The sequence below is a fragment of the Amycolatopsis decaplanina DSM 44594 genome (genome assembly GCF_000342005.1).
GTDB lineage: Bacteria > Actinomycetota > Actinomycetes > Mycobacteriales > Pseudonocardiaceae > Amycolatopsis > Amycolatopsis decaplanina.
In genome coordinates, this window is the sequence record NZ_AOHO01000026.1 from 335,391 (window position 1) to 393,061 (window position 57,671).

Sequence of the window (57,671 nt, forward strand, 5' to 3'; positions counted from 1 at the left end):
ACCATCGGCGACACCCTCGCCGACGTCGACAACCCGGAGGCGCTGCCCCGGATCTCCGTCGACGAGCCCGCCATCTCGATGACCATCGGTGTCAACACCTCGCCGCTGGCCGGTCGCAACGGCGGCGACAAGGTCACCGCCCGCCTGGTGAAGGCGCGCCTGGACCAGGAGCTGATCGGTAACGTCTCGATCCGCGTCCTGCCGACCGAGCGCCCGGACACCTGGGAGGTCCAGGGTCGTGGCGAGCTGGCGCTGGCGATCCTCGTCGAGCAGATGCGCCGTGAGGGCTTCGAGCTGACCGTCGGCAAGCCGCAGGTGGTCACCCGGATGATCGACGGCAAGCTGCACGAGCCGTTCGAGCGCCTGTCGATCGACTCGCCCGAGGAGCACCTCGGCGCGATCACCCAGCTGCTCGCCGCCCGCAAGGGCCGCATGGAGCACATGGGCGGGCACGGCTCCGGCCGCATCAAGCTCGACTACGTCCTCCCGGCGCGTGGCCTGATCGGCTTCCGCACCGACTTCCTCACCGAGACCCGCGGCACCGGTATCGCGAACCACGTGTTCGAGGGCTACCAGCCGTGGGCGGGCGAGATCCGCACCCGGCACTCCGGCTCCCTGGTCGCCGACCGGTCCGGCCCGATCACCGCGTACGCGATGATCCAGCTGGCCGACCGCGGCACCTTCTTCGTCGAGCCGGGCGCCGAGGTGTACGAGGGCATGGTCGTGGGCGAGAACCCGCGTGCCGAGGACCTCGACATCAACATCACCAAGGAGAAGAAGCTCACCAACATGCGCTCCTCCACCGGTGACGTGATGGAGACGCTGGCCCGGCCGCGCAAGATGGGCCTTGAAGAGGCGCTTGAGTTCTGCGCAGTGGACGAGTGCGTCGAGGTCGCCCCCGACGTCGTCCGCGTCCGCAAGGTCACGCTGGACATCAACCAGCGCGCCAAGGAGCGCAACCGCAACAAGAACCGCGGCTGACCCGCCGGACAGACGCCGAAGGGCGCCTGCTCACTCACCGTGAGTAGGCGCCCTTCGGCGTTTTCGACGCCCAATCCGGTCACGCACCGTATTCAATCGGGCGTTCTTCGTTAAAGAAAGGTCCTTTCCCCGCAATTTCGCGGAGAAAGCCGATCTTCTTTTCGGGCGGTGTTCACAACACCGGAACGGACCGGCGGAACGACGACGGAGCGGCCGCGCGCGCCGGGTCGAGAACGCGGATCCGGACCGGCGCGAAAACAAAAGATCCTAAATGTGTCCGCGGAGGACTCGTGTTCGCGATCGTTTCGGTCATCAATCGTGCGGTGGCGAACATTCCGGTCGCCGTTCCGGAATGTTCCGGGTGTGCGGAACCGATTGCGGACGAAGGTGCTTCGGCGCGGCCGAAAAGGCTCGGCCCGGCAGGAACCCAGGGGGCCTCCCGGACGTCCACCGGAGGAGGGCGGTATCCGGTCGGGCGGCGACCGGGCCGATATGGGAATCTCGCTGCCGGGGCCATGCTCGGCGTGATAGCTCTATGGCGACGGGGCGAGGGACAAACCAGGAGGATCCAGGCGTGCGGTTAGCGACCACAGCGGCACCCATGATGGCGTGCGCGGCCGTGCTCCTCGCCGCCTGCAGCAACACCCCGCCCCCGCCCGTGGTCAGCTCGTCGGCCTCGCCGGTGAGCACGTCGACCACGAAGACGCCTTCGCAGGTCGTAGTGGGTGTCGACGACGTCCTCGGTGGCTACAACCCGCACAACCTCGCCGACGCCTCCCAGGTGACGTCGGCGCTCTCGCAGTTGCTGCTCCCGTCGGTGTTCCGCCCCAAGGACGACGGCAGCTTCGAACTGGACAAGAACCTGATGAAGTCCGCCGAGGTCGTCTCGCAGCAGCCGTTCACGGTCGCGTACACGATCCGCCCGGACGCCTCCTGGTCCGACAGCGCGCCGATCGCCGCCGAGGACTTCGCCTACCTTCGCGAGGCGATGCGCGACCAGCCGGGCGTCATCGGCGCCGCGGGCTACCGGCTGATCTCGGACATCCAGTCGCGTGAAGGCGGCAAGAGGGTCGAGGTCTCCTTCAGCAAGCCGTATCCGGGCTGGCAGACGCTCTTCGGCAACCTCCTGCCCGCGCATCTGCTCAAGGACGCCCCGAACGGGTGGCAGGGCGCGCTGGCGACGACGTTCCCGGCCGTCGGCGGCCCCTACTCGATCAAGGGCCTCGACACCGCGCGCGGAGAGGTCGTCCTGGAGCGCAACGAGCGCTACTGGGAGAAACCCTCCGCCCTCGACCGGATCGTGCTCCGTGCGGCCGATCAGGAGGGCACACTGGCCGCCCTGCGCAGCGGCAACGACCAGTTCGCGATGACCAGGACCGACGGCACCGGCCTCAAACGGCTCGGCGAACTCGGCTCCGCCGTCCAGCTGCACACGGTCGCGCGCCCCACGGTCGCGCAGCTCCTCCTGCGGCCGGTGAGTTCGACTCTGTCGGATCCCAAGGTGCGCGAAGGCGTCACCGCGCTGATCGACCGCGGCAAGCTGATCACCGAGGCGGCGGAGGGCGGCCCGTCGGACAAGCTCCGCGCCGACGCCCAGGTCCGCGCCCCTTCGGCACCCGGCTTCCAGCCGACGATCCCGGCCCCCGGCCCGCCGTCGACGGCCGACCCGGCCAGGGGCGAGGAACTGCTCAAATCCGCCGGCTACACCAAGGAAGCCGGAACCTGGCGCAAGAACGGGAAGAACCTTTCGCTGGTCGTGGCCTCGCCCGCCAAGCAGGAGCCGTACGCGACGATCGCCAAGGAGCTGACGGCCCAGCTGGTGGCCGCGGGGATCGAGGTCAACGCGATCGCGCCGCAGCCGAGGGAGCTGTTCTCGACGCTGCTGGCCATGCCGGTGCTCAACGGGATCCAGCAGACGACGCCGGAGGGCGCGGGCAACGTCGGCATCGACATCGCGGTGATCGGCCAGGTCACCGGCGGTGCGGACGTCGCGTCGGTGCTGGCGTCCACCTTCGGCTGCCGCCCCGATCAGCTCGCCGACAAGACCAAGGCCGTCGTCCCGGGGAACCCGCTGGGCTTCTGCGACCCGGCCCTGCAGCCGTCGATCGACGCCGCGCTGACCGGCGCCACCCCGGTCGCCGAGACGCTATCGACCCTGGAACCGGAATTGTGGCGCCGGAATGTTGCCATTCCGTTGTTCCAGCTGGCCGATACCCTCGCCATCGGCTCTGGTATTTCCGGAGTAACCGCTGGTCCTCCTATGGTGGGCCCTTTCGGGTCTGCGGTGAACTGGACGCGGGGTCCGAAGTAGCTGTTTCGAGTCCGAGTCCGACCCTGGCGGGTGACCTTTACCGGCACGTTCGAGTGGCGGACTGATTCCTCAAGGTAACCACTGTATTTCTTGATGTCAGCCGCAAGTTACCCTTTGGTCACGATCCCCCCGTAACTGGTGACTGTTCGTGCATTTCCTTTCTAGCGTGCACCCGCAGTGCGCCAAATGAGTGTTGCTTGGCGTGTCATAGGCTCCGGGCCATCTCACCGGAGCGGTGTGGGGTCCTGTTCCGATCTCAGGAGCCCAGTGCTAGGAGGGCACACTTCATGAGGAAGTCCAAGGCAGTCTCCGCCTGGTCGCTGGTCGCGGCCTCCGCGCTTGTGCTGAGCGCATGCAGCGGTGGCGACAGCGGCAGTACCGACCAGAACGGGTCGTCGACCGACATCAAGAGCATGGCGGTCGGCAAGGCGCAGAACGGCGAAAACTTCAAGCTCGCGGACACCCCGGGGTACGAAGGCACCGTCACGGTGGGCATCGACGACGGGTACTCGGGCTACAACAACGACACGCCTGACACCAACACGTCGTACAACAACTACATCCTGACTTCCGTGCTCGCCGGATCTTTGACGCTCGACGGCAACAACAAGGTCCTGCTGAACAACGACGTGCTCGACTCCTGGACGGTCACGTCGAAGTCGCCGCAGGTCGTCGAGTACAAGATCAAGCCGAACGTCAAGTGGTCCGACGGTCAGGCTTGGGACTGTGACGACTTCTACCTGGCCTGGCTTTCCCACAGCGGCAAGGCCAAGACCTCCGACGGCAAGCAGGCCTTCCTCGCCGCTTCGACGACCGGCTACCAGCTGATCAACGAGGCCACCTGCAAGGACGACCTGACCTTCGAGACCAAGTACACCGAGCCGTACCTCGACTACAAGGGCCTCTTCGGCCCGCCGGCCATGATGCCGGCTCACATCCTCGAGGCGAAGACGGGCATCGCCGACATCACCAAGCTGGCGCCGACCGGTGACGCGGCCGAGCTGAAGAAGGCCGGCGACTTCTGGACCAACGAGTGGAAGGGCTTCAAGGCGGACATCATGCCCGCCTCCGGCCCCTACAAGATCACCGCGTTCGACGCCAACCAGAAGGCCGTCACGCTCGAGAAGAACCCGAACTGGGTCGGTGGCAAGGGTGGTCCCTCCAAGATCGTCGTGAAGGCGATGGAGGACACCAAGGCCATGGCGACCGCGCTGCAGAACGGTGAGATCGACGTCGCCGCTTCGACCCAGCCCGACGCCACCGCGGCCAACACCATGAAGGGCCTCGCCGCCCAGGGTGTCACCTACGGTTCGGCCTCGCAGCTGACCTTCGAGCACATCGACCTCAACTACAAGCGCATGTTCAAGGACAAGGCGCTGCGCAAGGCGTTCTTCGAGGTCGTCAACCGCCAGGAGATCACCGACAAGCTGCTCAAGGAAGTTCAGGCGGACGCCACGCCGCTGAACAGCGTCGTGTTCTTCCCGGGTGAGCAGGGCTTCAAGGACAACTACAGCAGCAAGGCCGGCCTCGGCGCCGAGGCCGCGGCCAAGACGCTGACCGAGGCCGGTTGGGCCAAGGGCGCGGACGGTATCTTCGCCAAGGACGGCCAGCGCGCGTCGTTCAAGATCTCGCACAACCAGAACACCCGCCGTCAGCAGACCGTCGAGATCATCATCTCGCAGGCCAAGGCCGCCGGTATCGAGATCACGGACGACCAGGACGCCAACTTCCTGAAGGGTGGCCGTCTCGCGGCCAGCGACTACGACGCCGCGCTCTTCGGGTGGTCGGGTCAGCCGTTCAAGGCCGAGCAGAAGTCCATCTACATCACTCGTGTCGATGACAGCAGCCAGAACTACCAGGGCCTGTCGAACCCGACGATCGACTCCTCCTTCGAGGCGGCCGTGAAGGCCACCGACGAGGCGGCTCAGCTGGAGAACTACCAGAAGGCCGATGCGGCGATCGCGGACGAGTACGCGACGCTGCCGCTGTTCCAGACCCCGTCCATGTGGGCGTTCAAGGGCATCGACCGCACTTACATGCAGTCGTACAACGGTGTCCTGTGGAACGCCGGTGAGTGGGAGCAGAAGAAGTAGGGCTTCCGCCCCGCTTTTTCACCACTCGCTTACGCGATCCTGGTGGTAGGGGGCCCGGCCACAAGCCGGGCCCCCGTACCAGCCGGAAGTAGCTGTTGACCGTAGGGTTACCGCCACTACGGTGGACAACCGGGCAGCGGTCCAGTACTTCGGCGGCCAGGCCCGGATGAGGAGCAGTTCGTTGAACCTGGTGATCTATATTCTTCGCCGTCTGGCGATATCGATTCCCGTCCTGTTGGTCGGGACTTTCCTGTGTTTCGTCATGGTCGCCGGCACCGGTGACCCGCTCGCCGAGATGAAGAGCAACCCGGCCATGAGCAAGGAAGCCATCGCGCAGCTGGCCTCGCAGCTCGGGCTGGACCAGAGCATCGTGCCCCGGTACTTCACTTGGCTCGGCAACTTCGTGACCGGCGACTGGGGCGTGTCCATCGCACAGGGCAACGCGCAGGCCGAGGTGTTCCCGAAGGTCATGGCCGCGTTCGAGGTCACCTTGAAGCTCGTCGTCGGAGCCGAGATCCTCGCGCTCATCCTCGGCGTCCTCGTCGGTGTGGTCGCGGCGGTCAAGCAGTACTCGATCATCGACTACATCGCCACCACGCTGGCCTTCCTGCTGTTCTCGATGCCGATCTTCTGTGTCGCCATCGTGCTCAAGCGGTACGCGATCGAGTTCAACGGCTGGGTGCGCGACCTGGGATTGTCCGATGTGCTCGGTAATCCCTGGATCCGCACCACGAGTCCGGAATCGCTGAATTTCGACGGTCCAGGCGGTTTCCTGGCCAGTTACATCGGCGCGTACCTGCTGCCGACGCTGTCCATCATGGCGATCAGCTTCGCCGCGTACAGCCGGTTCCAGCGCGCTTCGATGCTGGAGACGCTGAACGCGGACTACGTGCGGACAGCGCGCGCCAAGGGGCTCGCCAACGGCCGGGTCATCTTCCGCCACGCCTTCCGGAACGCGCTCATCCCGGTGACCACGCTGTTCTCCGTCAACTTCGGTGCCGTGCTCTCGGGCGCGATCATCACCGAGACGGTGTTCAACTGGAATGGCATGGGCAAGCTGCTCGTCGAAGCCGTGACCAAGAGCGATACGCAAGTGATGATGGGATGGCTGGTGCTCATCGCCAGCAGCATCATCGTCGCCAACCTGATCGCCGACCTGATGTACGGCATCCTGGACCCGAGGATTCGCGTTGGCTGACTTGAACTCCCTTATCGCGGCGGAAGGCTCCAAGTCCGCCGATGGCACGCTTCCGGAAGAGGCCCTGCCCGAGCCGCAGAGTCAGGGCAAGCTGGTCCTGCGCAAATTCCTGCGGCACAAGCTGGCGATGATCTGCACGGGATCCTGCTGCTCCTCGTGCTCACCGTGCTGATCATGCCGATCTTCTGGCCTTACAGCTACGAGGACAGCTCCTTCCCCTCCTTCGCCAAGCCCAGCGCGGACTATCCGCTCGGGACGACGCAGGTCGGCAAGGAGATGGTGTCGCAGATCCTGCGCGGCACCCAGTACTCGCTGCTGATCGCGCTCATCGTGTCGCTCGTCGCCACCACCATCGGCACCGTTTTCGGCGCCATGGCCGGCTACCTGCGCGGCTTCACCGACTCCGCGATCTCGCGCGTGACGGACCTGTTCCTGATCGTCCCGCAGATCGCCGCCGCGGCCATCCTGGCCAAGGTGTTCGGTGGCGGTAGCTGGTACATCGTCGCGATGGTGCTGGCGGCCTTCGGCTGGATGCCGATCGCCCGTATCGCCAGGGCCGAGTCGATGTCGCTGTCCCAGCGCGAGTTCGTGGACGCCGCCCGCGCGTCCGGTGCCGGGACGTTCCACATCGTGTTCAAGCATCTGGTGCCGAACATGGTCGGCCTCATCACGGTCAACGCGACCCTCGCGATCGCGCAGGCCGTGCTGATCGAGGCGGCGCTGTCCTTCATCGGACTGGGGGTGCAGCTGCCGGACACCTCGCTCGGCCGCGTCATCCTCGAGAACTACGCGCAGCTGCAGGCGCGGCCGGCGCTGTTCTTCGGCCCGTTCATCGTGCTGGTGCTGATCTCGCTGACGATCAACTTCATCGGTGACGGTCTGCGGGACGCTTTCGACCCGCGGCAGCGCCGTCAGAAGGCGTAAGGCCCTCTTTAGCGCGTGAAGCCCCCTTCCCTCGGCTCAGCCAAGGGAAGGGGGCTTCACGCGCTTCGGTACCGAGAATGCTCACCTAGTGCCCCCGAAGTACGTGAAGGCCCCCTTCACCGCGTCTAGCGCGGTGAAGGGGGCCTTCACGTACTTCTGAGAAGCGTCAGTCGGCCACCGGGGCCAGCTTGCCCGCTTCCCAGGCCGCACGCCGCTCGGCCTGCAGCACCGGGTCCGCGACCGGAGCGGCCGACAGCAGGCGACGGGTGTAGTCCTCACGCGGCGAGTGCAGCACCTGGTCACGCGTGCCGACCTCGACCAGCTTGCCGTGCTGCATCACCGCGACGCGGTCGGCCAGCAGGTCGACGACGGCGAGGTCGTGGCTGATGAACAAGCACGCGAACTGGAGCGAACGCTGCAGGTCCAGGAACAGATCCAGCACCCGCGCCTGCACCGACACGTCCAGCGCCGAGGTCGGCTCGTCCGCGATCAGCAGCGCCGGGTCGAGCGAGAGCGCCCGCGCGATGGCGACGCGCTGGCGCTGGCCACCGGACAGCTCGTGCGGGTACCGGTTGCGGTAGTGGCCGCCCAGCTCGACCTTGTCCAAAAGGGACGCCACACGATCGTTCAGGGCCTTGCCCTGCAGGAACTTGTGCAGCACCATCGGCTCGGCGATCGATTCGCCGATGGTCATCTTCGGGTCCAGCGTGGACGCCGGGTCCTGGAACACGATCGAGAAGTAGCGGCGCAGCGGGCGCAGCTCCTTGTTGGACATGTTCGTGATGTCCTTGCCCGCGATCGACACGGTGCCCGCGGTCGGGGTCAGCAGGCGGATCGCGCAGCGGCCGACCGTCGACTTACCGGAGCCGGACTCGCCGACCAGGCCGACGATCTCGCCCTTGGCGATGCTCAGCGAGACGTCGTCCACCGCGCGGTTCTTCGCCTGGCCGCGGCGGCCGGGGTACTCCAGCACGAGGTTCTTGATCTCGAGCGCGGGGGCGTTCTCCTCGATCACGGCGGCGAGCTCGTCGTCCTCGAGCCGGATCTCCTCGGCGATCTTCGAGGCTTCGTCGCTGTCGGCGGAGATGCCCTCGTCGTCGAGAAGGCGGCGGCCTTCAGGACGCTGGCCCAGCACGGGAACCGCGGCGAGCAGCTTGCGGGTGTACTCCTGCGAGGGCGACGCGAACAGCTCGCGAACCGGCGCTTCTTCGACGATTTTGCCCTGGTACATCACGACCACGCGGTCGGCGAGGTCGGCGACGACGCCCATGTCGTGCGTGATCAGCACGATCGCGGTGTTGAGGGTGTCGCGCAGCTTGCGCAGCAGGCCGAGGATCTCCGCCTGCACGGTGACGTCGAGCGCCGTGGTCGGCTCGTCGGCGATGATGACCTTCGGGTCGCACGAGATCGCCATCGCGATGACAACGCGCTGCCGCAGCCCGCCCGAGAGCTGGTGCGGGTACTGCTTGAAGCGCAGCGGCGGGTTCGGGATGCCGACCATCTCCAGCAGCTCGATGGCGCGCTTGTCGGCGGCTTCCTTCGAGATGTCCTGGTGCGAGCGGAGCGCCTCGCGCAGCTGCCAGCCGACGGTGTAGACCGGGTTCAGCGCGGTCATCGGCTCCTGGAAGATCATCGCGACCTGGTTGCCGCGGATCTTCTGGAGGTCCTTCTCCTTGAGGTCGGCCAGGTTGCGCTCGCCGAGGCGGAGCTCGCCCGCGATCCGGCTCGTCTTCGGGAGCAGCCCGAGCACCGACATCGAGGTCACCGACTTGCCGGAGCCGGACTCGCCGACCACCGCGACGATCTCACCCGGCTTGACGTCGAATCCGATGCCCTTGACGGCGTCGACCACGCCGTCCTCGGTCGGGAACGAGACGGTCAGGTCGGAGATGGACAGAACCGAACCCGACACGCCGTCGAGGTCCGACGATGCTGCTTCAGTGCTCACCAAGATGCCCTTCGTGGGGGTACATATGGTCACGGCGCACAGGCCATGCCCTGTTTTGTGCGTCCTCGGCGGTGAAGAGTGCCTGGGACCTGCGCGAGGATAACCGAGAGTCGCCCGACTAAGGTCGGTGCTCGGGGCTTCCGTTCCCGACACCCTATAAAGGAAAGCGCGCCGTGTTCGAATTAGTCTTCAAGCCGTGATCTCGGATAGGCCCAAATTGCTCCTCGTGCACGCCCATCCGGACGACGAGAGCATCACCACCGGCGGCACCATCGCGCGTTACGCGGCCGAAGGCGCCGAAGTGACCGTTGTCACGTGCACTCTCGGTGAGGAAGGCGAGATCATCCCGCCGTCCCTCGACGGGCTCGGCTCGTGGGCTTCCGATCAGCTCGGCGGCTACCGCGCGGGTGAGCTGGCGTCGGCCTGCGCGGCGCTGGGCGTCACCCGGCACCGGTATCTCGGCGGCATCGGCCGCTGGCGTGATTCGGGGATGGCCGGGACGCCGTCGGCGGCCCATCCGCGCGCGTTCTCCGGCGGCGACCTCGACGAGCAGGCCGCTCAGCTGGCCGGGATCCTCGACGAGGTCCGGCCCCAGGTCGTCGTCACCTATGACGCCTTCGGGGGTTACGGGCATCCCGACCACATCCGCGCGCACGAGGTCACCATGGCCGCGGCGACGAAGGCGGCGTCGGTCGAGCGGGTCTTCCATACTGTTTCTTCCCGCGACGCCGTCACGGCGGGCCTCGCCGCGCTGCGCGGGCGCTCGTCGTTCCGGGTACCGGAAGACGGAGAGTTGCCGGTGACGCCGGACGAGACCATCACGACCGTCCTCGACGTCGGCGCGCACATCCCGGCGAAGGCCGCGGCGCTGCGGGCGCACGAGACCCAGGTCAGCGTGCCCGCTCCGCCGCATCTCGCGGACCACTTCGCGCTGAGCAACGACGTCGCGCAGCCGATCACCCCGAACGAGTACTTCGTGCTCGCACACGGACCGGCCGAAGGCGCCGCGGCCGACCTGTTCGGTGGACTCGCGAAGTGACCGCGCCGTCACCGTCGCTCACGTCGCGGCAGCGCCTGCTGCTGGCCTTGCTGACCTTCGACGCGTTCTTGCTCGGGCTCCTCGAATTGTTCTTCCTGCCGCTCCGGCTCGACGGGATCGTGCTGCCGAAGCTCGGGGACGCGCCGATGCCGGTGACCGTGGTGCTCGCGGTGATCACGACCCCGCTGCTGGTGAGGACGACCGCGAAAGTGGTCCGGCCCACCTTTTCGGTGATTCCGCTGCTCGTCTGGGTACTTGTCGTACTCGGGATGGGCATGGCCGGGCCCGGTGGTGATCTGGTGCTGATACAGGACTGGCGGGCACTGCTGCTGATCGGCGGCGGGGCGCTGCCGGGAGCGCTGGCGCTGGGCGGCGGTCTGGGCACGGCGGCGAAGGCCGCGAAGGGAGTCAGCAGTGGGTGAAGCGATTTCGGACCGCCAGGTCGTGGCGGTTCTGCGGCCGTTCGTCCGCGCCTGCGGGCCGATGGTCGACGCGCTGCGTGACGCGGATCCGTTCGGCCTGCAGGCCAGGGGCCGTCGCCACGAGGACCTGGACGGTGTCGAGCCCGGGCTGAAGGACAAGCTGCTCAACGGGATCACCTCGGTCAAGGTGCCCGGCACCGCGGCGTGGGCCGAGATGTCGAACTACCAGCGGACCGACTGGTGGGTGAACCGGGTCGGCCGCTTCACCGCGCTGATCACCGCGATCCCCGGTATCGGCGGCGCGCTGGCCGACAGGCTGCCCGTCCAGGACGCGCTCGGCTCGGCGGCGCAAGGGGTGTTGCTGTGCGCGATCGCGGGGGAGTACGGCGTGACCGACGTCGGTGCCCGGGTCCGGTTGATCGCGTGGGTCCTCTTCGAACGCGACATCGACCCGGTGATCGCGGCGGGCAAACACGCCGAACACGACAAGGCAGCCGAAGACGACGAAGCGGCGAAGCTCACCGAAGAACTCGACGAAGCGAAGAAGAAGCACGGCAAGATCACCCTGAAGGCCGCCGCGGGCACGCTGTGGCGACTCGGCCGGGGACTGCTGGGCATCGTCGACGAACTGGAGAAGCGGCCCCGTGGCCGTCTTTTCCACCGTGCGCTCGGGAAGCTGCCGGTGGTGGGGATGGCGGGCGACTACCTCGGCGAGCGGTCCGGCCTCAAACGCGTCTGGAAGCGGGCGCACGAATGGTTCACCGAGCACCCTGAGGCCGCCTGAGCTACTTCCAGAACATGAACGCGTCCTGGCCGTACATGGCGGCGAGTTTGAACCCTCCGACGGCGTCGAAGATCGCGAAGGACCCTTGCCAGAGCAAGCGGCTCGCACCGTCCACGAGGAACAGCACGGCGAACAGCGCGATCGGTGCCCACGGCCGGGCCTTCGCCCCGAACTCGCGCGCACCGGGTGAAAGGTACGGCTCGATCGCGCCCCAGCCGTCGAGTCCGGGGATCGGCAGGATGTTCAAGAGGAACGTGACGATCTGAAGCAGGGCCAGGAACGAAAGCCCGATCACGAGACCGCTCGCCATCGGGACGAGCGCGACGACGAGCGTCAGCAGCACGCCGACGCCGAGGTTGCTCAGCGGCCCGGCGAGCGACACCCACGACTGGACCCCGCGTGACCGCAGGCGTCCGTGTTCGATCCACACCGCGCCACCCGGCAGCGGGATGCCGCCGATGAAGAGGAATACCAACGGCAGGATGATGGACAGTGCCGGATCCGTGTATTTCCGGACGTCCATGGACAGATAACCCTTGTGGGCGACGCTGTGGTCGCCACCGCGGAACGCCACGACCGCGTGGCCGAACTCGTGCAGCGTCAGTGACGCGACCCAGCCGCCCGCGACGAGCAGGACGACGCCGGTGATGATGAGCGGGTCGTACTTCTGGCTGGAAATCGTGGTCGTGTCACCGAAAGCCGCCAGTACACCGCCCAGGACGGTGACCGCGAGGATGCCGAGGAAGACGGGGCTTGGCCGCACTGCTGATCTCTGCACCCCTCCAGTCTTCCGTATGCCCGATGTGAAGTTCTCGGCGTGTCCCCTTGCGCTTCTACGCGCGGGTATCCCCCGAACTCGCTACTCCGCTTGACCTGACCGCACTACACGGGTGTAATCACAGTGATGTCATTCGTCGCTGGAAGGGGGCGGCGGATGGTGTTTCAACACCGCCAGCCTGGGGAGTGCGTGGACAGCGAGGAGGCGGACGTGCGGTTGGAAGCAGATGGAAGGGAATGGGGGCAAGTCGTGGGTTGGGGTGAGGTCCCGGAGCAGCAACTGGGCGATCTCACCGAGCTGTTCGACGATGCCTCCGCGGAAGAGCAGGACTGGCAGGAGCGGGCCCTCTGCGCGCAGACGGATCCGGAGGCGTTCTTCCCCGAGAAGGGCGGCTCCACCCGTGAAGCCAAGCGGATCTGCCTCGGTTGCGAGGTCAAGGACGAGTGCCTCGAGTACGCCCTCGCGCATGACGAGCGGTTCGGTATTTGGGGCGGGCTCTCCGAACGTGAGCGTAGGAAACTGAAAAAGCGAGCTGTGTGACGGTGATCTCCGGCTGCCTCCGTGTGCCGGAGATCGCTCCGCCCGCTTCCACATAGTGGGGCCACCAACGGGTGACAGGGGCGCGTCGTAGGGTGGCGGCACTCGACTTCGCCGCCACATCTGGAGTGCCCGTTGTCTCGCACTGCCGCGTCACCTGTGCCGCGCACGGCCCCCGTTCTGGCCATTGTGGTCTGTCACAACGGCGAGAACTGGTTGCCACTGGCGCTTTCCGCGCTGCGGCGCAGCGGTGTCCGGCCGCGGCACGTGCTCGCCGTCGACACCGGGTCCACCGACCGGACGGCGAAGATCCTCACCGACGCGGCGGACGCCGGAGGAGCCACCGGCGAAGCACCGGTGCTGGACGGAATCCTCACCCTCTCCAGTGATGTCGGCTTCGGCGCCGCGGTCGGCGAGGCCGTTCTGCACGCCGTCGAACGCTGGGGCGATCCCGGCGGCTGGCTCTGGCTGCTGCACGACGACTGCGCGCCGGAACCCGACTGCCTCGAAAATCTGTTGGCAGCGGCCGAAAACGAGCCCGCGGCGACGGTGCTCGGTCCCCTGGCGGTCGACTGGAGCGACCCGCGGCTCATCGTCGAAGCCGGGTTGTCGACCGACGCCATCGGCCACCGGCAGCAGATCTCACCGGACGAGACCGACACCGCGGTGCTCGCCGTGCCGAGCGCGGGATCGCTGGTGCGACGGGAAGTCTGGCACGACCTCGGCGGCTACGACCCCGGATTTCCTTTGCTGCGCGAGGATCTCGACTTCGGCTGGCGTGCCAACGCCGCGGGCGGCCGCGTGCTTTCGGTGCCGGGGGCCCGGCTCCGGCACGCCCGCGCGCTCAGTACCGGACAGCGGGAACCGGACGTGCTGGCGCTTTCCCTCGGGGTGGCGAACCGCGCGCACGGGCTCCGGGTGTTCCTCGTCAATTGCTCCCCGCTGTCCTTTTGGTTCGGTCTTTTTCGAATTCCGGTCTTCGCGGTGTTGCGGGCGTTGGCGTTCCTGCTGCTTCGGCGTACCGGCGAGGCGGGCGCGGAACTCGCGGCCGCCTGGTACCTGCTGAGCGGTCGCGGCGGGTTGCGCGCGGCTCGCGCCGAACGCCGGAAGGCCGACCGGCCGGGCGATGTCCGCGGTCTGTTCACCGGGCGGATGACGCGGGTGCGCAACGCCGTACGCGCCGGTGTCGTGGGTCTCGTCCGGCGCGGCGTCGAACGGGACTTCGCACTCGGGACGGTTCCGGAGAGCGCGGATCAGGAAGGGGCCTGGATCCCGCCGGAGGCGTTGAAAGCCGGGCAAAATCGTCCGGTGGGCCCCGGCGCGCTGCCCGCGGGGGCGATGCGCGGTGTCGGTTCGCGGGGGACGGGCCTGCGGCGGCCCAGCGCGGTCGTCGCGGTCGCCGTACCCGAGAGTGTCACCGAGAAACCCGCTTCGGGCGGGCCGAAACCGTCCCCGGTGCCGCGTGACGGCGGGCGGCGGCCGGAACCGGAGCTCGTGTTCGTCGAGGTGGACCGGAAGCGTGTGCTCGGCGCGACCGTGTTCGCCCCACCGGTGATCATGCTCGTGGTGCTGACGGCGCTCGCTTTCGTGGTCAACGGTTCGCGGCTCGGTCTTGATCTCTTCGGCGGGAAACTGCTGCCGGTCGGCGGGCTTGGCGAGATCTGGTCGTCGTATCTCGCGCCGTGGCACGCGATCGCGGGTGGCACGGCGAGTCCCGCGCCCGCGACGCTGCCGGTGCTGGGCACGATCGGCGCGCTCTTCACTCCGCTCGGCGGGCCCGCGGCGCTGGTCGCGATCCTGCTGATCGGTGACATCCCGCTCGCGGCTCTGAGCGCGTACGCGGCCACTCGGCACCTACGCGTGCGTCGCTGGGTTCGCGCCGTCGTCGCGGCGGCGTACGGCGTGCTTCCCGCGGCCACGGCTTCGGTCGCGCAGGGACGGCTCGACGTCGTAGTCGTGCACCTGCTGCTGCCTCTGGTGATCGCGGGCATCGTGGGGCTGTTGGTCCGCGCGGATTCGCGATGGCTGCATGTTTCCGCGCTGAGCGCGATCGGGCTGGCGCTGATCGGCGCCTTCTCGCCGCTGGCGCACGCGCTGGCGTTGGTCGGGCTGGTGATCGGGTTCGTGGTCCTGCCTTCGCCTGCCGGGCTCGCGCGGCGGATCGCGTCGGTCGGCATCGTGGTCTTCCTGCCGCTGGCGCTGCTGTTTCCGTGGCCGAGTGTGCTGCTGAGGCATCCGGAGCTGCTGTTGCACGGGCTGGGTGGCGGTGCCACGGCCGCGTCCGGTGCGGATCTCGCCGGGCTGGATCCGGGCGGTCCCGGCGCTTGGCCGATCGGGGTGGCGCTGGTCGCGGCCGCGATCGTCGCGCTGGTGGTCCGGCCGTCGAAGGGCGCGGGCGGCGGTCTCGCGGTCGTCGTGCTGGGTGTGCTCGGGCTCGTGGCGGTGCGGTTCGTGGCGGTGACGCCGATGTCGGGCGGCGCGCACGCGACCGGGTACGCAGGGGTGCCGCTGCTCGTGATCAGCGCGGGACTGTTGTGGACCGTGCTGGCGACCTGGCAGCGGGGCGGGTCCGGTGCCGAGCCGGCGCCGTGGCTGGCGAAGGTCACGGCGGTGGCCGGGGTGCTCGTGCTGCTGGCGCTGGCGACCGGTGCGGTGGTCGCCGGACGGGAAGGCCCCTTGCGGGCGGGTGAGCGTCCCTCCCTGGCCCCGGAGATTTCGGCTGAACTGGCTTCGAGCGGCCGTTCGGTGCTGGTGCTGGGTTCTTCGACCGAGCCGGTGCGGCAGACCGGTGGACGGTTGCCGTTCTACGGCGACGACGAGTTCGCGCCGACACCGGGTAGTGCTGATCGGCTCGCTTCGTGGCGCCGGGACCTTCTGCAAGGTTCGCCGGACGCCGTCAAGCAGGCCTTCGCGGCGGCTTTGGCCTCGGGGGTCTCGTATGTCGTTCTGCCGGGCGGTGCCGACGGCGGTGCCTTCGTCGAACTCGCGCGTGACCTGGTCGCTCCGGCGGCGCCGGCCTCGGACGGGCGTCCGGTGCTGCGGTTGCTGCCCGCCGGTGGGCAGGTGGCGTTGATCTCGCCGGAACTGGCACAGGCGGCCGTGACCGGGAAGGGCGCGCCGGGGGCGTCGCCCGGGGTGGCGCCGGTGCAGGCCGGGCTGCCGGACGTGCGGGTGCGCGTCTCGGAGGGACCGACCGGGCGGTTGCTCGTGCTGGCCGCCGAGTTCGAGGCCGGCTGGCAGGCGAGCGTGGACGGCAAGGCCGTGCCGATCGTGCGGGCCTGGGGGCATCAGGTGGCGGTGTCGGTGCCGCCTGCGCCTTCGGAGGTCGTGGTGGAGCATCAGGGGACTACGCGGAACCTTTTGCTGCTGGCGCAGGTGGCGGCGGTGCTGTTCACACTGCTGACGGCCGTGCCTACGCGGCGGCGGCCCTCTGTTTCGTGACCTTGGCCCTTGAGTGCGCCCCGAGTCGAGTGTGTCCCGAGCGCCACGCTGGGGACGTTGAGCGTCCCTTGCGTGGCGCTGGGGGCTCTATTCGCCTTCGATGACGTCGGGTTCGACGCCGAGGTAGCCCGCGACCTGTTCGACGAGGACGTCGTGGACGAGTTCCGCGAGTTCGCCGGGGTCCTTCGCGCGCGCTTCGAGGGGGCGCCGGTAGAGGACGATGCGGGCCCGCGTCGGGAGGCCGGCGCGGTCGACGCCGGCGGGCACGAGCCGCGAGAGCGGGACGGCGCCGTCGTGCAGCACGCCGTCCACTCCGGTCGGTGCGCCATCCGAGCGAACTTCGGGAACGTCGTCGACGGCGACGTCGAGCTTCGTCAGCTCGTGCCGCCAGCGCGCTTCGATCGGTTCGAGCGCGTCCAAAACCAGCGCGTCGAACCTTTCCGCCCTGCTAGCGGCGGCGGGAAGGGTCGACGGATACAGCGCTCCGCGCAGGCCCCGGCCGTGCCGGTCCCGTCGCATCCGCCGTCGCTGTCGGGAATCACGAGCCGTCGCCACGAACCGAAGGGTACGCGCTCGGCGATTCAAAGCGCGTGTCGCCGGTACGCCGGGCTCGCGACGCGCTATCGTTCTCGATCGTGCGGAGCGTACGAAAGTGTTCGCGAACGGGTTGTCTCGAACCCGCTGTCGCCACGCTCACGTATGCCTACAGCGATTCGACAGCCGTCGTGGGGCCACTGGCCACCGCGAGCGAGCCGCACTCCTATGACCTCTGCGAAGCTCACGCCCTCCGGCTGACCGTGCCCAAGGGCTGGGAAGTCGTCCGGCACGAAGGTGCCTTCGCCGCCCCGGACCCCTCCGCGGACGAGCTGACCGCGCTGGCCGAGGCCGTGCGCGAAGCGGGCCGTTCCGACAAGCCCGCGCCCGCGCCGGCGCCCGAACCCGAGGGTCCCTCCGGCAGGCGCGGCCACCTGCGCGTCCTGCCCGGCCGCGCCTGACGCGAGGGCTCGCCGGTAGGCTTTCGAGCGCGCCAGAGGGCGTTGTAACGAGACTATCGGCGGGGAGCAGGCGTGCCAGACCTTTCGGGCATCGTGAAGGCCTACGACATTCGTGGCGTGGTCGGTGAGCAGCTGGACGCGGCACTCGTCCGCGACCTCGGTTCGGCGTTCGCCCTGTTGATCAAACCCGAGTCGGACGCCATCGTCATCGGCCACGACATGCGCGACTCCTCGCCCGAGCTGTCCGCCGCGTTCGCCGACGGCGTGACTTCGCAGGGCCTCGACGTCGTGTCGATCGGCCTCGCCAGCACCGACCAGCTGTACTTCGCGTCCGGGTCGCTCAACCTGCCGGGCGCCATGTTCACCGCCAGCCACAACCCGGCGAAGTACAACGGCATCAAGCTGTGCCGCTCGGGCGCGGCCCCCGTCGGCCAGGACTCCGGTCTCGCGGAGATCCGCGACACCGTCGAGCAGGGCGTGCCCGCCTTCGCGGGCCAGCGAGGTTCGGTGACCGAGAAGGACGTCCTCGCGGACTACGCCGCGTACCTGCGCAAACTCGTCGACCTGTCGGGCAGCCGTCCGCTGAAGGTCGTCGTCGACGCCGGCAACGGCATGGGCGGATACACCGTCCCGACGGTCTTCGCGGGCCTGCCCATCGAGGTCGTCCCGATGTACTTCGAACTCGACGGCAACTTCCCGAACCACGAGGCCAACCCGCTCGACCCGAAGAACATCGTCGACCTCCAGGCGAAGGTGCGCGAGGAAGGCGCCGACGCGGGTCTCGCCTTCGACGGCGACGCGGACCGCTGCTTCGTCGTCGACGAGCGCGGCGAGCCGGTGTCGCCGAGCGCCATCACCGCGCTGGTCGCGATCCGTGAGCTGGAGAAGGAGCCGGGCGGCACCATCATCCACAACCTGATCACGTCGAAGGGGGTCCCGGAGATCGTCGCCGAGCACGGCGGCAAGCCGGTGCGCACCCGGGTCGGGCACTCGTTCATCAAGGCCGAGATGGCCAAGACCGGCGCGATCTTCGGCGGCGAGCACTCCGCGCACTACTACTTCCGCGACTTCTGGCGTGCCGACACCGGCATGCTGGCCGCGTTGCACGTCCTCGCCGCCCTCGGCGAGCAGACGGGCCCGCTGTCCGAGCTGACAGCGGAGTACTCGCGCTACGCGGCCTCCGGTGAGATCAACTCCACCGTCGACGACCAGGTCGCGCGCATGATGGCGGTCAAGGACACCTTCTCCGCCCGCGACGGCGTCGAAATCGACGAACTGGACGGGCTCACCGTGCAGCTCCCCGGCGGTGGCTGGTTCAACCTGCGCCCGTCCAACACCGAGCCGCTGCTCCGCCTGAACGTCGAGGCCGCCGACGCCGAGGCCGTCCGGGCGCTGACCGAAGACGTACTGGCGATAGTCCGTGGGTAACGAATGTGTCGTGAAAACACACATAGAGATGTCCCACAGGTAGGGAGTAACCATGGCCGTCACGTTCGACGCACAGCTGCTGGAGATCCTGGCCTGCCCGTCCCCCGATCACGCGCCGTTGCGGCCGGGGACGGCGGCGGATCCGGAGGCCGATTCGCTGACCTGCACGGAATGCGGTCGCGCGTATCCGGTCCGTGATGGAATCCCGGTACTGTTGCTGGACGAAGCCACCGAGCCGACGACCCCGGATGGCGCCCATGCCGACGGTCCCTGACGATTCCCTGCTCGACGATCCCGCGAGGCTGGCCGAGGCCGACACCGCGGGGCTTCTCCGTGCCGCCGCGATGGCGGGCGCCCAGGTCCGGGCGACCGCCGAAGCCGCGGCCGAACTCGAGCTGAGCGATCGCCTGGACGTCGGGCGCCCGCGCTCGCTCGTGCTGATCGACCGGCCAGGGGTCAGCCGGACGCTGACCCGGCTGGTCGCCGCGCTCCTGACCCCGTCGTGCCCGGTGCCGGTCGTCGTCGCCGAGGTCGTGCCGAGCTGGATCGGCGCGCTCGACGTGGTCTTCGCGCACACCGACGACGCCGGTGACCGCGAGCTCGCCGCCTCCCTGGAACGCGCCGCCCGGTTCGGGGCCACCGTCGTGCTGTCCGCGCCCGCCGAAGGCCCGGTCGCGGCCTCGGTCGCGGGCAAGGGCGTGCTCCTCGCGCCGAGGCTCCCGGTTCCGCCGGAGATGGCCTTCCCGCGCGGGCTCGCCGCGGCCCTGCTCACCGCGAACGCGCTCGGTCTGCTGGTGGCCGACCTCGAGCAGCTCGCCGACCAGCTCGACGCGGAAGCCGAGAAGGATTACCTGGCCAGGGAATCGTTCGCGAACCCGGCCAAGGCGATGGCGCTGAAGCTGGCCGAGCGCCAGCCGCTGCTGTGGGGACTGGACCCGGTCGCGGTCGCCGTCGGCGAGCACGCGGCCCACGCGTTCGCCGCGCACGCCGCCGTCGTCTGTGACGTGGAGGACTACCGCCAGGCGCTGGCCAGGCCCGCTTTGCGGCGGGCGGCGTTGTCCGGTGGCGTGGATCGCGATATCTTCGCGGACCCGGAGGAGGGGGCCGGCGCGACGCCGAGGGTGCTGCTCCTCTCGGTTCGGACGGGGCCTGCCGCGGAGGCGGCCCGCTATCAGGCGGAAGACCTGCTGCCCGGCGGCGATGTGATCGCCCCGGCCGAAGAGATCGAAGCGGACGAGATCGTGCGTGCGGCCGTTCTCGCGCTGCGTTTCGAGCTGGCTGCGGTCTACCTCGGGCTGGCCGTCGGCAGCATCGGCGGCGCCGGGAGGTACACGCCTGCAACGGCGTGAGCCCCGAGCGCGACGTAAGCAACGAGGGCCGGCACCACACCCGTGCCCGGCGAGGAGTTGAGGTGACAGTGGAGCTGCTGCGCAATGCCGTGCGGCCCTACGCGTGGGGGTCCAGGACGACGATCCCCGAGCTGCTGGGGCGTCCGGTGCCGGCGCCGCATCCGGAGGCGGAACTGTGGATGGGCGCCCACCCCGGCGACCCGTCCCACGTCATCGGCCCGGACGGCACCGAGCGGAGCCTGCTGGAGCTCGTCGAAGCCGATCCGGTCGGCCAGCTCGGCACGACCTGCGCCGACCGCTGGGGCGGCAGGCTGCCGTTCCTGCTGAAGATCCTCGCCGCCGAAGAGCCGCTTTCGATGCAGGCGCACCCGTCGGCCGCACAGGCGGCGGAGGGGTACGCGCGCGAGGAGTCAGCGGGGATCCCGCGCGACGCCTCGAACCGCAACTACCCGGATCCGACGGCGAAGCCGGAACTCGTCTGCGCGTTGACGGAGTTCCACGCGCTGGCGGGCTTCCGCGACCCGGAACGCACGATCTCACTGCTGAAGGCGATCGAGACGCCCGGGCTGGCGAAGTACGCGGTGCTGCTGGAGGCCCAGCCGGATCCGGCCGGGCTGCGCGCGCTGTTCACCACCTGGATCACCCTGCCGCAGGCCGCGCTCGACGAACTGCTGCCCGAGGTCCTCGATTCGTGTGTGAAGCACGTCCGGGAACGTGGCGAGTTCGACGTCGAATGCCGCACCATCCTGGAACTCGGCGAGTCGCATCCGCGGGACGCGGGTGTGCTCGCGGCGCTGCTGCTCAACCGGCTCACCCTCAGCGCGGGCGAGGCGATCTACCTCCCCGCCGGCAACCTGCACCTGTACCTGCACGGCACCGCGGTCGAGATCCTGGCGAACTCGGACAACATCCTGCGCTGCGGGCTGACCCCCAAGCACGTCGACGTGCCGGAACTGCTGCGCGTCGTCGACTTCGCGTGCGGAGAGATGCCGGTCCAGAGCGGCGAGCGCGAGGAGCGACTGTCGGTGTACCGCACCGACGCGCCGGAGTTCGAGCTGTCGCGGATCGAATGGGAAGCCGGGGACGACGGGGAGATCGGCGTCCACGACGTCGGCCCGCAGATCCTGCTGTGCACCGCCGGGAGTCTGCTGGTGACGGCCGACGACGGCGAACAGGTCGAGCTCCGCCGAGGCCAGTCGGTGTGGCTCCCGGCCGCCGACCCGGAGGTCCGCGTGCGGCCGCTGTCCGGTGAGCGCACCCAGGTGTTCCGCGCCACCGCCGGCACCTGCTAGGCCCCTCAACTCCCGCGATTCGGCACCTGGTTGCGGTCCTTGCGCGCGCAAGGACCGCAACCAGGTGCCGAATGGCGTTCCCTTGGCCAAAGTGTGTGCGTTCCGTGTGGCGGGTTCCGCGACCATCATCCTTACGGGTGACCCGGCGATTGTCGTCGGCTTCTCCCGGATGACGATGGCCGAGGAGAGCAGCAGCAGTGACTTCCCATCCCGACGCGGCGAGCGGACGCGCTTACCGGGTGCCCGCGCGCCCCGCCGCCCTGCTCGCCGCGCTCGGATTCGCCGTCGTGACCGTGCTCGTCCCGGTCGTCGACCTGGTGCTCCCGCTGCCGAGCGGCCAGGACCTGGTCGGCTCCGCGCAGACGCTGTCGGGACTCGCCGGTGACACGATCGAGTCGGTCAAGGCCGCGGGATCCGGCCTGCACGACCTCGCCGCCGGCGCGGAGAGCAGGCTGAACCTCCCGCTGGTCGTGCTCGTCTCGCTCGGCGCGCAGGTGCTGCTCACCGCCGCGCTGGTGATGACGGGCACCCAGCCCATCCGTGTGATGCTGACCGTGGCCGGGCTGATCAACGTGTTCGCGGTCGCGCGCCTCGGGCCCGCCTCGCCGCCGGTGTGGGACGCCGCGGCCAACGGTGTGCTGGTGATCGCGCTGGCCTGGTACTCCGCCGGACGGCGTGAACCACGGCTCGCCGCGGTGTGATTTCCGGGTGGTGCCCGTCTGAGGGGTCGGGCACCACCCGGTCAGGCCGGGGCGGGTTCGGTGAGCGACAACAGCAGCCGGACGAGGGTCGAAGCGTTGGCGTCGTGGGGGACTTCCAATCGCTTCGCCTCTTCGCCCGCCGCCTCGGCCGCCTTCGTTTCCCCCACGGCCTCGTACGCCTTGCGCAACACGTGCAGGGTGAGGCCCGTCGCGGGTTTCCCGCCCATGGCGCGGAATTCGTCAAGGCATTGGCGCAGCACGGGAATCGCGCGGTCGGCCCGGCCGTCGCCGATCCAGCTCGCGGCGATCGCCCGTGTACAGGAAAGTTCCCTCGGCCGTTCTTCGAGCGCTCCGGCCAGCCGTCGCGCGTTCTCGTAGGCCTTCACCGCGCCGGCGCGCCGTCCGGCGCCCGCGAGGATGGCGCCCTGGGTGCGCAACGACTTCGCCAGCGCCGATTTCGCCGTAGTCCGGCGCAGCACCCGAACCGATTCCTCGATCGTTTCCAGGGCCTCCTCCGGGCGGCCGTCGAGCATCAGCGACCACGAAAGCCCTTGCAGGGCAACGCCGAGCTGGCGTTCGTCGCCGCTTTCACGCGCGTGCGCGAGGCTTCGCCTGTCGATTTCCAGTGCCTTGGAGACCTTGCCGAGCCGATGCAACGCCGCGGACTCCGCTTGCCGCGCGTACGCCCCCGGCCCGGTATCCTCCACAGTGGACAGTTCGCGGGCCTGGGTCGCGGCGTGCAGGGATTCCCCGGCCCTGCCGAGACCGACGAGACAGCGCGCCAGATTCGTCTCCACCCACGCCTGCGCGGAAATGTCGCCCAGCTCCGCCAATTCCTTCGAGCATTCGCGGTAGCCCTCGGCGGCGCGTTCGTACTCGCCGCGAACGTGCAGCAACACCGCCAGATTCGCCTCGGCGATGACCACGATGTGCCTGTCGCCCGCCTCGCGGGCGGCGTCGCGCAAGGTCTCGTACGCCGTCCGCATATCGGTGTAATGACTGTGCAAGTACAGGTACGCGCTCAGTCTTTCCAGTATCCGCAACGCTTTTCGCCGCCAGCCGACGGCGCACAGCGACGAGACGGCGGAGACCAGGTTGGCCCGCTCCACGGAGAACCAGGTGCCGGGATCGCGGAGCAGCCGCTCGACCAGTTCGTCCGCCAGCGGCTGCGCGGGCACCTCGTGATCCGACAACGGCATCGGCACCGTCCTCGGCAGGCGGCGGGCCGCCGTGTCGGCGAGACACAGCGCCGCGTCCGACACCTTCGCGACGGTGGCCACCCGCTCGGCGTGGGTCTCCAGTTCCCGGCCGAGTTCCGTGGCGAACACGCGCACGAGGTCGTGCACGCGGAACCGCTGCTCGCCCGTCGGGTCGAGACCGGTGGCTTCGAGCAGGCTGGCCTCGACGAGTTCGTCGATGGCCTCGTCCGCGCCGTCGTCGGCTGTGTCGGCTGTGTCGTTGATGAGGGTCGACACCGCCCACGCGGGAAGGTCGAGGGTGCGGCAGCGGCCGATCAACCGGAACGCGCGCCGCGCCGCCGGGCTCAGCGCCTGATAGCTCAACGCGATGCTGCCGCGTACCTGGAGATCGCTGACCTGGAGTTCGTCGAGGCGCGAGACCTCGTCCTCCAGTTTCCCGGCGAGTTTCCCGAGCGGCAGGCCCGGCCGCATCGCGAGCCTGCTGCCGGCGATCCGCAACGCCAGCGGGAGATTGCCGCAGGCCTTGGCGATCCGCTCCGCGTCCGCGCGTTCGGCGCCCACCCGGTCCGGCCCGGCCAGCCGCGCCAGCAGGGTCATCGCCTCGGCGCCGGACAGCGGCGCGAGAGGGAGACGATCCACGCCCGCGAGCCCGGAAAGCCGTCGCCTGCTGGTGATCAGGACCGCACTGCCCGGCGTTCCCGGCAGCAGCGCGCGGACCTGATCGGGACTCGCGGCGTCGTCGAGCAGTACGAGGACCCGCCGGTCGGCGAGACGGCCGCGATAGACCGCCGCCCTGGCTTCGACGTCGTCCGGGATGGCGGGTCCGGTGACGCCCAGCGCGCGCAACAGGTCGCCGAGGACGTCGGCGAGATCGCGAGGGTCGGAGGCGCCGGCCAGCGGGACGAACAGCTGCCCGTCCGGAAAGGACCGGCGGAGCCTGTGCGCGGTGCTGACCGCGAGAGTGGATTTGCCCGATCCGGGTTCTCCGGTGATCACCGCGACCGGGACACCCGTGCCGTCGCCGAGCAGAGCGGAGAGCTTCGCGATCTCGCTCTCCCTGCCCGCGAGATCCGCGATGTCCGGCGGCAGCTGGCAGATCGGGAAGACCGGCGCCGCCTTGGCCGAGGGCACCGGATCCTCGCCGCGCAACACGGCGGCGTGCACGCGACGGACCTCGGCGCCGGGTTCCACGCCGAGCTCCTCGACGAGGGTGGCGCGCAGCTCGCGGTGGACGGCGAGCGAATCGGCCTGCCGCCCGGCGCGGTGCAGCGCGATCATCAGCTGCGCGGCCAGCCGCTCCCGCAGCGGATGTTCGGTGATCATCGCCTGGAGCTCGCCGGTGAGCTCGCCGTGCCTGCCGTCGGACAGTTCGGCGTCGACGCAGTCTTCGAAAGCGGCGAGGCGTTCCGACTCGAGCCGGGCGACGTCCGCGTCGAGCCGGGGGATGTGCAGTCCGGACAGGACCGGTCCGCGCCATTCCGCCAGCGCCCGGCGGTAGTGCCCGGCGGCCGCCGCCGGATCGCCCGCCCGCGCCGCCGCCTTCCCCGCCGCGGCGGCTTCGCGGAAGGACAGCAGATCGAGGTCACCGGGCTCGACCACCAGCCGGTAGCCGTGCGGATCCCGCTCGATCTCCAGTCCCTCGAACCGGGCCCGCAGGCGGGAGACGTACGTGTGCAGATTCGAGGAGTACGACTTCGGTGGTGTGTCCGGCCAGAGGGTTTCGACCAGTGCGTCGACCGGGACGGACGAGTTCGCGTTCAGCAGCAGGACGGCCAGCAGGGCACGCTGATGATCGCCGCGCGGCGTCGTGCGCCGCCCGGGCGGGCTCTCGATCGTCAACGGTCCGAGCACGCCGAATCGCGGCACGGGCACCTCCCCAAGGTCATGAGAGGGGCGACACTAGCGAGGGGGCCCGACAATTCCGTGACCTGTCCCGCCCGCCGTGTACCGGCTCATCTGCACTGCTAGCCTTCGAACCCGGCATATCGGGACACCATTGGGGAGTTGCACGTGTCTGCAGGTGGCGGAACCAAGGCGATCATCGCCGCGCTCGTGGCGAACGCCGGAATCGCGGCCGCGAAATTCACCGGCTTCCTCATCACGGGGTCGTCCTCGATGCTGGCCGAGTCCGTGCACTCGCTCGCGGACACCTCGAATCAGGGTCTCCTGCTTCTCGGTCAGAAGACCTCGCAGCGCAAGGCGACCCGCACCCACCCGTTCGGCTTCGGGCGGGACCGGTACTTCTACTCGTTCATCGTCGCGCTGATGCTCTTCAGCCTCGGCTCGGTGTTCGCGCTGTACGAGGGCATCCACAAGATCAGCGAGCCGGAGGCGCTGACCTCGCCGCTGGTGGCCGTCGGCATCCTCGTCGTCGCGATCGGGCTGGAGTCCTACTCCTTCTACACGGCGATCCAGGAGTCGAAGAAGATCAAGGGCGACGCCGGCTGGTGGGCGTTCATCCGCCAGGCCAAGACCCCCGAACTGCCGGTGGTGCTGCTGGAGGACGCGGGCGCGCTGCTCGGCCTGGTGTTCGCGCTCGCGGGCGTCGGGCTCTCGGTCGTCACCGGCGACCCGGTGTGGGACGGCATCGGCACCGTCATGATCGGTGTGCTGCTCGGCATCATCGCGATCATCCTGATCATCGAGATGAAGAGCCTGCTGATCGGCGAGGGCGCCTCCGAGACCGACCTCGGCACGATCGTCGACGAACTCGCCGCGGGCAAGGTCGAGCGGGTCATCCACATCCGCACGCTGTACATCGGGCCGGACGAGATGCTGGTGGCCGCGAAGCTCGCGCTGGTGCCGGGGCTGGAGACCGCCGACATCGCGCAAGCCATCGACGACGCCGAAGCGCGTGTGCGGGCGAAGGTGCCGACGGCGAAGCTGATCTACCTGGAGCCGGACCTGGACCGCGCGCTGGCCTGAGCCTCGCCCCCTGGGCGGCGCACCTGCCGCTGCGGCGCCGGCTTCCGCAGGTCAAAGTCCGTGAAGGCCTCCTTGAGGGACCCAGGGTCCCTCAAGGAGGCCTTCACGGACTTCTCCGCGTCTTCCTTCAGTTCCTTCGCCGTGTGCGACTGTCCGTACTCCGCCGATCACCGCCGCGACCTCCGGGTACTTCGTTGCTCTCCCACCGCGCTGCCGTCACGGCCGAAGGATAGGGTCCCTTGAACCGCAGTGAGATGCAGGAGGTCAAGGGTGCCCGGAAACGGTCTGTGGCGTACGAAATCCATCGAGCAGTCCATCGCGGACACCGACGAACCGGGGACCAGGCTCAGGCGGAACCTGAGCGCGTGGGACCTGACCGTCTTCGGCGTCGCCGTCGTCATCGGTGCCGGTATCTTCACCCTCACCGCGCGCACGGCCGGTGACTTCGCGGGGCCGTCGGTCTCGCTCGCGTTCGTGTTCGCGGCCATCGCCTGCGCGCTGGCCGCCCTCTGTTACGCGGAATTCGCGTCGACCGTCCCGGTGGCCGGGAGCGCGTACACGTTCTCCTACGCCACGTTCGGCGAGTTCATGGCGTGGATCATCGGCTGGGACCTCATCCTGGAACTCGCGGTCGGCGCGGCCGCGGTGTCGAAGGGCTGGTCCGCCTACCTCGAAACCGTGCTCTCCTACATCTTCGGCAAGGGCACGAAGACGACGTTCGAGATCGGCTCCGTCCCGGTCGACTGGGGCGCCTTGCTCGTGGTGCTGGTGCTGGCCACTCTGCTCGCCGTCGGCACGAAGCTGTCTTCGCGGTTCTCCATGGTGATCACCGGGATCAAGGTCGCGGTGGTGCTGTTCGTGATCGTGCTCGGCATCTTCTACATCAAGGGGTCGAACTACACCCCGTTCATCCCGGACGCGCAGCCCGCCGGGGAGTCGGCGTCCACCGGCGTCGACCAGTCGCTGTTCTCGCTGATCGCCGGTGGCGGCAGCAGTTCGTTCGGGGTCTTCGGCCTGCTGGCCGCGGCGTCGCTGGTGTTCTTCGCGTTCATCGGGTTCGACATCGTCGCGACGACCGCCGAGGAGACCCGCAACCCGCAGAAGGCCGTGCCCCGCGGCATCTTCGGCTCGCTCGCCATCGTCACGGTGCTGTACGTCGCCGTGTCGCTCGTGGTCGTCGGCATGGTGAACTACAAGGACCTCGCCACTTCGGCGGGCGACGGCGGCAAGAAGACGCTCGCGTCCGCGTTCGCGGCCAACGGCGTCGACTGGGCGGCCAACATCATCTCCGTCGGCGCCCTCGCCGGTCTGACGACCGTCGTCATGGTGCTGATGCTCGGCCAGATCCGGATCATCTTCGCGATGTCGCGTGACGGCCTGATGCCGCGCGGCCTGGCGAAGACCGGGGAGCACGGCACGCCGAAGCGGGCGACCATCGTCGTCGGCGGGCTGGTCGCGGTCGCGGCGACGTTCTTCCCGGCGGACAAACTCGAGGAAATGGTCAACGTCGGGACGCTTTTCGCCTTCGTTCTGGTCTCGGCGGGTGTACTGGTGCTGCGCAAGACCCGGCCCGATCTGCCCCGCGCCTTCCGGGTGCCGTGGGTCCCGGTCATCCCGATCCTGGCGATCATCGCCTGCCTCTGGCTGATGCTGAACCTGACCGTGCTCACGTGGCTGCGCTTCCTGGCGTGGATGGTGCTGGGCGTCGTCGTCTACTTCGCCTACAGCCGTCGCCGTTCGCTGCTCGGCCAACAGAACAAGGGCGAGGTGCCGGCGTCCGTTTCGGACTGATCATTCTCGTTTCGGCGGCCCACCATTCCTTTGTGGATGGTGGGCCGCTTTGTCGGGGGCCCCGGTTTCGGTGTGAAATCGGTGTGCGATAACGTCCGGGCTCTTGCCTCACCCCGACGGGTGAACGGGACTCGTGTAGAAGCACCGCGAGTTGACCTTCGTCCCTCAGAAGAGGCAACCACGCTTCGCTCGTTTGTCCCCCCGATCGGTACAGGAGAGCTCTGAATGCAGATCCAGTCCAGACGGCGCGTTCGTTCCGCCGTCACCGTCGTCGCCCTCGCCACCGCCGCCCTGCTGGGCACGGCGGGCACCGCCCTGGCGACCCGCAGCGACGACCGCGCGACCCAGGTCGTGGGCAGCAACGCCACCACCTGCGAGGGGGCCAAGCTGCCGGGCAAGGTCCTGCCCACTTCGGACCTGACCTTCACCGGTGGCACGCAGGAGGACAAGTACCTCGACATCACCGCGGTCGCCAAGGGCGTCACCGTCACGGCGATCGTGGTCAAGGGTGGCCACGGCTACAACGTCTACGTGCCCGGGGAGAAGGGGCTGCCCGAGAACCCGCCGTGGACGCAGCTGCGCTCGCCGTTGAACAAGGGTGACCAGCAGGCGCAGATCAGCCACTGGTTCGTCTGCGGCGAGAAGAAGGCGCCGACGTCCGAGCCGACGAGGCCGCCCGAGCCGACGAAGACCACCACGGCCAAGCCGTCGACTTCGGCTCCGGCCACCTCGAAGCCGTCGGAGTCCTCCGAGACCCCGACCAGCACCACCGCCCCGGCCCCCGCGGTCGGCGGTAACGGCGGCAACGGCGGCGGCCTCGCGAACACCGGTTTCGACAACGCCTGGCTGCTGTGGGCCGGTGGCCTGCTGGTGCTGGCCGGTGCCGGCGTCCTGGTCCTGCTGCGCCTGCGTCGCAAGGCCGGCTGAAGCTAGTTGACGCCTGAAGGCCCTCTTCCTCGTGAAGGGGGCCTTCAGCGCATTTGCGGGAAGTCCCCGAACAGTGATCCCTGCTCGCCCCAAGGGTTCGCCGGGCGAGGGCGGCCGAGGCCGGCGGCCATCGCGACGGCGTTGTCCCATTCGGCATCGACGACGTAGTCCGTGTGCTTGAGGACGCCGGGTGCCCAGCGGTGCCGTCCGGTCGGCCCGCGCATCGGGTCGGGCAGCCAGTGGTCCCCGCCGAGCACCAGGACACCCTGATCGTCGGCCTCGGCGGCCAGCGGCCCGGTCCCGCCGCCGGGCAGATAGCCGTCGCCGAGGAGTTTCCCGGCCACCACGCGATGCCGCCACGTCGTGACACCGCCGCCGAAGATGTCCGTGCCGCGGCACAGCGCCCGCCAGCGGCCGTCGAGATCTTCGTACAGTCCGGCCAGCTGCGCCTGCGGCAACATCGCGGGGAAGGCGCGCTGGTAACCCCACTGCAGTGGTGAGCCCGCGGTCAGCAGCCCGACGCGCTCGCGGTCCTCCGGCGGGAGATCGGCGATCACGCGCGCCGCGGCGAGCACGGTCAGCAGGCTGCCGAGGTTGTATCCGGACAGCACGACCCGCGTGCCCGGATCGGCCAGATGTTCCTTGACCCGGTCCGCGAGTTCCGGGACGACCTTGAGCGCGTAACTCGGCGGAACGGTCGGATGGGCGGCGCGCGGCCAGAAGCACACGAGATCCGCCAGCGCGCCGAGGTGACGGCTGCGTTTGGGGGTCGTCGCGGCGGCGAACACGACGCGCAGCAGTCCCGCCGCCATCGCGCCCAGCGCGAACACGCCGATCGCGGAGATCGGCTTGAACCAGGCCGGCAGCGGGCCGAAACCGAAGCGCAGCACCAGGAGAGCACCGCCGCCCGCCGCCATCGCCAGCGCCACCGTGAGCGCCAGATGGTGCAGATGCTTGCGTTCCCACGAAGCGCGTGCCCAGGCGCTCGCGGCTTCCTCTTCCTGCGCCTTGTCGATCTCCATCAGCGCGACGATCTCCGGGACGCCGCGGCGCAGCCGGCGCAGCGGGACGGCGACCGCGAAGCCCAGCACGCCGAGCACGACGGCGAGCGCGAGACCGGCGCCCCACAGCACGGTCACCAGGGAGTAGGTGTCGGGCAGCCGGAGGTCGGTCGCGCCGACCAGCTGCCGCAGCGCGACCGCGAGTCCCGCGCCGAAACCGCCACCGAGCAGCCCGGCCAGCGCGACGACCGGCGCCGCGGCCCAGCCGCCGAGCCAGGGCCGCAGCCGGTGCGGCAGGTGTTTCCAGGTCGATCGCCCGAGCAAGGCCGCCGGGACGAGCATCAGCGCGAACAGCACGGTCACCGCGACCATCGCCGCCCCCAGCGCCTCTACCGTCCCGTCCGCTCCGCCGAGTCCGCCGCCCGACAGCCCCGCGGGCAGCGGGGTCCGGCGCACGACGGCGATCCCGACCAGTGCGACGGCGACCGCGATCAGCCCGCCCCGGATCACCGGTCCGGCCGAGAAGCCGACCGTCGAGGCCACCAGCGTTGCGAGGACGAGCGCCAGCGCGCAGATCCAGACGACCAGATCGAACTTCGCGGACGGCAGCCGGAACGGCCCGCCCAGCAACGGAAGCGCGACACAGGTCAAGGCCGCGACGGTGTGCAGCGTGCGCAGACCAGGCGTGCGCGGCAGGTCCTGCGGTTGCAGCGGGCTCGAACTGCGGGCTCGGTGCAGCCTGTTCCGGGATCGCCAGTCCGACGACGGGATCCGGTCGAGCACGAAGATCAGCACCAGCAGCGGCAGGACACCGATCACCGTCCGCAAGGGCGCGAAGTCCCGCAGGAACGAGGGCGCGCCTTCGAGACAGGTCGAACCGGGTGCGAGGCACTGTGCGGCGAAAAGGTCGAGCGAGACCACGGCGAGCTGGCTGATCATCAACATCGTCAGCAGCAGCGAGGCCACCCGCAGCAGTCCTCGGCAAACCCCGCCGAGCAGTGCCGCGAACCGCCTGCCCTCCGGGACCGGCGGCAGCATCCAGTGCGCGACGTTCGCCAGTGAGAACGGGAACAGCAGCGCCCAGGTCGCCTTCGCCGCGCCCCCGGAGGTCATCCCGCTCCACAGGTAGCCTTCGAGGATGCGCGGGATCGAACGGCCGAGCGCGGGCAGCACCGGACCGGGAGCGGGACGGCGCAGCCGGTCCGACGGCCGGATCAGCCTGCCGACCCCGTCGCCCGCGACGTCGACCACCGACGTCGAGTCCAGCAGGCTCTCACCGCTCGTGCCCACCAGCCCGGGTACGCGAATTTCGACGACGCGGGTATCGGGACCAGGCATGACCACGGTGAAGGCCTCCAAACCGTTTCAGTGGGGACTGAACCGACAACGGTACTGTTCCGTTGTCATCCAACCTTGGAGGAAGCGCGCACATGACCCCCGAAAGCGTTGTCAAGCGGCACGACACCCGCAACGGCATCGAGTTCGCCGTCGCCGATCTCGAGGCCGCCGAGTTCGGCCGCAAGGAGATCCGCCTCGCCGAGCACGAGATGCCGGGCCTGATGGCGCTTCGCCGCGAGTACGCCGAGGTGTATCCGTTGCGGGGAGCCCGGGTTTCGGGCTCGCTGCACATGACGGTACAGACCGCGGTCCTGATCGAAACCCTCGTCGCCCTGGGTGCCGAGGTGCGCTGGGCCTCCTGCAACATCTTCTCCACCCAGGACCACGCCGCCGCGGCGGTCGTCGTCGGCCCGCACGGCACCCCCGAGGAGCCCAAGGGTGTTCCGGTGTTCGCCTGGAAGGGCGAGTCGCTGGAGGAGTACTGGTGGTGCACCGAGCGGATGCTGACCTGGGACGGCGAGGGTCCCAACATGATCCTCGACGACGGTGGCGACGCCACCATGCTGGTGCACAAGGGAACCGAGTTCGAGAAGGCCGGTGTCGTCCCTTCCCCGGACGAGGACACTTCGGACGAATTCCGCGTATTCCTGCAGCTGCTGAGCGCCTCGGTCGCGGCCGACACCGGCAAATGGACCAAGATCGGCGAAGGCGTCCGCGGGGTCACCGAGGAGACCACGACCGGCGTGTTGCGGCTCTACCAGCTCGCCGCCGCCGGTGAGCTGCTGTTCCCGGCGATCAACGTGAACGACGCGGTGACCAAGTCGAAGTTCGACAACCGCTACGGCATCCGGCATTCGCTGATCGACGGCATCAACCGCGGCACCGACGTCCTCATCGGCGGCAAGGTCGCGGTCGTCTGCGGCTACGGCGACGTCGGCAAGGGCGCCGCGGAATCGCTGCGCGGCCAGGGCGCGCGGGTGATCGTCACCGAGATCGACCCGATCTGCGCGCTGCAGGCGGCGATGGACGGCTACCAGGTCAAGCGGCTGGAGAACGTCCTCGCCGAGGCCGACATCATCATCACGACCACCGGGAACAAGGACGTCGTGCTCGTCGAGCACATGGCACGGATGAAGCACCAGGCGATCCTCGGCAACATCGGCCACTTCGACAACGAACTCGACATGGCCGGTCTCCAGCGCTACCCGGGCATCCGGCGCATCACCATCAAGCCGCAGGTCGACGAGTGGGTATTCCCGGACGGCAAGAGCATCATCGTGCTGTCCGAGGGCCGCCTGCTGAACCTGGGCAACGCGACCGGGCACCCGTCGTTCGTGATGTCGAACAGCTTCTCCAACCAGGTGATCGCGCAGATCGAGCTGTTCACCAAGCACGAGGAGTACGACAAGGAGGTCTTCCGCCTCCCGAAGAAGCTCGACGAGAAGGTCGCGAAGATCCACCTCGACGCGCTCGGCGGCGAGCTCACGAAGCTGACCAAGGAGCAGGCCGAGTACATCGACGTGGACGTCGAAGGTCCTTTCAAGACTGATCATTACCGGTACTGATCAAGGCTCGTGAGTGGTAAGGACGGTTAGAACCGTCCTTGCCACTCACGAGCCCCGCACCACGGTCCGCCGCTCAGGTCGGCCATGCGCCCCGTCACCGTCACCGTCACCGTCACCGCCAACGTCAACGTCGCGAAAGCCACTTTCGGGACATCCCACGTCACTGTGGCTTTCGCGACACGCCCCGACACCACGCCACGTTTGCCGGACCCCTCGATAGCCGTCCTTGCCACTCACGAGGCCGTACGCGTTACTGCCACTCGACCTCGATGCCGGCCAGCCCCGGCCCGGCGTCGCTGAAGAAACCGCTGGTCACCCCGCCCATGTCGAGCGGCAGCTCCTCGGACTCGACGGGCACGGCGTCGTCGCGCGTCCGGAATTGCCGGGTGCAGCGGGCCGGCAGCGCGCCGAGGGCGAACTTCAGCTGCACCAGATAGCTCGAGCACTGGTCCCGCAGCATCCGGAAGTACCCGGGCGACGCGGTGCCGGAGTCGTCGCGGACCTCGAAGCAGAACACATGGATTTCGCCCTCGGCGAGCTTCCGGTCGAAGAGCAGTTCGGTGGCCATGGTCTCGGCCTCGGCGTTGCGCCGGATCCGGCCGACCCGGCAGCCCTCGGAGGTGCTCAGCTCGACGTCGCCGATGTTGCAGCCGGGGTCGCCGTTGTAGACGGTGACGTACCGGTCCGGGCCGTGGCGCCGCGCCCGGCACACCAGCCGGGTGTGCAGGGCGACCTGCCGGTGCGCGGCGTCGAAGGTGATCGTGTCGTGCACCGCGAGCATCTCGAGGTCGGCGTTGTAGCGGTTGGACGACGGGTACGCGCCCAGTTCGGCCAGCAGCTGGTCGACGATCGAGCCCATGTCGCCGGATCGGATGTCGTGGAACGACGCGGCCATCTGATGTCCGCGCGCCCGCGCCGTCCGCGGTCCGATCAGCACGACGAGCGCGTCCGCGGGCAGTTGCAGCACCGATTCCAGCGCCCGCACCGCCGGGAGCGCCTTGGGTACCTCCGGCTGGCGCAAGCCACGCTGCCAGTAGCTCAACGTCGACTGTCCGATTTGGACGCCGCGGAGCCCGAGGTGGGCCCGAAGCCGGGCGAGGGAAAGGCCCCGATAGGCGATCGCCTGGCGGAGCGCGTGGTGGAATTCGCCACTGCGGAGGGCCTCGACGAGTTCCTTGGGCAAGGCTTCGAGCGGTTGACGACGTGTGCCGTCGATGATCGTCGGGGTGTCCCCGTTCGAGGCATGCTCTCCCGCCGAGAACGCATCGACACCGTCTCGTGTCACCGCTCGTCCCTTCACCAGACCAGTGTGTGCGCTGAGCGTGAACACCGCGGAACGTTCACGTTAGCAGCGCACTGTGAACACTACGTCCCCCGTTCGGGGTGGTTGACCCCGGAAGAGTGACCGTTCCGGGGTGTGGAAACGCCCCGGAACGGTCCGTTCCGCCGAGTGCCCATCTTGCTCTGCGTGAGCCTGCTGTTCACCGTTGTGACCACATTGGTTTGCCATGGTGACCAGGAGGCCCGTCGTGCCTGTGTTCTCGAGGAGGGTTTGCGCCGCCGGCGCCGCGAGTCTCGTGGCGTGGCTGGCGATCCAGACCCCGGCGAGCGCGCTGCCCCCGCCGCCTGCACGCCAGAACCCCATCGCCATGCAGGCGCAGGAAAAGTCCCAGTGGTGCTGGGTGGCTTCCGGCAACACCATCGCGGCACACCACGGCGTGACCGTCACCCAGAACGAATTCTGCCGGATCGCTCACGACGAGCGACGCCGGGAGTGCGCCGACAAGCCGGGAACGCTGGGCGACGTCCGGCACGCCTTCGACAAGCTCGGCTTCTCCGCCCCCGGGACCTACGTCAAGGGCCGCATCTCCTACGCCGCCGTCCAGGCGCAGACCGGCGACGGCAAGCCGGTCCAGACGCGGGTCGGCTGGGCCGCGGGCGGCGGCCACATGCATGTCCTCTACGGCTACGACGCCGGCCGGAAGTGGGTCTCGTGGGGGGATCCACTGCCCACCGGCAATCGCTACAACTGGTCGACCTACGACTTCTACGCCGGCAACAAGTCCTTCACCTGGACCCATACGCTCACCGGGATCCGGCGATGAGCGCGCGGCGGTTCCTCGGGCTCGCCGGGCTGGTCGCGGTCGCTTTGCTGATCTCGGCGCCCGGAGCGCGCGCGGACCAACTTTCGAGTGAAGATCTCGCGGCCGCGAAGGCGGCTGCCGACGACCCCACTCTGCGTGCCGAAATCGGTCGCTTCTTCACGCGGACGGGTGGTTCGAGCCAGGCGCCGTCGGTCAGTGTCGTCGACGAATCCGTCCCGGTTTACGAGCTTTCGAGGGACTTCGTCGCTGGTGACGGCGCGGTCGCCGGGCGGCTCGCCTACGTCGCGGTGCCGGTGACGGCGTCCGACGGGCAGACCGCGACCGTCTGGTCGGTCCGCGGCGACGACGGTGCCTGGCGCGTCGGCAACATCGCGTCGGGTGACCGGGAAAGCGAACTGGCCCGGCGGTTGCCCGACGGCGCGACGCTGCTCCACGAACCCCAGGTCGACGCCTGGTACGCGCTGCGCGACGGCCGGGTGACGCTGCTCGACTCGGGCGCCAGCGGCTCCGCGGCCGGCGCTTCGGCCACGCTGGCGGAGTACCAGAAGACGGTCTCCGGCCGGTACGGCGAGATGCTCGCGAACTCGCCGTACGCACAGGAGGGCAAGGCAGGCGGCTACAACGCCCAAGTGATGCCCCGCGGCGACGGCGGCCCCGCGCCCGACGCGCAGGACACCGGCTTCGTCCCGCTGCTGATCTTCGGCGGCTTGCTCCTCATCGGTATCGCCGGCTTCTTCCTGCACTCGAAGAGGCGCGTCCCCTAGCGGACCGGTGGGCCGGACGTGAGCTGACCCGTCTGGCCCGCCGGTCGACCACGGCACCATCCATCCATGCCCCCCCACCGCCCTCGACCGAACCGCTTCGCGGTGCTGGCCATATTCTGTGCCCGTGGGACGACTCGTGGTCATCGAAGGTCTGGACGGCGCCGGCAAACGCACGCTCGCCGACGCGCTGACCGGTGCGCTGAACGCGGCCGGGGCGAGCGTCACGTCCATCGCGTTTCCGCGTTACGGCGAAAGCGTGCACGCCGACCTCGTGAAGGAAGCGCTGCACCGCGGCCACGGCGACCTCGCCGACTCCGTCTACGGCATGGCGATGCTCTACGCGCTCGACCGCCGGGGCGCGGCCGACGAGATCCGCGCGCGTCTCGGCGATCACGACGTCGTGCTGCTCGACCGGTACGTCGCGTCGAACGCGGCCTACGGCGCCGCCCGGCTCCACCAGGGTGCGGACGGCGAGTTCGTGCACTGGCTCAAGGAACTGGAGATCGACCGGTTCGGCCTGCCGGTGCCCGCCGCGCATCTGCTGCTCCGGGTCACCGCCGACGTCGCCGCCGACCGCGCGCAGCGCCGTGCGGAGAGCGACGCCGACCGCGCGCGGGATTCCTTCGAGACCGACGACGCGCTCCAGAAGCGGTGCTCGGTGGTTTACGACGAACTCGCCGCGACGGGCTGGCTCGCGCCCTGGCACGTTCTCGATGGTGTCGCCGGTGTCGACACCCCGGCTCTGGCCACCTCCCTCCTCCGCAATTAGTCACCTACTTGCGGAATTGCGTGAGCAGCCAGGAGTGGAACTCGCCGATGTGGTGCTCGGACGGCATCAGCACCCCGCCGCCGCGGTAAGCGCGGGACGCCATCGCGGGCTGGCAGCGTTCGCAAGCGTCGAAGTCCTGCTCGTTGACGCGGTGGAACAACTCCACCGACCGTGACACGTCCCGGCCCGACGCCACGACCTCCTCCGAATAGAGCCAGTCGCATTCGACGACGGTCCGGTCCGGCGCGAGCGGGTACATCCGGTGGAAGATCACGTGGTCCGGTACCAGGTTCACGAACACCTGCGGCCGGATGGTGATCGCGTAGTACCGCCTGTCCTGTTCGTTCGCGACACCGTCGAGCCGGTCGAAGCCCGGACCGCCGTCGATGGTGAACCCGTCCACGTCCTGGCCGAATTCGGCGCCGTGCCCGACGTAGTACTGCGCCGCGTACCCGTCGGTGAACTCCGGCAGCACCTCGGTCAGTTCGGGATGGATGGTCGCGCAGTGGTAGCACTCCATGAAGTTCTCGACGATCAGTTTCCAGTTCGCCTTGACGTCGTAGGTGATCCGGCGCCCGACCGAGAGCTTGCCGAGGCCGTAGCGCTCGATCGACTCCAGGTCGCCCAGCCGCTCCTGCACCGCGCCTTCGACGTCGGCTTCGAACGACGGCGGGTCCGTGGCGAGGCAGGCCCACGCGTATCCCAGCCATTCCCGCAGGTGCACGGCGTGCAGCCCGTACTCGGAACGGTCGATGCCGGGAAGGTTCGCCAGGTTCGGCGCAGCGATCAGCTTCCCGTCGAGCCCGTACGTCCACGCGTGGTACGGACACTGGAACGCGCGTTTCACCGTGCCCGACTCCTCGGTGCACAGCCGGGCGCCGCGATGGCGGCAGACGTTGAGGAACGCCCGCAGCCCGCCGTCCCGGCCCCGGCTGACGAGCACGCTTTCCCGTCCGATCCGGACGGTCCGGAAGTCGCCGGCCGACGGTAGATCCGCCGCCCGGACCGCGCAGAACCACCGGCGTTCGAAGATCTTCTCCTGCTCGGCGGCGAAGATCGCGGGGTCGGTGTAGTAGCCACCCCCCAGCGTGGGGATGAGGCCGGACGACCGCGTCATCCCGTCACCCCGGTCAGCCGGGCGGGGTCGAACAGGGCGATCGGATGCCCGGTGCCGCCGTCCACGACCAGGTCGGCGAGTATTTCGCCGACCACCGGGACGAACTTGAAGCCGTGCCCGGAGAACCCGCAGGCGACCACCACGCGGTCGTGCGCGGGATGGCGGGAGATGACGAAATGCTCGTCGGTGGTGTTCGTGTACATGCAGGTCGCCCCGCGCAGGAACGTGCTGGGCAGCGACGGCATCTTCCGGCCGACGAACTCCGAGATCTCGGCGACCTCTTCGGCGTGCACCGTCCGATCGATGGTCTCCGGCGTGCACGTCCTCCCGCCGCGGAAGAACGCGACCTTCACGCTCCCGGCGTCGTCGTGCGAGGGGAAGCCGTAGAACTGGCGGCCGTTTTCGCCTTCCCACACGTAGATCGGATGCCGTTCGAAGCGGAACGGCGCCGCCCCGCCCGACGGCGCGAACCAGTACTGGACCTGGCGTTCGACGGTGAAGTCGATCCCGAGTCCGGTAAGCAGTTCCGGCGCCCAAGCGCCGGGGCAGATCACCAGCTGTTCCGCCGTGTAGAAGTTCCGCGACGTTCCCACCCGGACACCGGTGGAAGCCTGCCGCCACGAAAGGACCTTCTCCTCATGGTGCAGTTCCGCCCCGGCCCGCGCGGCGAGCTGGAGATGCGCGGCGACACTGCCTTCCGGCACCACGAACCCGGCGTTCTCTTCGTACAGAGCGATTTCGTGGTCGTCAGGGTGCATCGTCGGGAACCGGCGCCGGATCTCCGCCGCGTCCAGCAGTTCGTGCGGCAGATCCCATTTCCGGGCGCTGGCCAGGCTTCCCGACACGGTCCGTGAGTCGGGGCCGCCGAGCATGATCCCGCCGCAGCGGGTGAAGATCTTCCGGCCGGAGTCACGTTCGACGCCGTCCCACAGTTCGTGCGCCCGCAGCAGGAGCGGGACGTACGCGGGGTCCTCGAAGTACGCCTGCCGGGTGATCCGCGAGCCGCCGTGGCTGGATCCGAGGTCGTGCACGGGCGCGAACCGGTCGATGCCCAGCACGCGCCGCCCTCGCCGGGCGAGCCGGTACGCGGCCGCGCTGCCCATCCCGCCGAGGCCGATGACGATGACGTCGTAGTGGCTCATGCGGCGCTCCTGATCCGGGACATGCCGGGGTCGAACAGCGGCTCACGCGCGACGACGGCGGGGATCCGCTCGCCGAAGTACTCGATCTCCAGCGGCCTGCCCGGCTGGGTGAACTCCACCGGAAGCCAGGCGTAGGCGATGTTCTTGCCGACGGTGTAGCCATACGCGGCGCTGGTGACGTACCCGGCGGGACGGCCGTCCGCGTACACCGGTTCCTTGCCGAGCACGACGGAGTACGGATCGTCGACGGTGAGACAGGTCAGCTTCCTGGCCACCGTTTCCTCCGAGCGGCCCGCCAGCGCGTCCCGGCCGACGAAGTAACCCTTGTCCATCCGCACGGCGAAGCCGAGCCCGGCCTCGTACGGATCGTGCTCGGCGGTGACATCCGTGCCCCACTGCCGGTACCCCTTCTCCAGCCGCATGCTGGAGAAGGCCTCCCGTCCGGCGGCGATGATCCCGTGCGCCTGTCCTGCCTCCCAGAGCCTGTCCCACAGCTCACGGCCGAGTTCGGCGCTCGTGTACAGCTCCCAGCCGAGTTCGCCCACATAGGACAGTCGCATCGCGGTCACCGGCACGTGGCCGATGTGCGCCTGTTTCGTCTTGAAGTAGCCCATCGCCTTGTGTGAGAAGTCCGTTGTGGACAGTGGTCGCAGTACCGCTCTGGCGAGCGGGCCCCAGAGCCCGATACAGCAGGTGCCCGGGGTGGTCTCGTGGAGCTGCGCGGCACCGTCACCGGGGAGATGCCGCCGGAGCCAGTCGATGTCGATGGCGCTGTTGACACCGACCTGGAACCGCTCGGCGCCGAGCCGGGCGACGGTCAGGTCGCCGCGTACGCCGCCGTCCTCGTCGAGCAACAGGGTGTAGGTGACCGAACCGGGCTTCTTGTCGAGCTGGTTCGTGGTCATCGTCTGCAGGAACGAGCTCGCGCCGGGGCCGGTGACCTCCACCCGTTTCAGCGACGTCATGTCGAACATCGCGACCCGCTGCCGCGCGACCAAGGCTTCGGCGCCACCGATCGGCGACCAGTACCGCGCGGCCCAGTCGTTGCGCTCGGGGACGCGCTCGACCTCCGGAAGGTCCGCGTTCGCCTCGTACCAGTGCGGCCGCTCCCAGCCGCTCGCTTCGAGGAAGAACGCGCCGAGCTCCTTCTGCCGTTCGTAGAAGGGACTTGTCCGCAGCGGCCGCGGTTCTTCCATGGGCTGCATGGGATGAACGATGTCGTAGACCTCGGCGAAGCTCTGGCGACTGCGCGCCATGACGTAGTCCGGGGCCAGCTGCACCCGTTCGAACCGGGCGAGGTCGCAGCCGTGCAGGTCGGCGTCGGGCCGGCCGTCGACGAGCCACTGCGCCATGGCTCGGGCGACCCCGGCCGAATGCGTGATCCAGACGGCTTCGGCCACCCAGAACCCGTCGAGGTCCGGGTGTTCACCCAGCAGCGGCATGCCGTCCGGGGTGAAGGAGAACAGGCCGTTGATGCCTTCCTCGACCTTGGTCTCACCCAGTGACGGCAGCAGGTCGACGGCGGCGGCCCAGGACGGCTCGAAGTCCGCGGGGGTGAACGCGAGCTCCGACGGCATCCCCTCACCGGTGCCGATCTCGTGGGGAGACAACGGCATCGGCCGGTGCCCGTACGCGCCGATGCCGATCCGGTCGGCGTGCTCGCGGAAGTAGAGGTCGGCGTCCTGGTGCCGCAGGATCGGCCGGGTGGCCTCCTCGGTCACGCCGGCGAGTGAGGGCAGGGGACCGGTGCGCGCGTACTGGTGCGCCATCGGGACCAGCGGGATCGCGAGGTCCACCAGTTCTCCGAGCAACGGACCCCACATCCCGGCGCACGAGAGCACGATGTCCGCGCGGAAGCTCCCGGTCTCGGTGGTGACGCCGGTGACCCGGCCGCCCGACCGTTCGACGCCGACGACCTTCTGGCGCGCGAGGAACTTCGCGCCACGCCCGATCGCGCGGCGGGCCTGCGCCTCGGCCGCCGTCAGGGGTGCGGCCAAGCCGTCCGAGGGGATGTGGAACCCGCCGAGCACCTTGGCCGGATCTAGCAGCGGATGCAGTGCTGCACATTCATCCGGCTCGATCAGCTCGCTCTCGACGCCCGACGCGGTGGCCCAACCGTGTCGTCGCTTCAGGTCGGCGAGCCGTTCCGGCGTCGTGGCCACCTCCAGCCCGCCGACCGCCCGGAAACACGGGTTCCCGTCGAGATCGAGCGCGCCGTACTTGGCGACGGTGTACCGGGCGAACCCGGTCATCGTGCGGCAGCCGTTGGTCTGGAAGACCAGGCCGGGCGCGTGCGAACTCGACCCGCCGGTGGTGAACAGGTCGCCCTGCTCCAGCACGGTGAGGTCGGTCCAGCCACGTTCGGTGAGCTCGTCGGCGAGCGCGCAACCGACGATGCCGGCGCCGATCACGACGACGCGGGGTCCTGGGGGCATGGTGCGGGGTACCTCCTGCCTGCCCAGAGTCCACAAAGGACATATGGGCATCGGGGTGACAGGCGCTGTTGCGGATGAGGCACGTTGTTCCGTCTTCAGCAACAAAGTGCGGCACGTGCGGGCGCGCTGTCAAGAGACCGAAACGGTCGCCTGGTTCAGGGAGTGCGTGCTATCCCCGCAATTGGTCACCTAATTGCGACGGTCAAGAGGCTGGCCGGGTCACTCCGCGAAATACCCCAGCTGCGTCGAAAGATCCGCCGACGCCTCGGTCAGCGGCCGCACGATCTGCCGCACCCGCTGCTTCGAAAGCCGGTACGACGGACCGGAAACGCTCATCGCCGCGACGACGTCGCCGCCAGGACCGTGCACCGGCACCGCGACCGCGTGCATCCCCAGCTCCAGCTCCTCGAAGCAGGCCGCGTACCCGTCCGCGGCGACCCGCTCCAGTTCCGCGGTCAGCTCGTCCGGATCGGTCGTGGTCCGCGGCGTGAACTGTTCGAGCTTCCGCCGGAGCAAGCGTTTGCGCTCGACCTCGCCCATATACGCGAGCAGTACCTTCCCGCTGGACGTCGCGTGCAGGGGAGTGCGCTGCCCGGTCCAGTTCTGCGTGGTGATCGCGGCCGAGCCGCGGGCCTGACTGACGTTGATCGCCACCCCGTCGTCGGCGATCGCGATGTTGACCGTCTCGCCGAGCGTCTCCGCCAGGCCCTGGCAGGTCCGCCTGCCCATTTTCGCCAGGTCCATCCGGCCGGTGGCGGCGCCGGCGAGCCGGACGACACCGAAGCCGATCGCGTATTTGCCGCGTTCGCCGAGCTGCTCGACGAGGCCGCGGTTCTCCAGGACGCTCAGCAGGCGGGAGGCCGTCGACTTGTGCACGCCGAGTTCGCCCGCGATCTCGGTGATCCCCGTTTCCCCGTTGCGCGCCAGCAGTTCCAGCACGCTGATCGCGCGGTCGACGGACTGAACCTGGCTGGATGTTGCGTTCCCCGCGTCCTGGTTCCGCATGGCGCAACAGTAGCCGTTTCGCCCGCATCCGCTCGGCTGAGTGGGCGAATCCCTTGACGCACCGGCCTCTCCGGGGTGATTGTTGCGCAGAGCACGTACCGTCTCGTAATACGCAACATCAACAAACCGTCGGTCCTTTCCCCGGAGGCCCCGATGATCCGTGCCTGCTCCGTCTCCGAACTGCCCGAAGGCGAAGCCCTCCGCTTGGAGGGCCCCGTGCCCGTCTCGGTCTTCCATACCGAGGGCGCCTATTACGCCCTCGACGACACCTGCAGCCACCAGGACGCGTCGCTCGCCGACGGCTGGATCGAGGGCTGCCACGTCGAATGCCCGTTGCACGCCGCGCGGTTCGATCTGCGGACCGGCGTCCCGGACTGCCTGCCCGCCAAGGACGCCGTGCGCACGTACCCCGTCGTGGTCGCCGACGGGGTGATCTACGTGGACACCGGGGTGCGGCAGGACGTCGCTTGAGAACCGTCGCCGTCGTCGGCACCTCGCTGGCGGGACTCCGTTCGGCGCAGGAGTTGCGCGGACGGGGTTTCGACGGACGGCTGGTGATGATCGGCGCCGAACCGCCGTACGACCGGCCGCCGTTGTCGAAGGATTTCTTGCTGGGCAGGGTTTCCGTCGATGACATCGCGCTCGCCGGGCAGGACGACCTCGACGCGCTGGCCGCCGAATGGCACCTCGGCGCCCGCGCCGAGAAGCTCGGCCGCGAAGGTGTGACGCTCGGCGACGGCACCACGATCGCCGCCGACGGCTACGTCATCGCGACCGGTGCGGTGGCCAGAAACCTCGGCGCGGCAAGGAATCTGGACGGCGTTCACACCCTGCGGACGCTCGATGACGCTGTCGCGCTGAAACGCGATCTCGCGGCGGCGCCTTCCTCGGTCGTCGTCATCGGCGCGGGGTTCATCGGCGCGGAGGTCGCGTCCGCGTGCCGTCTGCTCGGCCACGAAGTGACCGTGATCGAGGCGATGCCCGTGCCGCTCGCCCCCGTCCTCGGCGCGCGGATGGGCGCGGTGTGCGGGGAACTGCACACCGAAAACGACGTCCGGTTGATCACCGGCGTTCCCGTCGCCGGGTTCACCGGGACCGGCCGCGTCACCGGTGTGCGGCTCGGTGACGGCCGGGAGATCCGCGCCGATCTCGTCGTCGCCGGAGTGGGGACGCGGCCGGCCACCGAATGGCTGACCGGCTCCGGACTCGCCGTCGACGACGGCGTACTGGTCGATTCCGGCTGTGTCACAGCGAATCCCCGGGTGGTCGCGGTGGGTGACGTCGCGCGGTATCGCTGTCCGCTGCGCGGCAGGCGGGTCCGCGCCGAGCACTGGACGGCGGCCGGGGAACAGCCGGGCGTCGCGGTCGCGAACCTGCTCGCCGGCTCGACCGTCACGCGTTTCGCACGACACGGTTACTTTTGGTCCGATCAGTACGGACGGCGGCTCCAGTTCGCCGGAGTGGCCACGGAAGACGTGCGGATCACCGAAGGTGACGTCGCTGCGAAGCGCTTCGTCGCGACCTATCACCGCGACGATGTCCTGACCGGTGTCTTCGCGATCGACTCCCCGAGACCGTTCACCAGGCTCCGGCGGGCTCTCTAAGGCCCGAAGACCCTACTCGGATGGAGCAATTTGCCCGAATCGATGATCTTTCTGGTGGTCACATCGCCGGGTCGCGCGTCCGCGCGGGGAAACTAGTGCGAACATAGGTTTATGAAGGCACGTGTTCTGGTCGTCGACGACGACCCTGCTCTCGCGGAGATGCTCACCATCGTGCTGCGTGGGGAGGGGTTCGACACAGCCGTCGTGGCCGACGGCTCACGAGCGCTGCCCGCGCTGCGTGAGCTGAAACCGGACCTGGTCCTCCTCGACCTCATGCTGCCCGGGATGAACGGCATCGACGTCTGCAAGGCGATCCGGGCCGAGTCCGGCGTGCCGATCGTGATGCTCACCGCCAAGAGCGACACCGTGGACATCGTCCTCGGGCTCGAGTCGGGGGCCGACGACTACGTGGTCAAACCCTTCAAACCGAAGGAACTCGTGGCCCGCGTCCGCGCGAGGATGCGCCGCACCGAGGCCGAGCCCGCCGAGTCGCTGACGATCGGCGACCTCGCGATCGACGTCCCCGGCCACGAGGTGACACGGGAGGGCAAGGCCATCCCGCTGACCCCGCTCGAGTTCGACCTCCTGGTCGCGCTCGCCCGCAAGCCGCGTCAGGTGTTCACCCGGGAGGTGCTCCTCGAGCAGGTGTGGGGATATCGCCACGCCGCCGACACCCGCCTGGTGAACGTGCACGTCCAGCGGCTGCGTTCGAAGGTGGAGAGGGACCCGGAACACCCCGAGGTGGTGTTGACCGTTCGCGGCGTCGGGTACAAGGCCGGCCCGCCGTGATCACGCCATGAGCGGACGCTTGCGAAGGCTTGCCCAGACCACGATGCGCCACTTCCGGCGCATCGTGGTTTTCGTGCGCCGCAAGATCGTCTCGTTCAACGAACTGTGGCGGCATTCGCTGCAGTTCCGGGTCACGGTTTCCACACTGGCGCTGTCGTCGGCCGTGGTGTTCGTGCTGGGCATGGTGCTGCAGAACCAGATCACCGAACGGCTGCTGGAGACCAAACAGAACGCGGCGATCGCGCAGACGAGGGCGGTCGTCGAGACCGCGGCCAGTGAACTGGTCGGCGTCGGCACCGAAGGCTCGGAAGCACTGACCGCGCGGATGAACAACGCGCTGAAGAAGATCTCCAGCACGACGACTTCGCAGGACGGCGCCGTATCGGCCGCCGGCACCTTCGAACCGGTGCTGGCGGCGGGCGGCCGCGACCAGTCGAGCAGGCCGGTGGCCGCCGGCCCCTACGACAAGGTGCCGGTGCGGCTGCGCCAGTTCGTGGAGACCGAGCAGGTCAGCCACCTGATCCACACGGTCACCGAAGCCGACGGCGGCAAGACGACGTATCTGATCGTCGGCGCGCCGGTGAGCACGATGATCAACCCGCTCCAGCTCTACCTGCTGTACCCGCTCACCAGTGAGCAGAACACCGTCTCGACCGTGCAGAACACGCTGCTCGTCGGCGGTCTCGTCCTGTTGCTCCTGCTGGCCGGGATCACGAACCTGGTCACCAGGCAGGTGGTCCGGCCGGTCCGGCAGGCCGCCGCGGCGGCCGAGCAGTTCGCGGGCGGGGACCTCGACCAGCGCCTCGCCGTGCTCGGTGAGGACGATCTGGCCAAACTCGCCGTGTCCTACAACGAGATGGCCGCGAGCATCCAACGGCAGATCCGCCAGCTGGAGGAATTCGGCGGGTTGCAGCGCCGGTTCACCTCCGACGTCTCGCACGAACTGCGCACCCCGCTGACCACCGTCCGGATGGCCGCCGACGTGCTGCACGCGTCGCGCGAACAGTTCCCGGCCGGGCTCGCCCGCTCCACCGAACTGCTGGTCGACGAACTCGACCGGTTCGAGGCCCTGCTCGGCGACCTGCTGGAGATCAGCAGGCTGGACGCGGGCGTCGAAGAGCTCTCGGCCGAGCTGATCGACGTCCGGCCGATCGCGACCAGGGCCGTCGAACAGGTCCGGGTGATCGCGGGCAACGCGGGCAGTTCGGTCGAGCTGGTCCTGCCGGAAGAGGAGGCGCACGCCGAGGTCGACGCGCGCCGCGTCGAGCGGATCCTGCGCAACCTGCTGGCCAACGCGGTGGACCACAGCGAAGGGAACCCGGTGGTGCTGACGCTCGCGGCCAACGAGACCGCGGTCGCCATCACCGTGCGGGACCACGGTGTCGGGCTCCGGCCGGGCGAGGCGGAACTGGTGTTCAACCGGTTCTGGCGCGCCGACCCGTCCCGTAACCGCCGGACCGGTGGCACCGGACTCGGCCTCGCGATCAGCCAGGAGGACGCCCGGTTGCACGGCGGCGTGCTGGACGCGTGGGGCGAGACCGGCCACGGCGCCTGTTTCCGGCTCGTGCTGCCGCGGCGGCAGGACACACCGATGGGGGAGAGCCCGCTGGTCCTGCCACCGCCCGATCACAAGGCGACCGATGCGCACGGGTCGTCCGGACTGCTCGAAGTCCGGCCCGCGCCCGACGCGATCCTCGCCGAGCCCGAGGAGGTCGGCCGGTGAAACGGCTGCTGCCCTTGCTCGCGGTGTTCCTGCTGCTCGCGGGCTGCGCGAACATCCCGCTCGAATCCCAGCCCATGGTCGTCGCCGGGGACAAACCCGGGCAGGTGCCGGCGGACGTCGCCGAGCCGGCGGCCGGAATCGACCCGCTGACCGTCACCCGCCAGTTCATCCGCAACTCCGCGGCGCCGGGCACGGCGAACGCCGACGCGCGGGTGTACCTCGACGAAGAAGCCCGGCGCAACTGGAAGCCGTCGCCGGGGCTGACGATCATCGACGACACCTTCGGCACCGTTTACGACACCGCGTCGCCGTCGGGGAACCCGGACGAGCAGGTGGTGAACGTCCGCGGGTTCAAACTCGGCAACCTGAGCGCCGACAGCGCGTTCATCCCGGTGAAGGCCGAGTACTCGCAGCAGTTCAAGCTGCGGAAGCAGCCGAACGGCCAGTGGCGGATCGTGGACCCGCCGCAGGAACTCGCCGTCACCGACGAGGACTTCGCGACCAACTACTTCCGGGTGCCGATCAGCTTCTACTCGCCCGACTCCGGCGCCTTCGTCCCCGACCTCCGGTACGTCGCGGCGAAACCGCAGGCCGGGTTGCCCGGCCGGGTGATGGACCTGGTGCTGCAGGGGCCGTCGGAAGGACTGAAGGGCGCGGTCAAGGACCTGCTCGGCGATCAGGTCACCACCGAGACCAACGTCCGCAGCACGGACGACGGGACACTGGACATCAATCTGACCGGGGTCGGCGGGGCCAGCCCCGCGGACCGGAGCCTGATCGCCGCGCAGATCGTCCTCTCACTGCAGACGGTGACGCTGAGCCGGATCCGGCTGCTGGCCGACGGCACCGCGCTGGTGCCGGAACACGAATACTGGCGCTCCAGCGAACTGCCCAACTACAACGTGGACATCGCGCCCAACTCGGAGCTGCTGGGACTGATGACCGTGAACGGACGGGTCCGGTCGCTCGGTGACGGGGCTCCGGTCGGCGGGCCCGCGGGCAACGGCGGGTACAAGGTCGTCAGCGCCGCGCAGTCCGTCGACGGCAAACGGCTCGCGGTGGTCGAAGAACGCGACGGCAGGCAGTGGCTCCGGGCCGGCGACCTGGGGCGCGACCTCGGTTCGGTGGACCTGTTCGGCGGCAGCCTGAGCCGCCCCACCTGGCGGCCGGTCGCCCGCGGGGGCGGCGTCTCCGGCGAGGTCTGGACGGTGGTCGACCACAACACCGTCGCCAGGGTCACCCTGGCCGCGGACGGCCGCTGGGTGAAGGCCGGTGTCGACGCGACCATGCTCACCGGACTCGGCCAGATCACCGAACTGCGGCTTTCGCGCGACGGTGCACGGCTGGCCGCGGTGGTCAACGGGCAGCTGGTGGTCGCCTCGATCGTGCGGACGGCGGACTCGGTGGCGCTGCGGGCGCCGCGGAAACTGCAGGAACGCGACCTCAAGGACGTCGTCGACGTCGACTGGGCGACCCAGGACCACCTGATCGCCGCGACGTCGTCGAGCACGCTGCCGGTGGTCAAGGTGCCGCTGGACGGGCAGCGGATGGATGCCTTCAACAGCTCGAATCTGACCCCGCCGGTACACGGCGTCACCGCGGCGCCGAGCAGGCCGAACCTGGTCGCGGACGCGGGCGGGCTGTGGGTCGCCTCCGAGCTGGGCGAGGTCTGGCGGCCGCAGGCGCACACCGTCACCGACGCGGACCCGTTCTATCCGGGGTGACCGCTCTGGCTCGAGTACATGAAGGCCCCCTTCCTTGCGCTAGGCGCAAGGAAGGGGGCCTTCATGTCTTGGGGGCGCTCTGTGTCCTGAAGGCCACCTTCAGGACGTTCACCGTCTCAAGGGTGGCCGTCAGGACACCGACAGGGGGAGCAAGGGACCTTTAGTAACGCTAGCTTTCCTAGCGGCGCTAGCGAGCGATCGGGGCTCCAGAGGTCCGTGAAGGCCTCCTTGAGGGACCCAGGGTCCCTCAAGGAGGCCTTCACGGACCGAGCCCGGGCGGGCGAAGGAGCGCGAAGCGTGCGAAGGGGGCGAAGGAGTGCGGAGCCCGAAGCGAACTTCTCCGGTACTGCTGCCATGACCGGTCCCCTTAGGACGTAAAGCGTCCAAAGCGGACCTCTCGCGACACGACGGGACCCGGAACTGTCGTGGCCCCGGACGACACTCGCCCCATGTCCAAGATCCTGGATCTCCTCATCCCCGCCCGCTGCGCGTCCTGCGGAGCGCCGGGCGCGCCCTGTTGCGACACCTGTCAGACCGTTTGGGGTGCGCTCAGCGAGATCATCCGCGGCCCGACGGCCGGTCTCGTACCCGTCTACGTCCTGGCCCCCTACGCCGACGAGGCCCGTCGCCTGATCCTCGCCTACAAGGAACGCGGCCGCCGCGACCTCGCCCCGTCCCTCGGGCGGGCCATCGCCGAAGCCCTCGTCCACCTGCCCGATCCGGAGCCGGAACCTTGTCTCGTCCCGGTTCCCTCGAGGCGGCACGCCTCGCGCGTCCGAGGTGGACCGCACGTCCGGCGCGTCGCCGAGGAATGCGTGAAAGTGCTGGCGAGCAAGGGAAAAGCGGCGACCGTGGCGCCTGTCCTCCGGCTCGGGGCCGGAGTTCGCGACGCCGTGGGACTCACCCGCGGCGAGCGGTCGGCGAACCTCGACGGCCGCATCCGCCTGGTCCCGGGAGTCTGCCGGGGGAAGGTCGTTCTCCTTGACGACGTGATCACAACCGGAGCGACCGCCGCCGCTTGTACGCGGTTTTTGGACATAAGCGGAATTCACGTTTCCGCGGTGGTAGCGCTGGCCGCCGCCGGGTGATCGGAAGGTCACCTACAAGAGTGATGAATGATCGGGAACGAGAATGGGTACAAGGGCGTTGACGAGATATGAGGGAGCTTCAGGGGAACACTCCGACGGCCCGCCACTCCACCGGGGTGGCGGCGGATTCCCTCGGGTGCGTCACCCTCGGGTTTTTCCCGTCCGAAGGTTTGCGCCGTCCGCGTGAAAACAAATCACGGGGAAGGCGCCTGGCAAGCCGGATTGTCCCGCTGGCCGCACGGTCGTCGTCGCGTGCGGTGACGAGGTCTCACGTCCTGATATCCCCCGGCTCGGGGGCTGTTGCTCGCGGCGTGATGCAGCTAACGTGCAGCGCTATCAGCAATCCCGGCAGGCAGGGAGGTGACCAGCCCATGTCCCTGGCGCCGGAGCCGCGCTGAGTCCGCGCTCGGACATCCGACACGAGACGTCGTGACCGTATGCCGAGTTCCCTCATCGCCCGCGATCCGGGCTTCGTCCCCGCTTTACCGGCGCCCTAGTGAACACATCTACAGCTCGCAGTCATTTGAGCGAGGGAGGTCGTGTATGGACATCGTCGTTAAGGGCCGCAACGTGGAGGTGCCCGACCACTATCGGGCACTCGTCAGCGAAAAGCTGGCCCGGCTAGAGCGCTACGACAAGAAGGTCATCCGGTACGACGTGGAACTCTTCCACGAGCCCAATCGCCGGCAGTCGAAGAACTGCCAGCGCGTCGAAATCACCGGTAAGGGCCGAGGCCCCGCCGTACGCGCCGAAGCGTGTGCGGGTGACTTTTACGCAGCGCTGGATTCCGCACTGAACAAGCTCGAGAACAGGTTGCGGAAGACACACGACCGCCGGCGCGTGCACTACGGCCGCAGCCGCCCGGAATCCGTCGCCGAGGCGACTTCGATGGCGGCCGCCGGTGGAATGACCACCGACACCCGACATCTGGCGGGTACCGCTGTGCTCGAAGCGCCGGAGGCCGAACCCATGGCCAACGGTTTCGCTGTCGAGAGCGGTGACTTCGAGATGCCCCAGCAACAGCGCTGGGATGACGGGGTGACCGAACACCAGCCCGGTCGCGTCGTCCGCGAGAAGAAGCATGACGCGGAGCCCATGACGGTCGACCAGGCTCTCTACGAGATGGAACTGGTCGGTCACGACTTCTACCTGTTCAACGACTCCGACGCCGGGTGCCCGAGCGTCGTCTACCGGAGGCGAGGCTTCGACTACGGCGTCATCCGGCTGAGCTAGCCGGTCCCTACGTCCACGACGGCGGCCCGCACGCGTCCCGTGCGGGCCGCCGTCATGTCCGGATCAGGCGGGACGCGCCCTCATCCGGTCAGGTACCGACCGACGGTGCGTGCGCGAACACCGAGGTGTTCCCTACGATGGGGGTCTGACGGCGGTGCGAAACCCGGCGCCGTCGTGTACGAGACTGCCCGGGATCGGCTCGGGTGCGATCACAATCAGCTAGTGAGGTCGACCGGATGGTGCTGAACCGCCTGCTCCGCGCGGGCGAGGGCAAGATGGTGAAGCGGCTGCGCAACATCGCCGATCACATCAACACCCTCGAAGACGACGTCAAGGAACTTTCGGACACCGCGCTGCGGGCCAAGACCGAGGAGTTCCGTAAGCGGCACGCGGACGGCGAGTCACTCGACGACCTCCTGCCGGAGGCGTTCGCGGTGGCGAGGGAAGCGGCTTGGCGCGTGCTCGGCCAGCGTCCCTACGACGTCCAGCTCATGGGCGGCGCCGCGCTGCACCTCGGCCAGGTTTCCGAGATGAAGACCGGTGAGGGCAAGACCCTGACCCAGGTCCTCCCCGCGTACCTGAACGCCGTGTCCGGCAAGGGCGTGCACGTCATCACGGTGAACGACTACCTCGCCAAACGTGACGCCGAGTGGATGGGCCGCATCCACCGCTTCCTCGGCCTCGAGGTCGGGGTCATCCTGGCCGACCAGACGCCCGAGGTCCGCCGTCAGCAGTACGCCGCCGACATCACGCACGGCACGAACAACGAGTTCGGCTTCGACTACCTCCGCGACAACATGGCGTGGAGCCTCGAGGACTGCGTGCAGCGCGGCCACAACTTCGCGATCGTCGACGAGGTGGACTCCATCCTCATCGACGAGGCGAGGACGCCACTGATCATCTCCGGCCCGGCCGACCAGTCCTCGCGCTGGTACATCGAGTTCGCGCGGATGACCCCGCTGATGAAGCCGGACATCCACTACGAGGTGGACATCCGCAAGCGCACCGTCGGTGTCACCGAGAAGGGCGTCGCGTTCGTCGAGGACCAGCTCGGCATCGACAACCTCTACGAGGCCGCGAACACGCCGCTGGTCGGCTACCTGAACAACGCGCTGAAGGTCAAGGAGCTCTACAAGCGCGACAAGGACTACATCGTCCGCGACGGCGAGGTCCTCATCGTCGACGAGTTCACCGGCCGCATCCTGCACGGCCGCCGCTACAACGAGGGCATGCACCAGGCGATCGAGGCCAAGGAAGGCGTCGAGATCAAGGCCGAGAACCAGACGCTCGCCACGATCACGCTCCAGAACTACTTCCGGCTCTACGACAAGCTGTCGGGCATGACCGGTACCGCCGAGACCGAGGCGGCCGAGTTCCACCAGACCTACAAGCTGGGTGTGGTGCCGATCCCGACCAACAAGCCGATGGTCCGCGCGGACCAGGCCGACCTGATCTACAAGACCGAGCAGGCCAAGTTCGAGGCCGTCGCCGAGGACATCGCCGAGCGGCACGAGAAGGGCCAGCCGGTGCTGGTCGGCACCACGAGTGTCGAGAAGTCCGAGCACCTGTCGAAGCTGCTGCTCAAGCTGGGTGTCCCGCACGAGGTCCTCAACGCCAAGCACCACGACCGGGAGGCGCTGATCGTCGCCCGCGCCGGGCGCAAGGGCGCGGTCACGGTCGCCACCAACATGGCCGGCCGCGGTACCGACATCGTGCTCGGCGGCAACCCGGACATCATCGCCGACGAGGTGCTGCGCGACCGCGGCCTCGACCCGGTGGAGCACTCCGAGGAGTACGAGGCCGCCTGGCCGAAGGTGCTCGAAGAGGTCCAGGCCGACACCAAGGCCGAGGCCGAGGAGGTTCGCGAGGCGGGCGGGCTGTACGTGCTCGGCACCGAGCGGCACGAGTCGCGCCGGATCGACAACCAGCTCCGCGGTCGTTCCGGCCGTCAGGGCGACCCCGGCGAGTCCCGGTTCTACCTTTCGCTCGGTGACGAGCTCATGCGCCGCTTCAACGCGACGATGGTCGAGCGGGTCATGACCACCATGCGGCTGCCGGACGACGTGCCGATCGAGCACAAGATGGTCTCCAAGGCGATCAAGAGCGCTCAGACGCAGGTCGAGCAGCAGAACATGGAGATCCGCAAGAACGTCCTCAAGTACGACGAGGTCATGAACGAGCAGCGCAAGGTGATCTACGCCGAGCGTCTGCGCGTCCTCGAGGGCGAGGATCTCCGCGAGCAGATCGAGCACATGCTGGTCGACGTCATCAACGCGTACGTCACCGAAGAGACCTCCAGCGGCTACTCCGAGGACTGGGACCACGAGAAGCTGTGGACGGCGCTGAAGACGCTGTACCCGGTCAAGGTCACCTGGGAAGAGCTCACCGCGGACGACGACCTCGACGCCGACAGGTTGCGTGAGGCGCTGCTCGAAGACGCCCACCGCGCGTACGACGAGCGCGAGGCGGAGATCGACGGCAAGGTCGGCGAAGGCGCGATGCGCAGCCTGGAGCGTCAGGTCATGCTCACCGTGCTCGACCGCAAGTGGCGTGAGCACCTCTACGAGATGGACTATCTCAAGGAGGGCATCGGCATGCGCGCCCTCGCGCAGCGCGACCCGGTCATCGAGTACCAGCGCGAGGGCTACGACATGTTCCGCGCGATGCTGGAGTCGCTGAAGGAGGAGGCCGTCGGCTTCCTGTTCAACCTCCAGGTCGAGCAGGCCGAGCCCGCCACCCCGGCGCCGGAGTCCGCGTCCGCGCTGCCCGCCGGCGTCGGGGGCGGGAACGGTCAGGCCGCCAACGGCGACGGCAGGCACGCCCGCCCAACGCCTCCGCAGGGTCCGGCGACCGACACCGAGTCCGTGCCGTCCGCCTTGCGGGGCAAGGGACTCGGCGGCGGTTCGCGGTCCGGGTTGACCATGTCGGGACCGTCCGAGGACGGCGGCGTCGAGTCGCATTCGGACAGTGCGGGCGGCGCCGATGGTGACCAGAGCGGAACCCGCCGGGAGCGTCGTGCCGCGCAGCGCGCCTCCCAGAAGAAGGGCAAGAAGGGCCCGCGCCGCTAAGACAGCCGAAGGGGCCTTCACCGCATACTCGCGGTGAAGGCCCCTTCGTCATGCTGCGAGCCGGAGCGCGGAGACGCGCCGCGGCGGCTTCAACAGGTGGAAGCGGGTGCACACCCAGCCTGACGGCGTCCGCTCGAAACGTGCGGCCAAGGCGAGACTGCGTCCGTTCTGTTCGACCGTCGCGCACGCTTCGACGACGCCGTCCGCCGGATGGCCCAGATGGACCGACTTCGGCCGGTAACCGCCCGATGGACGGCGACGGCCGCCGGCGAGCAGCGCGCTGTGGAGCGCCGGGGCGAGGATCGGCCGCACCTGGACAGCCGGGCGGCGCCCGTCGCAGGCTTCGAGGATGGTGGTCAGCAGCCTGCCGACCTGTCGGCCGTCCGGGGTGTCCGGTCGCGGACGCGGTTCCTCCACGACGCGTTCGCCGGACAGCGGCAGGTCCAGCACGAGCTGGTTGTCCGGCGCTTCCGCCCGGTGCACCAGGTTGTCCGGCCTGCCGGCGACCCGGTAAGGCGGTTCACACGGTTCGAGCCGTCTCAGTACGTACGACTTCATCAGGCATTCCCCCTTCGCGGCCCCCTCGGCCACGCCCAGCAACTAAGGGGCCGGTGGCAGGCGGCGCCGCGACAAGGAACGCCCGAGAGGATGAACCGGGCGGTGATCGCTTGTGTACGGTGGACCGGTGCTGAAAGGGCTGGTCATCGACTACGCCGGGGTGCTCACGGACGTGGGCGCGGACGAGCTCTACGCCTTCCTGCGGGCGGCCAGGGGACGCGGCATCAAAACGGCCTTGCTCTCCAACGCCCCCGGCGCGTCGGACGAGGCCAAGCGGTCACTCGACCCGTTCTTCGACGCGCTGGTCTTCTCCGGCGAGGTCGGCGTGGCCAAACCCGAACGCGAGGTCTACCTGCTCACCGCGGGGCTGCTCGACCTGCCCGCCGACCGGTGTGTGTTCGTCGACGACGCCGCGCGCAACGTCCGGGCGGCGGTGGCGGCCGGGATGGCGGGAGTGCACCACACCTCGGTCGAGGAGACGCTGACCGAGCTCAGCGCCTTGTTCCCGAAGCCTTAGCGCGGCGCACCAGTTCGAAGGACAGCACCGCGGCGGCGGCCGAGACGTTCAGCGACTCGACCTCGCCCGGCATCGGGATCGACACCCATTCCGTCACCAGTTCGCCGACCTCGGCGCCGACGCCGTTCGTCTCCCCGCCCAGCACGAACGCCGCGCGCTGCGGCAGGTCGACGTCGAACACCGAACCACGGGCGGAAGCACCCAGCGCGTAGATGCCGTACCCGGCTTCGGTGAGCATTTCGGCCGCCTCGCGCGCGCTGCCGCACCGCAGCACCGGCGCGCGGAACGCGACCCCGGCCGAAGCCTTGACCACCATCGGGTCGAGGGCGGCGACCCCGCGCCGCGGCACCACGACACCCTCGAGTCCGGCGGCGGTCGCCGTGCGCAAGATCATCCCGACGTTCGCCGGGGTGGTGATGCCGTCGAGCAGGAGCACCCGTGACGGCGGCCTGCCGTCGGACAGGGCCGCGTGCAGCGACCGCATACGCGGGGCGACGACGTCGGCCAGCACCCCCTGGTCCTGCTTGCCGTTGCCCGCCAGCACCTTGACGCGATGCGCGCTCGCGCGCTGCACCGGCACCCCGGCCGCCTTCGCGGCCCGCTGGATCTCGGCGGCGTTCGGCCCTCGCACGGTGTCGGCGAGAATCACCTTGTCCACCTCGAGCGCCGCGTCGTCCAATGCCTCGAGCACCGGTTTGCGGCCGTACACCGTCAGGAACCGGTCCTTCGGCGAGATCACCGACTCATCACCCACACCGGCGAGTGTCCCACTATGTAAGGATCGGCCCATGCCCGACCGCCTCTCCGCGCTGGACGCCTCGTTCCTGTACGTGGAAGACCACTCGACCCCGATGCACGTCGGCGGCGTGGCGATCTTCGAGCGACCGCGCGACGGCTTCACCCACGAGCGGCTGCTGGACCTGATCGGGCAGCGCCTGGCGTTCCTGCCGCGTTATCGGCAGCGGGTGCTGGAGGTGCCGGGGCATCTCGCCCGGCCGGTGTGGGTCGACGACGTCGACTTCGACCTCAACTACCACGTCCGCCGGTCCGCGCTGCCTCAGCCGGGCTCCGACGGCCAGCTGTTCGACCTCGTGGCGCGGCTGATGTCGCGGCGGCTCGATCCGGGACGGCCGCTCTGGGAGGCGTACTTCGTCGAGGGGCTCGCGGGCGACCGTGTGGCGCTGGTGACCAAGACGCATCAGTCGGTCGTGGACGGGGTCGGCACCATCGAGATCGGACAGCTGATCCTCGACGCCACCCCGCAGGAGCCGGAACCGTTCGACGACACCTGGCATCCGCGCCGGGAACCGAGCCGCGCCCAGCTGATCCTCGACGCGGTCGCCGAGACCGTGCAGCGGCCGACGGAGCTGGTGGAGAACGTCCGCTCCATCGCCCACGACGCCACCTCGATGGCGGGCAAGGTCACCGAAACGATCGGTGACGTCGCGTCGGCGCTGAAGACCATGGTGCATGCGGCACCGTCCGGGCCGCTCAACGTCCGCACGTCCGGCGGCCGCATGTTCGGCGTGGTCCGCACGCGGCTGGAGGATTTCCGCAAGGTCCGTGCCGCGCACGGCGGTACGGTCAACGACGTCGTGCTCGCGGCGATCACCGGCGCGCTGCGGGAATGGCTGCTTTCCCGCGGCTCGAACCTGACCGCGACGACCACCGTGCGCGCGCTGGTGCCGATGGCCGTCCGCGACGCCGAGACGGCCGAATACTCGACGCCGGCACTGGTCGGGAACCAGGTCGACGCCTATCTGGTCGATCTGCCGGTCGGGGAGCCGAACGCGGTCCTGCGGCTGCAGCACATCGGCCACGCGATGGCGGACCACCTCGACTCCGGCCGTTCGGTCGCCGCGCGCGGGCTGCTGACGGTCGGCGGTTTCGCCCCGGCGACGCTGCATTCGCTGGGCGCGCGGGCGGCCGGGTCGATGTCGGGACGCATCTTCAACGTGCTGATCACGAACTCGCCGGGCCCGCAGGTGCCGCTCTACGCGGGACAGGCGAAGATGGTGGAGATGTTCCCGGTCATGCCGCTGGTGCGCAATCAGGCGCTGGCGATCGGGGTCACCTCGTATCACGGCGGTGTCTACTTCGGACTGAACGGCGACCGCAAGGCCGTGTCCGATGTGGACCTGCTCGCCGGGATGATCGAGGAATCGTTGGAAGAGCTGAAGGGTGCGCACTGGTGAGGGTCTATCTACCCGCGACGATCGCGATGCTCCGTGAGCTCGAAACCACCGGAGAGCTCCGGGCGCGCAGCGGCACCGGATTCGCACTGACCCCGGCGCTGCGGGAGTCCTACGCCAGCGGATCCGACGAAGAACTCGAGTACGCCGCGCTGCTCGACGCCGCCAGGGCGTCGCTTCGGCTGATCGCGGCCGAGGAGAAGCCCGAGCCGCGGCGGGTGGTGATCTCGGCCGACATCGACGAGGTCACGCTGCGCCCGGATCTCGACGCCGCCGTCGTCCGGCTGTCCGGGCCGGTGAAGATCGCCGACGTCGCCGCGATCCACGTCGACGCGGCCGAGGCCGCCGAGGCCGTGCGGGCCGCCGCCGCGGTGATCGACCAGGCCGACCTCGGCGACCCGGACGCGGAGTTCACCCTCGGCGACGCCGAAGACCACGAACTCGCCTGGTACGCGCCCCAGGAACTCCCTTTCCTGCTGGAACTGCTCTGACCCCTCGCATTTATTGAGCGGCGGACCGTGGTGGGGCTCGTGAGTGGTAAGGACGGTTAGAACCGTCCTTACCACTCACGAGGCCCACCACCTTTGCCTTACTCCTCAGAGGACGAAACGCGGCAGGGCTAGCCCGCCGAAATCTCCCCGATCTCCTCCGGCGGCGGCGCCTGGATGTCGGCCTGCGTGCCCCACTCGCTGTAGCGCGTGACGATCCGGGCCATCGCGCTGTCCGGAACACCCGAAGCGGCGAGGACGGGGGCGAGGTCGAGCACGATCTGCAGCGGCCGGTGCGCGTCGTCGAGCCAGACCTCCATGGGGATCTTCCCGAGCTTGCCGTGCAGTTCCCCGACGGCCTCCGCCGACAACCCGGCGGGCAG

General features: G+C 69.1%; 46 protein-coding genes and 1 pseudogene (2 of these 47 cut by a window edge). 34 read left to right on the forward strand and 13 right to left on the reverse strand.

What is annotated here, in order from left to right:
* The 5 genes and pseudogenes from typA to H074_RS05075 form a co-directional block, all read left to right on the forward strand.
* On the forward strand, positions 1 to 981 hold the 3' portion of the coding sequence (gene typA / locus H074_RS05055) for a translational GTPase TypA (protein WP_007028943.1). Its footprint begins 942 nt before the window's first position; only the last 981 of its 1,923 coding nucleotides appear in the window; the start codon falls outside the window, past its left edge; the stop codon is at positions 979 to 981.
* A gap of 601 nt (positions 982 to 1,582) precedes the next feature.
* On the forward strand, positions 1,583 to 3,292 hold the full coding sequence (locus tag H074_RS05060) for an ABC transporter family substrate-binding protein (protein WP_007028944.1): 1,710 nt from the start codon (positions 1,583 to 1,585) through the stop codon (positions 3,290 to 3,292).
* Positions 3,293 to 3,579: 287 nt separating this feature from the next.
* Positions 3,580 to 5,385, forward strand: coding sequence for an ABC transporter family substrate-binding protein (locus tag H074_RS05065; RefSeq protein WP_007028945.1), 1,806 nt, complete (start codon positions 3,580 to 3,582; stop codon positions 5,383 to 5,385).
* Between the two features lie 181 nt (positions 5,386 to 5,566).
* The gene (locus H074_RS05070) at positions 5,567 to 6,583 is read left to right on the forward strand and encodes an ABC transporter permease (protein ID WP_039921565.1); all 1,017 of its coding nucleotides are present in this window, start codon (positions 5,567 to 5,569) and stop codon (positions 6,581 to 6,583) included.
* Positions 6,576 to 7,507: pseudogene (locus tag H074_RS05075) on the forward strand (ABC transporter permease). The gene H074_RS05070 and the pseudogene H074_RS05075 overlap by 8 nt, the downstream one beginning before the upstream one ends.
* Before the next feature lie 166 nt (positions 7,508 to 7,673).
* On the opposite strand, the gene H074_RS05080 reads toward H074_RS05075, so the two are convergent.
* Complete coding sequence (locus tag H074_RS05080) at positions 7,674 to 9,455, reverse strand: ABC transporter ATP-binding protein (RefSeq protein ID WP_007028947.1); 1,782 nt, start codon at positions 9,453 to 9,455, stop codon at positions 7,674 to 7,676.
* A 196-nt stretch (positions 9,456 to 9,651) separates the two neighbouring features.
* On the opposite strand from H074_RS05080, the gene mshB reads away from it, so the two are divergent.
* From mshB to H074_RS05095, 3 genes are read left to right on the forward strand one after another with little or no spacing between them, the layout of a single operon-like run.
* Positions 9,652 to 10,494 (forward strand): N-acetyl-1-D-myo-inositol-2-amino-2-deoxy-alpha-D-glucopyranoside deacetylase, encoded by an 843-nt coding sequence (gene mshB, locus H074_RS05085; RefSeq protein WP_039921487.1) that lies wholly within the window; start codon positions 9,652 to 9,654, stop codon positions 10,492 to 10,494.
* Positions 10,491 to 10,916: a hypothetical protein gene (locus tag H074_RS05090; protein WP_007028949.1), complete on the forward strand. Its 426-nt coding sequence runs from the start codon at positions 10,491 to 10,493 to the stop codon at positions 10,914 to 10,916. Before mshB ends, H074_RS05090 begins: the two co-directional genes overlap by 4 nt.
* The gene (locus H074_RS05095) at positions 10,909 to 11,700 is read left to right on the forward strand and encodes a hypothetical protein (protein ID WP_007028950.1); all 792 of its coding nucleotides are present in this window, start codon (positions 10,909 to 10,911) and stop codon (positions 11,698 to 11,700) included. The genes H074_RS05090 and H074_RS05095 overlap by 8 nt, the downstream gene beginning before the upstream one ends.
* 1 nt (position 11,701) lies before the next feature.
* Here the strand turns inward: H074_RS05095 and H074_RS05100 are convergent, their stop codons facing one another.
* On the reverse strand, positions 11,702 to 12,463 hold the full coding sequence (locus H074_RS05100) for a site-2 protease family protein (protein WP_007028951.1): 762 nt from the start codon (positions 12,461 to 12,463) through the stop codon (positions 11,702 to 11,704).
* Between the two features lie 171 nt (positions 12,464 to 12,634).
* On the opposite strand from H074_RS05100, the gene H074_RS05105 reads away from it, so the two are divergent.
* Together H074_RS05105 and H074_RS05110 are read left to right on the forward strand one after the other, a co-directional pair.
* Entirely contained in the window at positions 12,635 to 13,018 is a 384-nt protein-coding gene (locus tag H074_RS05105; protein ID WP_007028952.1) for a WhiB family transcriptional regulator, read from the forward strand.
* A gap of 132 nt (positions 13,019 to 13,150) precedes the next feature.
* Positions 13,151 to 16,456 carry a glycosyltransferase family 2 protein gene (locus H074_RS05110; RefSeq protein ID WP_039921488.1) on the forward strand — a complete coding sequence of 1,102 codons (3,306 nt, stop codon included), beginning with the start codon at positions 13,151 to 13,153 and terminating at the stop codon, positions 16,454 to 16,456.
* A gap of 87 nt (positions 16,457 to 16,543) precedes the next feature.
* Here the strand turns inward: H074_RS05110 and H074_RS05115 are convergent, their stop codons facing one another.
* Positions 16,544 to 16,975, reverse strand: a complete 432-nt coding sequence (locus H074_RS05115) for a metallopeptidase family protein (protein ID WP_007028954.1) — start codon at positions 16,973 to 16,975, stop codon at positions 16,544 to 16,546.
* Between the two features lie 116 nt (positions 16,976 to 17,091).
* Here H074_RS05115 and H074_RS05120 point away from each other — a divergent pair, with 116 nt between their 5' ends.
* The 6 genes from H074_RS05120 (at position 17,092) to H074_RS05145 (ending at position 22,221) form a co-directional block, all read left to right on the forward strand.
* The gene (locus tag H074_RS05120; RefSeq protein ID WP_083920372.1) at positions 17,092 to 17,451 is read left to right on the forward strand and encodes a DUF3499 domain-containing protein; all 360 of its coding nucleotides are present in this window, start codon (positions 17,092 to 17,094) and stop codon (positions 17,449 to 17,451) included.
* A 72-nt stretch (positions 17,452 to 17,523) separates the two neighbouring features.
* A complete protein-coding gene (locus H074_RS05125; protein ID WP_007028956.1) occupies positions 17,524 to 18,879 on the forward strand; it encodes a phosphomannomutase/phosphoglucomutase in 1,356 nt (451 codons plus the stop codon).
* A gap of 52 nt (positions 18,880 to 18,931) precedes the next feature.
* Complete coding sequence (locus H074_RS05130) at positions 18,932 to 19,153, forward strand: Trm112 family protein (protein ID WP_007028957.1); 222 nt, start codon at positions 18,932 to 18,934, stop codon at positions 19,151 to 19,153.
* A complete protein-coding gene (locus H074_RS05135) occupies positions 19,137 to 20,228 on the forward strand; it encodes a hypothetical protein (protein WP_039921492.1) in 1,092 nt (363 codons plus the stop codon). The genes H074_RS05130 and H074_RS05135 overlap by 17 nt, the downstream gene beginning before the upstream one ends.
* Before the next feature lie 68 nt (positions 20,229 to 20,296).
* Positions 20,297 to 21,520, forward strand: coding sequence for a mannose-6-phosphate isomerase, class I (gene manA / locus H074_RS05140; protein ID WP_007028959.1), 1,224 nt, complete (start codon positions 20,297 to 20,299; stop codon positions 21,518 to 21,520).
* A 197-nt stretch (positions 21,521 to 21,717) separates the two neighbouring features.
* The gene (locus H074_RS05145) at positions 21,718 to 22,221 is read left to right on the forward strand and encodes a hypothetical protein (protein WP_007028960.1); all 504 of its coding nucleotides are present in this window, start codon (positions 21,718 to 21,720) and stop codon (positions 22,219 to 22,221) included.
* A gap of 41 nt (positions 22,222 to 22,262) precedes the next feature.
* On the opposite strand, the gene H074_RS05150 is transcribed toward H074_RS05145, so the two are convergent.
* Complete coding sequence (locus H074_RS05150; protein WP_007028961.1) at positions 22,263 to 25,286, reverse strand: AfsR/SARP family transcriptional regulator; 3,024 nt, start codon at positions 25,284 to 25,286, stop codon at positions 22,263 to 22,265.
* Between the two features lie 144 nt (positions 25,287 to 25,430).
* On the opposite strand from H074_RS05150, the gene H074_RS05155 reads away from it, so the two are divergent.
* From H074_RS05155 to H074_RS05165, 3 genes are all read left to right on the forward strand, one after another.
* On the forward strand, positions 25,431 to 26,345 hold the full coding sequence (locus H074_RS05155; RefSeq protein WP_007028962.1) for a cation diffusion facilitator family transporter: 915 nt from the start codon (positions 25,431 to 25,433) through the stop codon (positions 26,343 to 26,345).
* A gap of 270 nt (positions 26,346 to 26,615) precedes the next feature.
* Positions 26,616 to 28,136, forward strand: a complete 1,521-nt coding sequence (locus H074_RS05160; RefSeq protein ID WP_007028963.1) for an amino acid permease — start codon at positions 26,616 to 26,618, stop codon at positions 28,134 to 28,136.
* 225 nt (positions 28,137 to 28,361) lie between these two features.
* Positions 28,362 to 29,063, forward strand: a complete 702-nt coding sequence (locus tag H074_RS05165) for an LPXTG cell wall anchor domain-containing protein (RefSeq protein WP_007028964.1) — start codon at positions 28,362 to 28,364, stop codon at positions 29,061 to 29,063.
* Between the two features lie 44 nt (positions 29,064 to 29,107).
* Here the strand turns inward: H074_RS05165 and H074_RS05170 are convergent, their stop codons facing one another.
* Positions 29,108 to 31,402, reverse strand: coding sequence for a hypothetical protein (locus H074_RS05170; protein ID WP_051071887.1), 2,295 nt, complete (start codon positions 31,400 to 31,402; stop codon positions 29,108 to 29,110).
* A 92-nt stretch (positions 31,403 to 31,494) separates the two neighbouring features.
* Here H074_RS05170 and ahcY point away from each other — a divergent pair, with 92 nt between their 5' ends.
* Entirely contained in the window at positions 31,495 to 32,967 is a 1,473-nt protein-coding gene (gene ahcY, locus H074_RS05175; protein WP_007028966.1) for an adenosylhomocysteinase, read from the forward strand.
* Positions 32,968 to 33,217: 250 nt separating this feature from the next.
* Here the strand turns inward: ahcY and H074_RS05180 are convergent, their stop codons facing one another.
* Complete coding sequence (locus H074_RS05180; protein ID WP_007028967.1) at positions 33,218 to 34,252, reverse strand: hypothetical protein; 1,035 nt, start codon at positions 34,250 to 34,252, stop codon at positions 33,218 to 33,220.
* Between the two features lie 250 nt (positions 34,253 to 34,502).
* On the opposite strand from H074_RS05180, the gene H074_RS05185 reads away from it, so the two are divergent.
* The 3 genes from H074_RS05185 to H074_RS05195 all read left to right on the forward strand — a co-directional run bounded on the left by H074_RS05185 (position 34,503) and on the right by H074_RS05195 (position 36,605).
* Positions 34,503 to 35,072: a papain-like cysteine protease family protein gene (locus tag H074_RS05185; protein ID WP_007028968.1), complete on the forward strand. Its 570-nt coding sequence runs from the start codon at positions 34,503 to 34,505 to the stop codon at positions 35,070 to 35,072.
* Entirely contained in the window at positions 35,069 to 35,836 is a 768-nt protein-coding gene (locus tag H074_RS05190) for a hypothetical protein (RefSeq protein WP_007028969.1), read from the forward strand. Before H074_RS05185 ends, H074_RS05190 begins: the two co-directional genes overlap by 4 nt.
* Positions 35,837 to 35,972: 136 nt before the next feature.
* On the forward strand, positions 35,973 to 36,605 hold the full coding sequence (locus H074_RS05195) for a dTMP kinase (RefSeq protein WP_007028970.1): 633 nt from the start codon (positions 35,973 to 35,975) through the stop codon (positions 36,603 to 36,605).
* A gap of 4 nt (positions 36,606 to 36,609) precedes the next feature.
* Here the strand turns inward: H074_RS05195 and H074_RS05200 are convergent, their stop codons facing one another.
* The 4 genes from H074_RS05200 to H074_RS05215 form a co-directional block, all read right to left on the reverse strand.
* The gene (locus H074_RS05200) at positions 36,610 to 37,722 is read right to left on the reverse strand and encodes an aromatic ring-hydroxylating oxygenase subunit alpha (RefSeq protein WP_007028971.1); all 1,113 of its coding nucleotides are present in this window, start codon (positions 37,720 to 37,722) and stop codon (positions 36,610 to 36,612) included.
* Positions 37,719 to 38,864 carry an N-methyl-L-tryptophan oxidase gene (gene solA, locus H074_RS05205; protein WP_007028972.1) on the reverse strand — a complete coding sequence of 382 codons (1,146 nt, stop codon included), beginning with the start codon at positions 38,862 to 38,864 and terminating at the stop codon, positions 37,719 to 37,721. Before solA ends, H074_RS05200 begins: the two co-directional genes overlap by 4 nt.
* The gene (locus tag H074_RS05210; protein WP_007028973.1) at positions 38,861 to 41,299 is read right to left on the reverse strand and encodes a GcvT family protein; all 2,439 of its coding nucleotides are present in this window, start codon (positions 41,297 to 41,299) and stop codon (positions 38,861 to 38,863) included. Before H074_RS05210 ends, solA begins: the two co-directional genes overlap by 4 nt.
* A gap of 219 nt (positions 41,300 to 41,518) precedes the next feature.
* Positions 41,519 to 42,304 carry an IclR family transcriptional regulator gene (locus H074_RS05215; RefSeq protein WP_007028974.1) on the reverse strand — a complete coding sequence of 262 codons (786 nt, stop codon included), beginning with the start codon at positions 42,302 to 42,304 and terminating at the stop codon, positions 41,519 to 41,521.
* A gap of 153 nt (positions 42,305 to 42,457) precedes the next feature.
* On the opposite strand from H074_RS05215, the gene H074_RS05220 reads away from it, so the two are divergent.
* The 8 genes from H074_RS05220 (at position 42,458) to secA (ending at position 53,533) form a co-directional block, all read left to right on the forward strand.
* Positions 42,458 to 42,775 (forward strand): bifunctional 3-phenylpropionate/cinnamic acid dioxygenase ferredoxin subunit, encoded by a 318-nt coding sequence (locus H074_RS05220; RefSeq protein WP_007028975.1) that lies wholly within the window; start codon positions 42,458 to 42,460, stop codon positions 42,773 to 42,775.
* The gene (locus H074_RS05225) at positions 42,772 to 43,908 is read left to right on the forward strand and encodes an NAD(P)/FAD-dependent oxidoreductase (RefSeq protein ID WP_007028976.1); all 1,137 of its coding nucleotides are present in this window, start codon (positions 42,772 to 42,774) and stop codon (positions 43,906 to 43,908) included. Before H074_RS05220 ends, H074_RS05225 begins: the two co-directional genes overlap by 4 nt.
* Before the next feature lie 111 nt (positions 43,909 to 44,019).
* Positions 44,020 to 44,697 (forward strand): MtrAB system response regulator MtrA, encoded by a 678-nt coding sequence (mtrA, locus tag H074_RS05230; protein ID WP_007028977.1) that lies wholly within the window; start codon positions 44,020 to 44,022, stop codon positions 44,695 to 44,697.
* Positions 44,698 to 44,740: 43 nt separating this feature from the next.
* Positions 44,741 to 46,420, forward strand: coding sequence for an MtrAB system histidine kinase MtrB (mtrB, locus tag H074_RS05235; protein WP_007028978.1), 1,680 nt, complete (start codon positions 44,741 to 44,743; stop codon positions 46,418 to 46,420).
* On the forward strand, positions 46,417 to 48,144 hold the full coding sequence (locus H074_RS05240) for an LpqB family beta-propeller domain-containing protein (RefSeq protein WP_007028979.1): 1,728 nt from the start codon (positions 46,417 to 46,419) through the stop codon (positions 48,142 to 48,144). Before mtrB ends, H074_RS05240 begins: the two co-directional genes overlap by 4 nt.
* Before the next feature lie 449 nt (positions 48,145 to 48,593).
* Positions 48,594 to 49,232 (forward strand): ComF family protein, encoded by a 639-nt coding sequence (locus H074_RS05245; protein ID WP_007028980.1) that lies wholly within the window; start codon positions 48,594 to 48,596, stop codon positions 49,230 to 49,232.
* A gap of 543 nt (positions 49,233 to 49,775) precedes the next feature.
* Entirely contained in the window at positions 49,776 to 50,465 is a 690-nt protein-coding gene (gene hpf / locus H074_RS05250; RefSeq protein WP_007028981.1) for a ribosome hibernation-promoting factor, HPF/YfiA family, read from the forward strand.
* Between the two features lie 236 nt (positions 50,466 to 50,701).
* Positions 50,702 to 53,533 carry a preprotein translocase subunit SecA gene (secA, locus tag H074_RS05255; RefSeq protein ID WP_039921499.1) on the forward strand — a complete coding sequence of 944 codons (2,832 nt, stop codon included), beginning with the start codon at positions 50,702 to 50,704 and terminating at the stop codon, positions 53,531 to 53,533.
* A 48-nt stretch (positions 53,534 to 53,581) separates the two neighbouring features.
* Here secA and H074_RS05260 read toward each other — a convergent pair whose 3' ends face one another.
* A complete protein-coding gene (locus tag H074_RS05260; protein ID WP_007028983.1) occupies positions 53,582 to 54,091 on the reverse strand; it encodes an Rv3235 family protein in 510 nt (169 codons plus the stop codon).
* A 112-nt stretch (positions 54,092 to 54,203) separates the two neighbouring features.
* On the opposite strand from H074_RS05260, the gene H074_RS05265 reads away from it, so the two are divergent.
* Positions 54,204 to 54,608 (forward strand): HAD family hydrolase, encoded by a 405-nt coding sequence (locus H074_RS05265; protein ID WP_007028984.1) that lies wholly within the window; start codon positions 54,204 to 54,206, stop codon positions 54,606 to 54,608.
* On the opposite strand, the gene H074_RS05270 is transcribed toward H074_RS05265, so the two are convergent.
* Positions 54,583 to 55,362: a TrmH family RNA methyltransferase gene (locus tag H074_RS05270; protein WP_007028985.1), complete on the reverse strand. Its 780-nt coding sequence runs from the start codon at positions 55,360 to 55,362 to the stop codon at positions 54,583 to 54,585. The two genes, H074_RS05265 and H074_RS05270, sit on opposite strands and share 26 nt — an antisense overlap.
* Positions 55,363 to 55,396: 34 nt before the next feature.
* On the opposite strand from H074_RS05270, the gene H074_RS05275 reads away from it, so the two are divergent.
* Complete coding sequence (locus H074_RS05275; protein WP_007028986.1) at positions 55,397 to 56,803, forward strand: WS/DGAT/MGAT family O-acyltransferase; 1,407 nt, start codon at positions 55,397 to 55,399, stop codon at positions 56,801 to 56,803.
* Positions 56,800 to 57,291, forward strand: coding sequence for a DUF6912 family protein (locus tag H074_RS05280; protein WP_007028987.1), 492 nt, complete (start codon positions 56,800 to 56,802; stop codon positions 57,289 to 57,291). Before H074_RS05275 ends, H074_RS05280 begins: the two co-directional genes overlap by 4 nt.
* Positions 57,292 to 57,419: 128 nt before the next feature.
* On the opposite strand, the gene H074_RS05285 is transcribed toward H074_RS05280, so the two are convergent.
* Positions 57,420 to 57,671, reverse strand: partial view of an SCO4651 family lipoprotein gene (locus H074_RS05285; RefSeq protein WP_007028988.1) — the end only. Its footprint extends 543 nt past the window's final position; the window shows 252 of its 795 coding nt (coding positions 544–795); the start codon falls outside the window, past its right edge; the stop codon is at positions 57,420 to 57,422.

Bases quoted from the DNA above. Each gene is read 5' to 3' on its own strand.
- mtrA (WP_007028977.1), top strand. From the start codon at position 44,020: ATGAAGGCACGTGTTCTGGTCGTCGACGACGACCCTGCTCTCGCGGAG.
- H074_RS05215 (WP_007028974.1), bottom strand. From the start codon at position 42,304: ATGCGGAACCAGGACGCGGGGAACGCAACATCCAGCCAGGTTCAGTCC.
- H074_RS05105 (WP_007028952.1), top strand. From the start codon at position 12,635: ATGGTGTTTCAACACCGCCAGCCTGGGGAGTGCGTGGACAGCGAGGAG.
- H074_RS05210 (WP_007028973.1), bottom strand. From the start codon at position 41,299: ATGCCCCCAGGACCCCGCGTCGTCGTGATCGGCGCCGGCATCGTCGGT.
- H074_RS05115 (WP_007028954.1), bottom strand. From the start codon at position 16,975: ATGCGACGGGACCGGCACGGCCGGGGCCTGCGCGGAGCGCTGTATCCG.
- H074_RS05060 (WP_007028944.1), top strand. From the start codon at position 1,583: ATGATGGCGTGCGCGGCCGTGCTCCTCGCCGCCTGCAGCAACACCCCG.
- H074_RS05200 (WP_007028971.1), bottom strand. From the start codon at position 37,722: ATGACGCGGTCGTCCGGCCTCATCCCCACGCTGGGGGGTGGCTACTAC.
- secA (WP_039921499.1), top strand. From the start codon at position 50,702: ATGGTGCTGAACCGCCTGCTCCGCGCGGGCGAGGGCAAGATGGTGAAG.
- solA (WP_007028972.1), bottom strand. From the start codon at position 38,864: ATGAGCCACTACGACGTCATCGTCATCGGCCTCGGCGGGATGGGCAGC.
- H074_RS05275 (WP_007028986.1), top strand. From the start codon at position 55,397: ATGCCCGACCGCCTCTCCGCGCTGGACGCCTCGTTCCTGTACGTGGAA.
- H074_RS05135 (WP_039921492.1), top strand. From the start codon at position 19,137: ATGCCGACGGTCCCTGACGATTCCCTGCTCGACGATCCCGCGAGGCTG.
- hpf (WP_007028981.1), top strand. From the start codon at position 49,776: ATGGACATCGTCGTTAAGGGCCGCAACGTGGAGGTGCCCGACCACTAT.
- H074_RS05065 (WP_007028945.1), top strand. From the start codon at position 3,580: ATGAGGAAGTCCAAGGCAGTCTCCGCCTGGTCGCTGGTCGCGGCCTCC.
- ahcY (WP_007028966.1), top strand. From the start codon at position 31,495: ATGACCCCCGAAAGCGTTGTCAAGCGGCACGACACCCGCAACGGCATC.
- H074_RS05170 (WP_051071887.1), bottom strand. From the start codon at position 31,402: ATGCCTGGTCCCGATACCCGCGTCGTCGAAATTCGCGTACCCGGGCTG.
- H074_RS05165 (WP_007028964.1), top strand. From the start codon at position 28,362: ATGCAGATCCAGTCCAGACGGCGCGTTCGTTCCGCCGTCACCGTCGTC.
- H074_RS05220 (WP_007028975.1), top strand. From the start codon at position 42,458: ATGATCCGTGCCTGCTCCGTCTCCGAACTGCCCGAAGGCGAAGCCCTC.
- H074_RS05190 (WP_007028969.1), top strand. From the start codon at position 35,069: ATGAGCGCGCGGCGGTTCCTCGGGCTCGCCGGGCTGGTCGCGGTCGCT.
- H074_RS05245 (WP_007028980.1), top strand. From the start codon at position 48,594: ATGTCCAAGATCCTGGATCTCCTCATCCCCGCCCGCTGCGCGTCCTGC.
- H074_RS05260 (WP_007028983.1), bottom strand. From the start codon at position 54,091: ATGAAGTCGTACGTACTGAGACGGCTCGAACCGTGTGAACCGCCTTAC.
- mtrB (WP_007028978.1), top strand. From the start codon at position 44,741: ATGCGCCACTTCCGGCGCATCGTGGTTTTCGTGCGCCGCAAGATCGTC.
- H074_RS05130 (WP_007028957.1), top strand. From the start codon at position 18,932: ATGGCCGTCACGTTCGACGCACAGCTGCTGGAGATCCTGGCCTGCCCG.